Source organism: Marinobacter sp., from assembly GCF_040882185.1.
In the GTDB taxonomy this organism is placed as follows: Bacteria; Pseudomonadota; Gammaproteobacteria; order Pseudomonadales; family Oleiphilaceae; genus Marinobacter.
This window is the reverse complement of record NZ_JBBEBW010000003.1, coordinates 57202-114579: the sequence shown is the minus strand read 5'-3', so window position 1 is coordinate 114579 and position 57378 is coordinate 57202. Positions and strand designations below refer to the sequence as shown.

The following is a 57378-nucleotide window of genomic DNA, read 5'->3' as shown; positions in this document are numbered from 1 at the left end:
ATGCGATCGGCAGGTTTTTCGATGCCATGGTCGAGGGCGTTCCGGAGCATGTGTTCCAGTGGCGCGATCATGCGTTCCAGGATGTTGCGGTCCATTTCGCCTTCGGCATTGCGAACGTCAAATTCGACTTTCTTGCCGAGTTCGCCGCTGATCTGCCGAACAATCCGGCGCAGACGCGGAACCATGGAGGCGAACGGAATCATACGGGTCTTCATCAAGCCCTCTTGAAGTTCCGTGTTGATCCGTGATTGCTGAACCAGCAGGGTCTCCGTGTCCCGGACCCGGTCGGCCATGGTTTCCCGCAGGTCGGTAAGGTCCGAGGAAGACTCGCTCAGTGCCCTTGAGAGCTGCTGGATAGAGGAATAACGGTCCATTTCCAACGGATCGAAATCGTCGCCGTAATCAGGGCCGTGCTCTTTCTCCGCCCGGAACAGGATCTGGGTTTCGGTCTCGATATCCATCCGGCGTAACTGTTCACGCAAACGCTCTATGGTGGCCGCCATTTCATCCAGGGTATGGCTGAAATCACTATTCTGCTGCTCAAGCCGACCCCGGGTAATACTGGTTTCGCCTGCCAGGTTAACCAGTTCATCCAGCAAGGGTGCGGAAACCCGGATGGTTTCCTGCGCAGTCCGGGTGGCATCGGCCTGTCGGGCCTTTGCCTTCGGATGAAGCCTGGCGGGTTTGGGCTCGGGAGCCTGAACTTTTTGCTCGGTGGTCGGTGTCGGAACGGGTGCTGGCACTTGGGCTGGCATCGGTGCGTCCGATCCTGCATTGGCCTCATCGTATCGACGACGAACATCGGCAACCAGCTTCAGCAGTTCGTCATGATCATTGGTGATGGCTTGCCAGACGGCTTCGCCGGGGGCAGTGCCTTCCAGTTCTGTTAGCCGCGTTTCCATGGCGTGAGCCTGATCTCCCAACTCGGGCAATTGAGACAGGCGGGCGCCCCCTTTCAAGGTGTGCAGGGCGCGTTGGGCTTCCTGGTTGAAGTGGTTGTTGGCGGGTTCTTTATGCCAGTCCGCCAGCAGGTGCTCCAACTGATCCATGATCTCGCCAGCTTCCTCAAGGAAAATCTCGAGGACTTCGCTGTCAACCTCTTCCGGCCCCTGATGACTGTCGTGGGTGATTTCACGTGTGACTCCGTCAGGAGCTTCAGCGGCCCGTAACATACTGACCAGGGCGTGGTCGTGAGCCGGTAGATCGCCGTCTTCAAGGGAGGCCAGCATGGTCCGTAGTTTGTTATTGGCCCGGTCGCTCAGGGCCAGTATGGCTTTCTGGTTGCCGGTCCCTTCGAGCAGCGGTTCGAGGGAGTCAATCCAGGCAGCGGCCAAATCAGCGACTGGGTCGATGTCCGCCAGCCGGGCGCCACCTTTCAGGGTATGTAGCTCCTGTTGCAACTGGGTGATGCCGGTCAGCTCTTCCGGATCTTCCCGCCATTGGGCGAGGCACTCGGTGATGGCTTCGTGAATCTCCAGGCCTTCATCAAGGAAGATGCCGGTCAGGTCGTTATCATCTTCCGGCAGTGCGCCTGCAGGGGGAATATCCGCTTCAGTGACCGATACTTCCTGAGCCTCGCGGTGGTTTCGATTGGTCGGGATTTTGCCCGCGAGAATGGCTTCCACTTCGGCCACCAGTTCCTCTGCCGGGGGGCAAGGTTTGCTGGTGGCAACCTGATCAACCATTTGCGCCAGTCGGTCGTGGCAGGCAAACAGCAGGTCATTCATTGCCGGGGAAGCTTCCATTCGGCCTTCAGCGACTTTTTCAAACAGGTCTTCAAGAACGTGGGTGAGGTCGCCGATGGCGGCGACGCCAGCCATGCGTGCACCGCCTTTGAGGGTGTGTACGTCGCGCTGTAATTCGGCTGCAATGGACCGGTTGTCGGGTTCTTCACTCCAGGTGTGCAGGGCACTGCCGGTAGAGTTGATCAGGTCATAGGCTTCTTCCAGGAAGATGCCTGTCAGTTCCGGATCAAGATGCGATAAATCGGCAGTGTGCTCGGCAAGGGGTATGTTAGCGGTATTCTCGCCGTCGTTTTCGGGATAACTCTCTAGATAACTCCCCAGGTAACTCTCAAGGTCACTCTCCTGACCACTCTTTACGTTATTCTCAGCAGGGCCGTGATCGGTAGTCGCTGCTCTCAACTCTTCAACCAGTTCCGGTGTGGCCGGGCAGGGGTTTCCGTCCGCAATGGCTTCCACCAGAACGGCAAGCTGATCGTGGGCTCGCAGGGCAAGTTCTACCCGCGCAGGTGTGGCCTCGATACGACCCTCAACGATGTACTCGAACAGCGTTTCCATCTCATGGGCAATATCTGCCACGGGCGGGATATCGGCCATCCGGGCGCCGCCTTTCAGGGTATGAAGCTCCCGTTGGAGCTCCTTGACCAGTCCGGGCTGATCGGGGTTGGCCGCCCATTGGTGCAGTTGTTCTGCGGTGGTATCGATAATTTCGCCGGCTTCTTCCAGAAAGATCTCGGCCAGTTCCGGATCAAAACCGGCATCACCCTCAACGCCAGGTAGGGGTATCTCGTGACTGTCTGAGTCTGGCGCACTGACATCCGTTACCGGTCTGGAGGCTGCAACGTTTTCGATATAGCCCCGCAGGTCGCTGATCAAATCCGGTGCCGGACGGGCAGCTTCACGCAATCTCAGCGAGTCCACCATACTGCTCAGACGGTCATGGCTGCGAAATAGCAGGCCAGATAACTCATCGGTGACGGCCAAACGGTGTTCGGTGAGGCCTTCAAACAGGGCTTCCATCTCGTGAGCGAGATCGCCCATCGGTTGAATATCCGCCAGATTGGCACCGCCCTTGAGGGTATGGAGGTCGCGCTGTAGCAGCCTTAACAGCTCGGTACTCTCTGGCTTTTCGCTCCAGTTCTGCAAGGTGTCGGCGGTACTTTCAATCAGGTCTTCCGCTTCTTCGAGGAAAATGTCGGCCAGTTCCTGGTCGCTATTATCGTCGGCCTCGTTGTTCTGTGTCGGCAGTGGTGCTGGTTCAACTTGGTCTGGAAGGCCGAGCTCGGTATCAAAGCTCAGATCGATGGCCTCAAGATACTCGCTGAATTCTTCTGTGAACGCGTCAGGAGGGGTTTGACCTGCACTATCACGCAGGGCTTCCAGTTCACTGATCAGGGCGTAGTCCGGGCGCGTTGCCAGTCCGGCAGCGACCTGGTCCATCATATTTATAAGATTTTCGTGGCCAGCCTTTGCAGTCAGGAAGAACCCGTTGTCCGGGGGAACTTCCGCCGACTGAACACTGAGGTATGTCTGATGCAGAATATCCGTCAGGCTGGCAACGTCAGACAATCCGGCGTTGCGAGAACCTTCGGTCAGTTCCTGCAACTCATAGCTCAGTTTTGCGAGCCCGTCGGTCTGATCCGGGTGCATCGCCCATTCGTCAAGAATGGTGTCGGCATCCAGCAGGATGTCGAGCCCTTCGTTGAGGAACAGTTGTATCAATTGCGGATCGGTCTGATTCGAATCTTCGTTTTCGTCACCTGCGTTCCGGTGTCCGAGTGCACGCCCTGCAATTGCCTCCATCTTGGCCAGATAAGCATCAGTGCCAGGGAGAGGATTTTGGGGGGTGTGTCGAATCTGCGCAAGGCTCCGGATAATGAACTCATTCGCATCGGCAATCAGCGCCAGCACGTCACGGTCAGCCCGGGCATTTTCGCCCCGCGCCTCCTTGACGAACTTCTCAAGCGGTGTGATAACCATCGCAATAGGCTGGATGCCTGCCGTATGGGCGCTGCCCTTGAGGGTGTGCAGAGCACGGGAGAGGTTATCCGTATAAGCCACGGATGACTTGTCCCCGGATTCCTCAAGGAAGTCCTGCAAGGTTTGCAGGTGGGTTTCTGTCTCGCTCGCAAAAATATCGATCAGTACCGGATCGACCAGGTGATCGGTATCGTCTGTGACTGCGCCACCGTCTTCGTGTTCTGCACCAGCCTCATTATGGGCACCCGGCATCGCGCGAGTGTCTGGTATCTCACCGTTGGCCAGGGCATTCGCTCTGGCCTCAAGCTCACTTGTATCGTTCGACGGAGCCCGATGATGTTCAAAATCTGACACCAGAGCGGGTAATACATCAGTCACGTTCTCAAGTAGCTGGGCTATGTCCTCATTCATGAAAACACTGCCATCAATGAGGCGGTTGAGCATATTCTCAACCGACCAGGATAGCGCCCCGATAACCTGTGCCCCAACCATCCGACCACTGCCCTTTAGGGTATGGAAGGCTCTGCGCACTTCGGCGAGGGCGCTGCGGTCATCGTACTGGTGCAGCAACATCGGGAGATTTTCACGAATTGTATCAAGCACTTCACCTGCTTCTTCGATGAAGATCTCGAGAATCTCATCGTCGATCAGATCATCGTGCTCGTAAGCGGGTGTTGTCTGCCTGGCAGCTTTGGAGCTCTCAGCTTCCGCGCTGGGCTCATTTTCGGATTCGGTTTGCTCAGGACTGTCGGATGCGGACGGCGTATCGGCGCTGGTTTTACGGGTCGTTCCAATCAGTTCGGCTTGAGCAATCAGTTCGCTGACCGCGCCGTCAGACTTACCTTTACGGAAGTCTTCGATCAATGCCGGAATACGTTCGTTAACGCTGGTGACAAGATCAAACAGCTCATCCGTCAGTTTGATGCTCTGATCGATTACCCGGTTGAACAGATCTTCCACCGCCCAGGCAAGCTCACCGATGCTGGTAGCGCCGACCAGCCTGCCACTGCCTTTAAGGGTGTGGTAGGCCCGACGTACTTCGGTCAGTGCTTCCCGGTCCTCATGATTCTGGCGCAGGCGAGGAATGAACGTGTTGATGGTGGCCAGAACTTCTTCAGCTTCCTCAATAAAGATCTCGAGGATCTCGTCATCCAGCAGTTCGGTGTCGGAGCTTTTGTGTTCCGGAACACTGGCATCAGAAGGCTGGATCGCTTCGTTAGCGTCTCGGTCCCAGGTGGGCTCGGCGCCGACCGGAAAGCCCAGGGTTTCGAGGCTGTCTTCTGCGATCTTGAGTATCGCCTCGTTGTCTTCAATACCCTCAGCCAGACGTTCCAGGTAATACTCAATGCTGGTGATGGTGTCGGCCAGGGTGTCGAGTTGTTGCCAATCAGGGATGCGTTTGCTGTCCACCAGTACAGCGGTGACATAGCGCTCGGAAGACTCGAGCATGTCCGCCACACGATGAAGCGGAATCAGACGAAGGCCTCCGCGAATGCTATGGAGTAAGCCGGGAACTTCCGCAATCTCGCGGTCATCCCACTGGGAAGCGATGTAATTGACAACTGCGGTTTTGACTTGCTCGAGGGAATTGCGTGACTCCCTGAGTAGCGCACTGTTGGCCTCGCTCAACTCACGGGTGCCGAGTTCAATGCCGCTTTCTTCAACGCTATTGGCGGAGTGCCCGTCTTCTTCAAGGCCGGCCAGGGTGGCTTCGATGTACAACAACGCCCCGGCAATATCCATCAGGATGCCATCGTCTGCCGGTTCATCCTGATTGACGAGACGCTCCAACAACTCTATCTGTTCCATCGCAACGCGGCGAGGTATGCCCAAACCCAGCACCGCCAGAGTATTGGCAACCTGTTGCAGGCCCGGCAGCAGTTCTTCCAGCTCCTGATTCTGACGGAATTCCGCGCGTACAAAGAGGTCGAGCTGGTCTTTCAACTTGGCGAGTTCTTCGTTGAGCGCAATAACCACGGAATGGATTGCATCACGGCCCGGCCCTGAGACCCGGTCGCGGACCTCATCAATAGCCTGATCCGACGGCAGCGCCTGGTCGAGTTTGTATTGTTCAACCAACTGACGGACATAAGCAGTATCGAGATCCTGCGCCCGTGCGACGTAGTAAAGCAGGTGTTTAAACAGGGCTTCTGGAACAGGCTGTTGCAGAATATCCACATGTTCGTCAATCAGACGACGAAGTTCAGTGTCGAGACTTCGAAGAATCGATTTGACTGCGGCGTTGACCGGATTATGACCGCTCTGGATAGAGTCAACAAATCCCCCGGCGGCCCGCCATAATTCCTCCCGCGGGGTCTGCTGGCAGAGCTTGGTCAGGCGCTGAATGACTTTGTGGAGATAATCGTAATGGGCATCAAGATCGGTTTCCCTGACGATGCCGGCGAGGGCGAACTGATACATCTGCCGGAGCTTGCGAATGTGCCCGAGTACTTTAGGGTCCTGCAGTCGTTGCGAGGCATTGGCGACCGGCGTAATGCGGGCAGTGCTCAGATCCGGCTTGAACAGCGAAGTATCTGACAGCAGTGATTCGCCGCGAGCGGCGCGTAAGTCATTGAGTAACGGCAACAGGACCAGCGGAAAATCATCCTTGCTGGTGCCAAGATGTTCCAGGTACTGAGGCAACTGAAGAATCGCCTGCATCAGAACTTCGACAGCGTCATCAACACTGCCAACAGCTTCGTTCAAAACTGCCTGGGTGAGTTTTTCCATCTCCTCGGTCAGCAGAGCTGCACCGTAGAGTTCCACCATTTGCAGGGTGCCGTGAACCTGATGAAGATAGTTCAGACAAAAGCGCAGGCGCGCGGTATCGTCACGATTGTCGACGAACGCCTCGAGTGCCTGCTGACCCTGTGTCAGCGTTTCCTGTATTTCGCCCCGAACCCAGTCCAGCGCGATGCTGTCATGGTGATTGCCCATAACCACTCCGGTTAATCTTCGTCAGTCTGGCGTCGCATCCACGCCAGAACATTTTCCGAGGGTACCCGCTGCAGCCCGGGGGGCTGCCAATCGGTTAGCTCCCCCTGACCAAGGACGAGTAAGCCCCCGGGTGCCAGCCGTTCTGCAAGCTGTTTTACAATTTCGCGCCGTCGCCAGCGGCGAAAGTAAATCAGCAAGTTCTGGCAGAAGATAATGTTCATGCCATGCATCGGTGCGCGCTTCAGGTCCATCACGTTCAGACGGGTGAAGCAAACGCGTTGCCGAATGCTATCCACAATTTCTACGGTGTTCCGTTCCGCCGGACGGAAATACCGGGACTTTAACTCTTCATCCACCCCGAGCAGCTTACGAGCGTTGAACAGGCCACGCTGGGCCTTTCCAATCGCGGGTTTACTGATGTCGGAGCCAGTTACGCCAAACAGTGGCGGTAACTCAAGCTGGGTCATGCTTTCATTGAGCAGCATGGCCAGCGTGTAGGGCTCCTCGCCCGTCGAACACCCGACACTCCAGACTTCCAGAGGCCGCTTTTTCAGGGCTTCCCGTGGGCGGGTCAGAATGTAATCTGACACCAGCCGGAAGGCGTCGGTATCCCGGAAAAAGCGCGTTTCCTGGACGGTCAGGCGGTCCACCAGGATGGCCCACTCAACAATGGCTTCGGGCCCCGAGACGATTTTCTCGTAGTAAGCCTGATAACTGTTACAGCCGATTTCCCGCATCCGGATCCCGAGGTTGGTTTCGAGAAACGACTGCCGCTCAGGCGTTAACGTCATGCCGGTCCGGTGCTCCAGTAATACTTGCCACTGGTAGAACTGCGCTTCATCCATGGCGGGGAGTCGGCGCAGGGACCAGATACCAGAGCTGTCAGACAGGTCGTTGTGTGTTGCAGTCATAAACCGTCAGAAGCTCGGGTAGTGCATTTAGCTCAGCACCGGGACGTCGCTGTCTTCCTCTTCTTCGCTGTCTGCCATTTCTTCTTCAGGCAATGTGAAGCCTGCTACCGAAGACCGCAGCTGGGAAGCCATATCAGCCAGGTTACCGATTGACTTCGCGGTAGCGTTAGTACCGGATGAAGTCTGGGAGGTGATTTCCTGGATAACGTTCATGGTGTTGGAAATGTGAGCTGCTGACGACGCCTGCTGGCGCGCCGCGTTAGAGATGTTCTGGATCAGTTCCGCGAGGTTCATCGATACGTTCTCGATTTCCTCAAGGGCAACACCCGCGTCTTGTGCCAGGCGTGCACCACGGACCACCTCAGCGGTGGTGTGTTCCATCGAGATAACAGCTTCGTTGGTATCAGACTGGATCGTCTTGACCAGTGCTTCAATCTGCTTGGTAGCCGCAGAGGACCGCTCCGCCAGGCGCTGAACTTCGTCCGCAACCACCGCAAAGCCCCGGCCCGCGTCACCGGCCATAGAGGCCTGGATCGCTGCGTTCAGGGACAGGATGTTGGTTTGGTCAGCAATGTCGTTGATCAGCGATACGATGTCACCGATTTCCTGGGAAGATTCACCCAGACGCTTGATCCGTTTGGAAGTTTCCTGAATCTGCTCACGGATGTTATCCATGCCGCGAATGGTGTTCTGTACCACTTCCGCGCCTTTCTTGGCGATCGCGACCGACCGCTCAGCAACCGCGGAAGACTCAGCTGCGTTGGAAGATACCTGGTCGATGGATACCGCCATTTCGTTCACAGCGGCAGAGGCGCCGGCAATTTCCTGGGCCTGGTGCTCGGACGCATCGGCCAGGTGCCTGGCTGTGGCCTGGGTTTCCTGAGCGGCTGATGCAACCCGTACAGCGGTACCCCGAATCGCCTGTACCAGCCCGCGCATCTGGTCGATCGCGTAGTTGATGGAGTCGGCGATGGCACCGGTGAAGTCCTCGGTGACCGTGGCCTCGGCTGTCAGGTCACCGTCCGCCAGGTCGGCGAGTTCGTCCAGCAGTCGCAGGATCGCGTTCTGATTCTGTTCATTCTGCTCCTGGGTGGTCGCCAGACGTTCCTGGGCGGCCCGATACAGGGAAAGACCGATCAACACCACGATTACCGCCATGGCCGCGAGCAGAATGTAAGCGAGGGTGGGGCTGATGAAACGTGAGCTGGCTTGGGCTGCAAACTGATTGGCCAGAGCGGAGGTGTTATTCAGTAGCAGCTGGGAGTTTTCAAAAATTTCGCTGGCGGCTCTGCGAACCTTGAAGAGGTCGGGAGAGGCTTCAAGGATTGCATCAACGTTCTGGGAGACGAACTCAAACAATTCATCAACCGCTTCGAGGCCGTATATGGCGTCTTCGTCCTGGACCTGGGAAATACCCATGGCCTGATTACCGTTTACCTGGCCTTCCAATACCCGGCCAAACAGGCTGGCATCACGACCAAACCGGTCGGCGGCAATAACAGCGTCTTCATCACCGGAAAGAACGTTGTTAACAGAGCGAACAATACGTTCCGCCAACAGTGACTGGCGTTGGGCCAGTGCGATCTGCTCAGCCGGAGCGTTGTTATCCAGCAGGATTTGAACGATATCGTCGTACTCAACCTGCAGTTGGGGAATCGTCTCATTCAGGGTCTGGGCAACCTGGTGAAGGCCCAACACCGCTTCCTGAGTGGAAACAATGCTGTCAGCGTTTTCCCGCACCGACTCCCAGTTTTGCTGTACCGGACTCTGAGCGGCCAGCTGGCTCGGGGGCAGGCCGGTTGCCGGGTTGCCATCGATGATGAAATCCCACAGCTGTGAGAACTCATTCCGCGAACGCTGGAGCTGTTCAAAAGCGGACGCAGTACCACCTGCCGCCTCTGTCGCGTTCTTCGCGATCTCCTGCGAGAGCACCCTGAGTTCGTTCGCGTGTGCGATGTATTCCTGATCGTTCTGGCTATCCTTGTTGATCATAAACAAGACCACAACGAGCAGGACGGTCAATGCGATCAATGCGGCGATCAGGCCAGCAACAAGCTTGTTGGCGCCCTGTCCCGAATTGGATCTTCCGGCTCTATTTTTCATTTTCTGGCTCCCGGCCTCTTCTTTGGCAAGTTAGGTTCTTCTGCGGGTTTTGAGAGTCGATGGTGATGTTCCTGCCATTGTCATCACCACTGGGCAACATCAAGAAAGCGCTCATCTTCGAGTAGTTCGTAAGTTGAGAAGACTTTCCAGGTTTCCTCATTTCGCTCATACCCTCCCTGAATGAAAGGTTGAACGTTTGCGGGGGTTTCTGTGGGATCAGCCACAAAACTGTCCACCGCGAAATATTGCATTCCCGATACGCTATCAACCACCAGGCCACTGAACACGTCACCCTGTTCAACAACGAGGACCCGGCGCTCGCGCTGGCTACGAGAACTGCGGGGTAGTTCAAAATAGTGGGCGAGATCAATCAGGGGTAGCAGGCGGCCACGAACATTGGCCGCTCCTAACATAAACGAACGAACCCCGGGCACGTGGGTAAAGCGGGGTACGTGAAGTATTTCAACAACCTCACCCATCGGAGCCACGTAACGTTGGCCCGCCAGAACAAAGCCGATTCCGTTCCACAACTGAACGGCTTCCTGTTGCTCCGGCAAACCGGCGGCAAGCATCCGGCTGCGTTGGGCAATATCCGTCAGAACGGCGTATGGGGCGGCCTGGGCGGACATGCGTACTCCATGCAAGAGGTTGTTTGGATCAGGAAATCAGACTATTGATTGTTTTAATCAGATCGTCTTCATTTACTGGCTTGACCAGATAACCTTTGGCGCCCTGGCGTGTCCCCCAGACGCGGTCAGTTTCCTGGTCCTTGGTGGTCACGATGATCACCGGGATGGACGCCGTCTCAGGCGCACGGGTCAACTGACGGGTAGCCTGAAAGCCGTTTAGACCAGGCATGACAACATCCATCAGCACCAGGTCCGGAGTCTCTGCGCGAGCTTTTGCAACGCCATCGGCGCCGTTGTCCGCCGTCAAAACTTCATGTTTGTGCTTCTCAAGAATGCTTGAGATTTTCTTCACTTCGGTGGGCGAGTCATCAACAATCAGGATGCGGGCCATGGTTTCCTCAATCTCATTAAAGGTTCTTTGCGTCAGCGGATTACTGTTCCAACTGGGGAACATACTGGCGAATGGTGTTAAGGAGCTCGTCTTTACTGAACGGCTTGGTCAGATACTGGTCTGAACCGACAATACGGCCCTTGGCTTTGTCGAAAAGACCGTCTTTGCTGGAGAGCATAATGACTGGCGTTTTCTTGAACGCCGAATTGTTTTTGATCAGGGCACAGGTTTGATAGCCATCAAGCCGTGGCATCATAATATCGACAAAAATGATGTTGGGCTGAGAATCGGCAATTTTTGCTAGAGCGTCAAAACCATCTGTTGCAGTTATTACATCGCAACCGACCTTTTTGAGAAGGGTTTCTGCGGTGCGACGAATGGTTTTGCTATCGTCAATCACCATAATTTTCAGGTTCTCGAAGTTGTCTTCCATTGTCCAACGGCCTTGCGCTCTGCGGTGTTATATTTGGAAATCGGCTTTTTAACACACAATTTAAGGGTGTTCTATAAGCCACGCTTATTTATAGAGTATCGATGGCTGGAGAAAAAGCATAACTTTGTGTCTAAATGTACTCTTGGGAAATGATCAGCGCTTCTCTTGGTTCATTTGTAGATAACAGCCACTGCTATTCGGGTGCATTCGGCGTGCGGGTGCAATACCATCTGGGATAAAGCATAGCACTTATCAATAATGGCGCTCTGCTGACAGGTTCCTGTTTCTTCATTTATTTCAAGGGATGCTATGACAGTTCGACTCGGTGTAGTGATGGATCCGATTGAGGATATCCACTTCAAGAAAGACAGCTCACTGGCGATGCTTCTGGCGGCGCAGAAGCGTGGCTGGGAAATTGAATATATGGAGCTGCCGGACCTTTATCTGCAGGGTGGCAGAGCCATGGCCCGGACCCGCGACCTGACCGTTCATCTGGACCCCGACCACTGGTACAGTTTTGGTCAGTCCCGGGATCGTGATCTCGGCGAGCTGGATGTGATCCTGATGCGTCAGGACCCACCGGTCGACCGGGAGTTCCTGATGGCTACCTATATATTGGAAGCAGCAGAGCTTGCGGGTGCACTGATTGTTAATCCCCCCGCTGCCTTGCGGGACTGTAACGAAAAGTTATTTGCCACCCAGTTTGAAGACTGCACTCCGCCACTTATTGTCACTCGCTCAGCTGCCCGTCTGAAGGCATTCCATGCAGAACACCGGGATGTCATCATGAAACCGGTGGACGGTATGGGTGGCCGCTCTATTTTCCGGGTCAAGGAAGGTGACGCCAACCTGGGCGTTATTATCGAAACGCTGACCCAGAACGGCGAGCATCAGGCCATGGCACAAAAGTTCATTCCCCAGATCAGCGAAGGTGACAAACGCATCCTGCTGATCGAAGGTGAGCCGGTGCCTTATGCGCTAGCCAGAATTCCGTCCCACGGTGAGAATCGGGGGAACCTGGCCGCTGGTGGGCGTGGTGAAGGCCGCGAATTGACCGACCGGGATCGTGAAATCTGTGCCCGAGTAGCGCCAGCCATAAAAGAGAAGGGGCTGATTTTCGTGGGCATTGACGTCATCGGTGATTACCTGACCGAAATTAATGTCACCAGCCCCACCTGTATCCGGGAACTTGATGCCGCCTTCGGAATTAGTATCAGTGATCTGTTGATGGACGCCATTGAGCGGCGGCTGAAGTAATATGTCGGGTATCAATAAATTACAGTTGCTGGTGGTGGACCCCGGTAACATGGACGTCGTGAGAAACAGGCAGTGAGACACTAACCGACATGGCTGCGCAGGTCAGCGACTTTGATCGCTTTTCGTTTACATTTTTTATGGCGCTGGCGTTACACGCGGTGCTGGTGCTGGGTATCACCTTTGCCCAACCCGATCCGCCGAATTCCGCTGAAACGTTGGAAATCACCCTGTCCCAGTTTGACGATCAGGATGCTCCGGAAGATGCGGATTTTCTGGCTCAGACCAACCAGCAAGGTAGTGGCACAGAAGAAGAAAAGCAGGAACTGACAAGCCCTGAGCAGTCAACCTTTAGTGACAGCAAGGTTGCGGAGGTTCAGCCACAAGCACCCTCTACTACGGCGCCAGCCGTTCGCGCCGAGCAGCAGGTCGTCGAAACCACTGCGGCTAGCACACGGAAGACGCCAAGGGCTGATCCGTTTGAGGAACCACCGGAAGAGAAACTGCCGGTGGCTGAGAAGAAAAGCCTGATGGAGCGCAGCCTGGAAATCGCCAGCCTGGAAGCAAGGCTGGACGACCAGATGAGGGCCTATGCCAAAAGGCCGAGGGTTTTGCGGGTCACCTCAGTGTCGACGCTGAGTTCCACCAATGCCTGGTATGTGCGGAACTGGATCAACAAGGTAGAGCGGGTAGGCAATATCAATTACCCCTCCGAGGCCCGGCAGTCCGGAATTCATGGCACCGTCCGGATGCTGGTGGTATTAAGGAAGGACGGCACTGTCAAAGAGTTGCAGGTGCTGGAGTCGTCCGGCAATAGTTTACTGGATGATGCAGCCATCCGAATTGTGCGACTGGCCGCGCCGTTCTCCTCGTTTCCGGAGGAGCTCAGCAAGGAGAGTGATGTGCTTGAGATTATTCGTACCTGGTCCTTCCAGCGTAAAGGTTTGAGTTCAGGATGAGTGACGCCACGGCGGAATCCCATAGCCTTCGTGGCCATTTCCTAATCGCCACGCCGTATCTCGGCGATCCCCGTTTTCACGGCGCAGTAGTGTACCTTTGCGACCACTCCGAGGAAGGCGCATTGGGCGTGATGGTTAACCGTCCGCTCGACATCTCTCTCGGCGAGGTGCTGGAGCAGCTCGACATGGAAGGTGGGGAACTTCAATGCCCGGTCTTCAGTGGCGGCCCAGTAGAGCCTGAACGTGGGTTTGTGCTCCACGAACCCGCGATTACATGGCAGGCAACTACGCCCATCAGCAATGATATTATGCTCACCACCTCCAGTGATGTGCTGACGTCTATTGGCGGGGGTGAAGGTCCTGCGCGATACCGCGTCGCGTTGGGGTATTCCGGCTGGGGCGAAGGCCAGCTCGAATCCGAGTTGGCTGGCAATGCATGGCTGACCTGTCCCGCCACTGCCGAACTGCTGTTTGGTTCGGATTGGACCAACCTCTACGACGCAGTGCTGCGCCAGCTCGGCATAGACCTCAATCAGCTCAGCGATTCGATCGGCCATGCGTGAACCTGGCCAACGCCAAGTGATGGCATTCGATTTCGGCACCCGGCGTATTGGTGTTGCCTTTGGCCAGGAGCTGCTGGGCAGCGCTCGCCCCTTGAGCATGTTACCCGCCCGGGACGGCATACCCGATTGGCTGGTGATCGAGAAACTCATTGCCGAATGGCAGCCGGACCAGATGGTCGTAGGTTTGCCACTCAACATGGACGACACTGAAAACGACATGTGTGACCGGGCCAGAAAGTTCGGTAAACGTCTTCACGGCCGGTTTCATGTGCCGGTTGCTATGGTGGACGAACGCCTGACAAGCTTTGAAGCTAAAGGCGAAGTGATGGCCGCCGGTGGCGAGCGGGATTTTGGCAAGCACGGGGTCGATGATCTGGCCGCTGTATTGATTCTCGAAACCTGGTTTCGGCAGGTTGCAGATTGACAGCATGCTGCTACCGAAAAGCGCATAGGGAGTGGGCAATTAAATGACCGCATTACTCGATATGAACCAGTTACTGGATCAGCTTGAAGCTGGTCTGCGTGAGCAAGTGAGTGAACGCGTTATCACCGATCCGGTACTTGTGGGCATCCGCACCGGCGGAGTCTGGCTGGCGGATGCGTTGAATAAGCGTCTGGGGCTTGACGGTCCTTTCGGTGAGCTGGATATCTCGTTCTACCGGGATGATTTCAGTCGCATCGGGCTCAACCCCCGTGTACTGCCTTCGCGCTTACCCTTTGAAACCGAAGGCCGGGATATCATTCTGATTGACGATGTCATCATGAGTGGCCGGACCATTCGCGCCGCCATGAACGAACTCTTCGATTACGGCCGCCCGGCGAGTATCATACTGGCCACCCTGATTGACATGGGCGCCCGTGAACTGCCGATCCAGCCCGATGTGGTGGCCAGGAAACTGAGCCTCGCGCCCCACCAGCGCGTTAAACTGCGCGGCCCGGATCCACTGCATATTGAAGTACGGGACACAGACCACTAAGCACCACAACCGAGAAGGCATACGGGCATCATGACGGCATACGATCCTTCCGCACCCTCTCTGCAACTGACCCCGGACGGTCAGCTCAAACATTTTCTTACCCTGGATGGCCTTGACCGGGCCTTGTTAACGGATATCCTCGATACCGCCGACTCCTTTATCGAAGTGGGCGAGCGCACCATCAAGAATGTGCCGCTGTTGCGCGGACGCACGGTGGTTAATCTGTTCTTTGAAGCCAGCACCCGCACCCGAAGCACCTTTGAGCTGGCAGCAAAGCGACTGTCGGCTGACGTGCTTAATCTGGACATCAATACCTCGGCTACCTCCAAGGGCGAGTCGCTCTCGGACACCTTGCTGAATCTGGAAGCCATGGCCAGTGATATGTTCGTGGTACGCCATTCACAGAGCGGTGCCCCACACTTTATCGCCGAGAGCGTGACCCCCGGCGTCGCCATCATCAACGCCGGCGACGGACGTCATGCCCATCCGACCCAGGCCATGCTGGACATGCTGACGATCCGCCAGCACAAACACGAATTCGAAGGTCTTCGGGTGGCTATTGTTGGCGACATCCTGCACTCGCGGGTTGCGCGCTCCCAGATCAGCGCGCTCAAAACCCTGGGTGCGAAAGAAATCCGGGTTATCGCCCCCGCCACACTGTTGCCCACCGATGTCAAAAGCCTGGGCTGTAACGTGGAATACGATATGACCCGGGGCCTGGAAGACATCGACGTCATCATTATGCTGCGCCTGCAGCGTGAGCGCATGGAAGGCGCCTTGTTACCGAGTGAGCGCGAATTTTACCGGCTCTACGGCCTCAGCACCGAGAAACTGAAGCTGGCACGCCCAGATGCCATCGTAATGCATCCCGGCCCGATCAATCGCGGGGTGGAGATTGAGTCCGCCGTTGCGGACGGGCCACAGTCGGTGATTCTCAACCAGGTAACCAACGGCATTGCTATCCGTATGGCCGTGATGTCGATGGCGATGAGTGGGCAGGTTTCCGAACGGGCCCGCACACAAACAGAGACACCATCCAACGCACTGGCAAAAGGGGCAAACTCGTGAGTGGGGGGCAGCATCCGGTCATCAGAATTGTCAACGGCCATCGGCTGACAACCAATGGACGGGACGAAAAAACCTGCAGCCTGCTGATCCGCAATGGCCGCATTGAAGCGCTGGGCGAGGAAGCTGACCAGGCTGAAGCCGACCAGGTCATGGATGCCACCGGCTGTCTGGTCACTACTGGCTTTATCGACCTCTGCTGCAATCTTCGGGAACCGGGAGCCGGCCAGAAAGGCAATATCGCCAGCGAGACCCGGGCCGCCGCCAAGGGCGGCTACACCACGGTTTGCGCCGCGCCGGATTCCTCACCGATCAACGATTCCGGTGCCGTCACCCATCTGATCCGGGAGGTGGCCTCCACCCGGTCGCCGATCAACGTGCTGCCACTCGGCGCCGCGACCCGGGGCCTGGAAGGCGAGCTACTGAGCGATATGGTCGGGCTGTCTGCTGCGGGCTGTGTCGCCTTGAGCAACGGTATGGCGACAGTGCGCAACGCCCGTATCCTGCGCCGTGCCATGGCCTATGCGCAGACCTTTGGTTTCACTCTGATGCTGCAGCCTCGTAACCATGCCCTGGCAGCAGATGGTTTTGCCCATGACGGCGTGGTGACCACACGCCTCGGGCTACTGGGAATCCCGGAAGTGGCAGAAACCGCCGCTGTTTCGGAGATGTTGTTATTGGCTGAAGAAACCGGTGTGCGGTTGCACCTCAGTCAACTCTCTACTGCCCGTAGTGTGGCCATGGTGGCGGAGGCCCGACTGCGGGGTGTGGCGGTGACGGCAGATGTCACCATGCATCACCTGGTGTTCACCGAGCAGGCTCTCGGTGATTTCGACAGCCGTTTTCACGTGTTGCCGCCGCTACGCAGTGAGTATGACCGGCAGGGCTTGCTGGCTGGCGTCCGGGACGGAGTGATCGACGCCATTGTCAGCCAGCACCAGCCCCACGATTCGGCCGCCAAGCGAGCGCCTCTGGCTGCGACCGAACCTGGCCTGTCGTCCATCGAGAGCGTGCTGTCCCTTGGCCTCGGGCTGGTTCAGCAGGGCGAATTGAGCGAAGCCCGCCTGATTGCTGCGTTGACGAGTGGACCCGCTGCCGTGCTGGGTCTCGCTGCCAACACCCTGTCGGTCGGAGCGGTAGCGGATGTCTGTGTCATCGATACTGGCGCCACTTGGACACCCAGTGCGAACAATATCCTCTCTGCCGGAAAGCATGTCCCAGTGGACAGCCGGCCTTTGTCGGGGGTGGTCCGGCACACCTTTTGCCGGGGCAATACCGCCTGGTCAGTTGTCTAGCTGGGAGGCCATGCCCATGAGGTACTGCAAGAGCGGTGCAGCATGGGCATGGTCAGCCGTTACTTGACGGCGTCTTTCAGAGCTTTACCTGCCTTGAAGCCGACGGTACGGCTGGCAGCGATCTGGATCGGCGCTCCGGTCTGGGGGTTGCGACCGCTACGGGCTTCCCGCTTCCGGATGTTGAAGGTGCCAAATCCGATCAAAGTGATATCGTCACCGCGGGCAGCGGCAGCGGACACTTGGTCCGTAAAGGCGGTGATAACTTCACTGGCTTTATCGCGGCTCAGGCCGGTTTCGTCAGCAATCGCACTGGCAAGTTCTGGTTTACGCATCAGTAACTCCTTTGAAGTTCGCAGGGTCCCAAGTGGTCTGCTCCCGTACTGGTATAGCGTCTGAGGGTGAGCTGTCAATGTTTGGGCGGCCGTGTTAGCCGTTTGTCGGTGTCGCTTTGAGGTACGGGTCTCACAAATTGCCTGGTATCTTGGGGATAATGCCCCGTCGGTTATGATTTGTAACGAGAAAGTAATAACCAGAGGTTATGCGAACTCTGCCTCTTACGCCTGCTTAAACTGGTCTGCCTTTGTAACTGCTGTTAACCGACCAGTCAGACGGAGTCGAGGAACTTTGCGATCTCCGCATTGATGAGAGCCGGGTGGGTGATGGGGGCCATGTGCCCGAGATTTGGAAATTCAACGACTTTAACACGGTGTAAAAAGGGAATAAGCACCCGACCTACTGCGTGCGCCGATTCCGGAGATGACTCGCCAAGCATGTACAGGATCGGGATATCCAGAGTGGAGAAGCCCTGGGCTCTTTCCAGAGCCGTCAGCTCCTGATCACATCCCTCGCCGTCATCTAATGGTTCGTTGAGGGTGGGCGGTATCTGGCTTCAGTTAGAGGACAACTTGCGTCGCAAGGTACCAAATGGCCGTCCGTCGATCGCAGCAAGCCCAAGCCCGATAACACCGATGCCGACAAAATGTTTGGGCTCGAGCTGTTCACCAAGAATGGTGGTGCCAAGTAGAACTGCGCTGATCGGGATAAGAAAGGTTACGAGTAACAGGTTGGTCGCACCTGTTGTGGCAAGAATGCGAAAGTAAAGGATGTAGGCGAGCGCAGTTGAAAACAAGGCAAGTCCGAGAATGGCCCCCCAAACTTCCACGGCTGGCAAAGGCAGGGTCCAGGGCCGTTCTACCACAAGAGCCAGAGGCACCAGCACGACTGTTGAGGCTGTCACTTGGCCGGTCGCGGTGACCAAAGGTGAGCAACCAAGGGTTCGGAAGCGGCGGCCGAAAATTCCCCCGAAAGCGTAGGAGATCGCAGCGCCGAGAATAGCAAGTTGAGCCAGCGTGTTGGTGAAGAAGCCTTGCAGGGCTTCCGCGCCAATCATGGATACCACGCCTGCGACGCCGAGTATGACCCCTGCGAGACGTCCTCTGGTCATTTTTTCATCGCTCGTCAGGTAGTGCGCTGCAATTACGGTAAAAAAGGGGGTTGAGGCGTTGAGGATTGAAGCAAAACCGCTGGTGATATACGTCTGCCCCCAGACAATCAGGCTGAAGGGGATCATGTTGTTGAGAAAACCCATGCCAAGGAATGCGGTCCACAAATGCCGGTCCCTCGGCATGCGTAATCCTATGGCGACAACAGCCAGGTTGAGGGCAATCGCCGCCAGGCCGACGCGCAGTGCTACGATGGTGAAGGGGCCAAAGGCGTCAACCGCAACCTCGACGAAAAAGAATGATCCACCCCAGAGAACCGACAACGCTATAAGCAGTGACCATTCCGTCAGCCCCATTGAGCTATTAACGGCTTTCATGTGCATTCTTCCTTCTGGTTGCCGAATGCACTCAATGTAGAGACATCTGAAAAAAGCGACACTCCGATTCTTGCGATGCTAATCAGTGTCTGAACGTTTTCCACTTCAGGTCCCTGTTGCCGTGCCGGACAGGGGCTGATTAATCGCCTCCACCGCTGCATTGGCCGAACGCACGGCAGATTCCAGCAGTGGCACGCCTTCGTAGGCCCAGGAGCCGCAGAAGAAAACTTTGCGACCGGGCTGGCGATGCCATTGGTCGAGGGCTTCATGGACTCGGGCGGTGCCGGTGTGGACGACGGCGCGCTGCAGCGGTACCCGGGCGAGCACGGTGTCAGGGTCCGGTTCGAATAGCGGGTTCCAGGTCTGGAAAACCGGTGGTTTGCCCTTGAGAGTGGGTTCCACCTCATTGACCCAGACCGTGAACGTGGGTTTTTCCAAGGCTTCGTTCATCTGGAAATTCAGCGCGGTCCAGTCCTGCTTTTTCTCGGGCATGAAACGGGTGTCCTGATGGACCCAGAGTTCGCCTGCGGCGAAACCGATGTTCTCCAGCATTTCCCGCTCGTCGCCAAATTGCGCGTTGTCCAGAAAGCTCAGTTGATTGGCCTGGGTGGCGACAATTACCCGGTCGAACACACCGCCTTCGCCCCGCGTGTTGTAGACCTTCATCCCGTCGTTAACTTCTTCGACCTGCGCAACAGGGCTGCCGGAATGCAACGGCAGATATTCGGCCAGCCCCTCGACCAGCGCCGAGGTGCCACCTTTGAGGCGGTAGAGTTCGGATCCATGGAGAATGCCGTGTAGCAACGAGAGCAGTTGCGCGGCTGGCCAGTTCAGCAGGTGTTCTTCCTCGCAGGTGCAGATGGTGGTGAGCATTGGCAGCACCAGCCCCCGCCAAAACAGCGGGTCAAAATCGTGATGTTCCAAGGCTTCGCCCAGAGTGACATTGTTGTTTTTGCGTTCAAGCGAGCGAGTCAGGCGCCGCAATTGCAATATGCCTTGCCCCAGGCGCAGTGCGCGGGTATCCAGGTAGCGCCAGGAACCGATAAAAGGCCAGCCCAGGACGGGCACCTCTCCGCTGCGAAACCAGGTGTCACGATTTATCCAGCTGCAGGAGGCGTGGACGCGTACTTTAAAGATGCCTACGCCTACCTCTTTGGCGAGTTGAAGCACGCTGGGCCAGGCGTCGGGGCTCATCACGCGCAAAGGCACGTCCACCAGGCCGCCATCCATCGTGAGGGCGTGGGCATCCATGCCATGACTATCGCGGGCCTCGAACACCGTGACTTTGTGGCCAGCGCGACGCGCCCGGTAGGCTGCCGCCAGCCCAGCCATGCCGCTACCAATCACTGCAATCGAATAGGTCATCCTGGACTCATTTCTGCGCCGTGCTGTTACAGCACGGCGCTTTCCGTGAAGCGGGCAGACTTACAACTTGGGGCCAGCCGCTACGATCGCATCAGAAACATCAAACTTCTTGAAGTTCTCAACAAACTGGCTGATCAGCTCTTTGGCTTTGGCGTCGTACTCATCGGCGCTGGCCCAGGTGTTGCGCGGGTTCAGTAGCTTGTTATCGACCTCGGGGACGTTGGTGGGTACGTCCAGATTCAGGGTCGGCAGATGTTCGGTTTCGGTATCATCCAGGTCGCCGTTCTGGATGGCGCTGATGATGCCGCGGGTGGTGGGGATGCTGAATCGCTCACCTTTACCGTGGGGGCCGCCGGTCCAGCCGGTGTTGACCAGGAATACCCGGCTGCCGAACTCATCCATGCGCTTCATCAGGAGCTCGGCGTATACGCCGGCAGCGCGCGGGAAGAAGGGTGCGCCGAAGCAGGTGGAGAAGGTAGCTTTCAGTTTGGACGAAGAGCCCATTTCCGTGGAGCCAACCAGCGCGGTGTAGCCACTCAGGAAGTGGTAGGCCGCGGCTTCTTTGCTGAGTACGGACACGGGCGGCAGTACGCCGGTCATGTCGCAGGTCAGGAAGACGATGTGTGACGGCTCACCTGCGCGGTTTTCTGGCACGCGTTTTTCAACGTGCTCAAGCGGGTAGGCGCAGCGGGAGTTTTCGGTCAGGGAAACGTCGGTGTAGTCCGGCTTGCGGGTTTCCGGATCGATTGTGACGTTTTCAACGATGGCACCAAAGCGAATCGCGTCCCAGATGATGGGCTCGTTCTTCTGGCTCAGGTCGATGCACTTGGCGTAGCAGCCGCCTTCGATATTGAATACGGTGCCGGGGCCCCAGCCGTGTTCATCATCGCCGATCAGGAAGCGGCCCGGGTCGGCGGACAGGGTGGTTTTGCCAGTGCCGGAGAGGCCGAAGAACAGACAGGTCTCGCCGTCGTCGCCAACGTTGGCGGAGCAGTGCATTGGCAGGACGTCTTTTTCGGGTAGCAGGAAGTTCTGCACCGAGAACATGGCTTTTTTCATTTCGCCAGCGTAGTGCATACCGGCCAGCAGTACCTTGCGACGGGCAAAGTTGATGATGACACAACCGTCGCTGTTGGTGCCGTCACGCTCGGGTACGCATTCGAAGTTGGCAGCGTTAAGAATCTGCCACTCCTGCTTGTCCGTCGGGTTGAAGGAGTCAGGGCGAATAAACAGGTTGCGACCGAACAGGTTCTGCCAGGCAGTTTCGGTGGTCATTTTCACCGGCAGGTAGTGTTCGGGGTCAGACCCCACGTGTACCTGGGAAACAAAATGAGTCTGCTCGGCAAGGTAGGCTTCCACCCGATCCCAGAGCGCATCGAACTTCTCAGCATCAAAGGGACGGTTGATAGGTCCCCACTGGATATCGTCGGCGGTGCTTGGTTCCTCGACGATGTATCGGTCCATGGGGGAGCGGCCGGTGCGCTTTCCGGTCTTGACGACCAGTGAGCCATTTGCAGCCAGTTGGCCTTCTTTGCGTTCAATTGCCAGCTCAACCAAGTGTGCTGTGCTCAGATCATTATAGGTGATGCTCACTTCGACCTCGCCAAGGGTATCTTCGGAAATTGTATCAGCCGCCAAATGCCAGGTTACCTACCCTGGCACCCGTTGCATAAAAGCTGGCGGAAAACTGATCAATTGAGTCTTCTCAGGCGGCCAATTATGCCAGACACACCTCAAAAAAACGAATGTCCAATCCACCCAATCGGGCTTTCGGATGGAAGATATAGCTATCATTATAATTAATGTAATGAATGGCCAAGAAACAGTCGATCAATATCATTCCGGTCAAAGCGGTACTGGGCATGGCAAAACTGGCAGTCCATCTCGATATCGCCGCGCTCGTCGAGGATGCTGTAGCACTCTTCCTGACCAATGGCCTTGAGGGCTGAGTGGGTGCGTTCTTCCGAACAACTGCAGCGAAAAGCCACTGGATCGGCGGCGAATACCCGCACTTCTTCCTCATGGAACAGCCGATGGAGGATGGTCTCGCTGTCCAGTTCCAGCAATTCCTCCGGTTTGACGGTGCTGGCCAGGTGGTTAACCCGCTGCCACAGGTCGTCGTCCGGTTCGGTGCCACCGGGCAGCCGTTGGAGCATCAGGCCAGCGCTGCGGGTGTCGTCTGAAAACAGAATCAGGCTGGTGGCGATCTGTTCAGAGCGGGCGAAGTAGTCTTCCAGACATTCTGCCAGAGAGTCGTGCTCCCGGGGGACCACGCCCTGATAACGCTGACCCTGGTCCGGGGTGATGGTGATCGCCATCTGGCCTTTGCCGAGTAGTTCGTGCAGGGAGTCGCTGGTAGCGGCGCCTTCTTCAAATTGTGCCAACCCGCGGATGAAGCGGTCATGGCTGCATTCGGCCATAAACAGACGCACCGGGCCGTCGCCTTTTGCCTGCAGGGAAAGCGTACCTTCGAATTTCAGGCTGCTGCTCATGAGCACGCTGGCCGCCAGAGTCTGGCCGAGCAGGGCTTTCACCCGGGCCGGGTAGTCAGCCTGCTGGGTAATACCGGTGTAGCTGTCGGACAGTTGCACCCATGCCCCGCGAACCTGGCTGTGCTCAAAGATAAATCGCTGGAACTCGTCCTGGGACGCCATTAAGTGAATCTCCTGATGTCTGCCCAGCCGATTGAAAAGCGGCTCAGGCAAAAATTTCTCTGGCTCTGACGCGCGTGCGTCAAATGCCGTTCTGGTCTTTGAAGCGCTGTATGTTACGCCGGTCTTTCTTGGATGGCCGTCTGGCCGGGGGCAGTTGCGCCGCCTGCATGGTTTTACGTTGCCAGGCCAGGTCTTCCCGGTGTTTCACGCTGTCGTCTGTCTCGTGGTAGAGCATCTGGGCTTCGGGCGCGCCGCGGCGGCGGTCACTGACATCGTCCACAATCACCGTGCGTTCCTGAAAACCCTGGCGAAGTTTGAGCCTGGCGCCGGGCTCCACCGCTCTGCCGGGTTTGCAGCGCTGGTCGTTGTAATGCACCTTGCCGCCTTCAATGGCGTCTTTAGCGAGGCTGCGGGTTTTGAAGAACCGCGCGGCCCAAAGCCATTTGTCGAGTCGTACCTTGTTGTCGCGTTCTGCTGTTGAGGTCATGTCTCCCCGCTTGCTGTGCCTATACGGTCTAGTATAGCCAGTTCACGCACCTGATGGCATGGAGCGTTTTAAAAGCTGGGGCGTCACCTCGTCAAAGTGATGAATCGAGGGAATGCTGGGGTGGGGCCCGTGTGGCGCGATCTGGCTATCCGGCGCCAGAATGGCAAGGCATTGCCCGATGCCAGCCGTGACGGCACTTTCGAGTACCGGAAAGCTGTCATCAACCATCAGGGTCTTGGCTGGCTCATGGGGTTGAAGTCGGCGCAGGTCAGCCCAGAATTCCGGCGCTTCCTTGGGCTTGCCCAGATCATGGCTGGAGATAACATCGTCCACCAGTTGATCGAGGCCGGTTATGTGGAGTTTCAGGGCAAGCGGGTCCGGGTGACAGTTGGTAACGATCACCGAGCGCAGTCCGGCATTGCGTAAAGCTTCCAGGAATGGCTTAACATGGGGGCGGTAGGCAATTTTGTCCCGCACCTCGCCTTTCAGCTCGCTGATGTTCACCGACAGCCGGTTGCTCCAGTAATCGGTGCAATACCAGTTCAGGGAGCCACGTTCGGCCTGAATCATAGGAATGATCAGGTTTCGCGCCTGCTCAGGTGTCAGATTGTTGAATTCCGCATAGCGACGTGGCAGATGTTCAAGCCAGAAATGGGTGTCGTAGTGAAGATCGAGCAGGGTTCCGTCCATATCAAGGAACACTGTATCGAGGGATGACCAGTTGACCATAATGCAAAACAGCCTGAATGAATGACATTTTCAGGCTGCCGCATTTCACTGTTCCGTGCAATAAGGAACAGCGCTACAAAATGACCTGTTTACATGTCGTTTTGAGCGACGGCTTCCTGTTTGCGTCCACTTTGGGTACAACCCAGGCAGCGTACAAAGGTTGCCTTGGCCGGACCCACCACCAGTACTTCGCCAGCTTCTTCAGCGTTGCCGCCCAGCAGTGAGAATGGCAGGGATACCAGATAAACAGCGCTACCCAGAATGGTAGTGACTAGCAGGGCTGGCCGGACGAGCAGGGCATCACCGGTCATGGCCAGTGCGGAGGGGGATTCATCCACAGCCTGGGCGTGGCCAAGGGAAGCGAAAGCCATCAGGCACACCGCCACGGTTGTCATAAGGATTCGTGAAAGCTTTGCGGGCATAGCTGATTTCTCCTGATTGTTTTCGCCGCCGGATCTGCCGCGTGGTATTAAACTTAACTAAAACATAGGTAACAGTGTAGCGGATCAATGCGGACACTTTGTTAACTATGAATCATATTTGCGACTTTTCAAACGAAATTTTGACTCAATGCAGGGGGAAACTGGTCATAACCTTGGCGCTGCTTTGGTCGTGGCGGGGAATGATGAAGCTTTGAATACCCAAAAACTATCGTTGGCAGCGGGCGCAATAGACCGTTGAGCGCTGGCTCATGCGAATTTCCCGGAGGCTTTCGCCGCATTGCCCGCAGGGTTGTCCGTCGCGTCCATAAACCAGCAGGGACTGGGCAAAATAGCCGGGCTTGCCATCGCTGTTGACGAAGTCTCGCAGGGTGGTGCCCCCCATGAGTATGGCGGCGCTGAGAGTCTCCCGAATGCTGTTGGCGAGCATCAGATAGCGGTCACGGCTGGTGCGTCCGGCGGCCCGGCGGGGATGAATACCTGCTTTATAGAGGGCTTCATTGGCGTAGATGTTTCCCACGCCAACCACGACATGGTTATCCATGATGAAGTGCTTGATAGGTGTTTTTTTGCCTCGGGACGCTCGATAGAGATAGTGCCCGTCGAAATTGTCGGCCAGTGGCTCAGGACCGAGGGCCACCAGTAACTTGTGGGTGTCCGGAGTGGTGGTCCAGAGCCAGCAGCCGAAACGGCGCGGGTCGTTGTATCTTAGACGCACACCGGTAATCATTTCGATTTCCAGGTGGTCGTGCAGCAAAGGCAGGCTTTGATCGGTGATAACCCGCAAACTGCCGGACATTCCCAGGTGCCCTATAAGGGTGCCGTGTTCAAAGCGCATCAGCAGGTACTTGGCTCGCCGTTCTACCGCCAGTACCGTGTGGCCGGTAATCTGTTCAGCCAAATCAGCGGGCACCGGCCAGCGCAGGCGGCCATTACGCACGTTTACACTGGCAATCGGGAGGCCTTCGCAAAAGGGCGCGATACCTCGTCGGGTGGTCTCAACTTCGGGTAATTCGGGCAAGTCAGGCGCTCCGGAGGCTGTTTATGAAGAGGTTGATTGTCGCGTATGGAGGTTCGTTGTCAATTGCGCCCGAAGGTTAGTATAAATCGTAACCAAATACCTTGGAAACGCTGTTGTTTTAGCTAACAACTGTACGCTAGAGTGACAAGATTAAAGTGTTAGAGTGGCAAGAATAAACTGCGCAGGTCACGTTGGCCGGATTGTTGAATCTGAGGGTATTGTCTATGTGGTATAACGGTCTTCTGGACCTTTCGGTGTTACAGTTGGTGCTTGTAGCCCTTGGTATGACTCACGTCACCATCATCAGTGTAACGCTCTATCTTCATCGGCATTCCGCCCACAACTCGCTGGATCTGCATCCGGTGCTGTCGCATTTTTTCCGGTTCTGGCTCTGGTTTACCACCAGCATCATCACCAAAGAGTGGACCGCGATTCACCGGAAGCACCACGCGACCTGTGAAACCGAGAATGATCCCCATAGCCCGATGGTCAAAGGCATCCGTAAGGTGGTTTTCGAAGGTGCTGAACTTTACGCCGAGGCTGCTACGCCAGAGACGCTTGAGCGCTACGGCCAGCGCACCCCGCAGGACTGGATCGAGCGCAACGTTTACACCAAACACAACAACCTCGGTATTGTGTTGCTGGCGATCATCAATCTGGCGCTGTTTGGCGTTCACGGCATCTGGATCTGGGCGGTGCAGATGATGTGGATTCCGGTCTGGGCTGCCGGTGTGATCAATGGCATCGGTCACTATTTCGGTTACCGTAACTTTGAATGCGCCGATAATGCCCGCAACATCGTGCCCTGGGCAATTTTCATCGGCGGCGAAGAACTGCATAACAATCACCATACCTATCCGAACTCGTCCAAACTGTCCCGTCGCTGGTATGAGGTGGATATTGGCTGGGGTTATATCCGCATGTTCCAGCTGTTTGGCATGGCAAAACCGAAAGGTTATCGCCCGATTGCCCACTCGGTGCCGGGTAAACAGGCGTTGGATGTCGAAACCGTCCAGGCCATCGCCAACAATCGGTTCGATATCATGCGCCAGTATCGCAAGCGGGTGATGGAGCCGGTTCTACTGCAGCAACGGAGTTTGATGGAAGATGAGATCAAACCCCGTTATCGCAAGCTTCGCAAACTGTTGTCCAGGGAAGTTACCCTGATCCCCGAGACCGACCGCCAGCATCTTGATTCGGTACTGGAAAACAACCCGGTATTGCGGCAGATCTATGACAAGAGTCATGAGTTGCAGGCGATCTGGCGTCGTCGCGGTGTGAAGCCGCAGGAAAAGCTGCAGGCGTTGATGGATTGGTGTAAAGACGCGGAAGCCAGTGGCATTCGCTACCTTGAGGATTTCGCTACGCACCTGAAATCCTACTCGCTTCGACCGGCCTGATTCAGGCCCATAAAAACCCCACTTCGGTGGGTTTTTTTTCGCCACGGCTCAGGCGTCTGCGGGCTTGTCGTTCACGCGGAACAGATTATAGGCCACCTGGCCTGCGATTTTCTGGCGATGCAGCTGCCACGAGGCTGGCACAGTGGGGGTAGTAACCTCGCTTTCGTGCTCGACGTAAATCCAGCCTCCAGGTCGCACCCAGCCGTTTTTTGCGATCACCGGGAACAGCTTTTCCAGCCAGCCTTCCCGAAACGGGGGGTCCATGAAGATGATATCAAACGCATGGCTGGCAGGCTGGGAAAGAAACTGGTCTGCGGACTGGCATACCACCTGACCCCTGGTGGATTTCAGTACTTGCAGATTATCTTTGAGAGCTTTGATCAGCGCAGGAGTATGATCCACCAGCGTGACGTCGGCGGCGCCCCGAGACAGAGCTTCAAGCCCTAGCGCACCGCTGCCCGCGAACAGGTCCAGGCAGTGGCTGCCTGCCAGATGGAAATTCAGCCAGTTAAACAGGGTTTCCCGGGTGCGCGCTGGCGTGGGACGCACGCCGCCAGCATCCGGGAAGGCTAGCTTCCTGCTGCGCCAATCACCGCCGATAATGCGAAGTTCACCGGCTGAGGGCCATTGGCCGGGGCGTTGTGGCGCGGTTTTCTTACGGCCCATGGGATGCAGGCTCCGGCTTCGTTCTGATGGCTCAATGTGTGGATGGTAGCGGAAAACACTGCGTACCATAAGGCACAGGTTTGGACGGTGCCACCCCAGGTCGCTAGAATGACCGCTCTCTTTTTACCGAGTAAGTAATCATGATGGCAGAATGGATCACAATTGGCGTATTGGTGCTGCTGGCACTGATGTTTGTTCTGGATATCGCCAGCAACCGCAAGCGAGTGCCACGCCCGGCCCCGGTACCCCAGCGTAAGCTCGAATCAGCACCGGTCGACGAGCCAAAGGATGAGGAAGCGGTACCTGTACAGAAGGCTCCGCCAGAGGATGCGGTCGAGGAGGCACCGGCGCCGCCTGTTGAGGCCGAGCCCGAGTTGGTCGAAAAACCAACGGCGCCGGTTCCACCGCCTGAACCGGTGCCTGAGCCGGAACCAGAACCCGCCGCCAGTGTGTTCCAGCGTATTCGTAGCGGCCTTGGCAAGACCCGGGCAAATCTGACATCCGGCCTGTCGGATCTGCTGTCCGGCGGCAAAACGGTTGATGAAGACCTGCTTGAAGAGATCGAGACCACCCTGCTGATGGCCGATGTTGGTGTGACTGCTACGTCGGAGATTATCGAATCCCTTACGGCAAAGCTGGAGCGCAAACAGCTTAAGGATGGTGACGCCCTGAGGCAGGCACTGAAGGAAGAGTTGCGAAGCTTGCTGGCGAACTCATCGCAGCCATTGGACCTGACCACCGAGAAAAAGCCCTATGTCATTCTGATGGTGGGCGTTAATGGTGTTGGCAAGACCACTACGATCGGCAAGCTCGCCAAGCACTTTCAGGCGGATGGCAAGTCGGTGATGCTGGCGGCTGGCGATACGTTCCGGGCGGCGGCAGTGGAGCAGCTGCAGGTTTGGGGTGATCGCAACAAAGTGCCTGTGATCGCGCAGCATACCGGCGCAGATAGTGCATCGGTCATCTTTGACGCCGTGCAGTCGGCGGCTGCCCGCAATATTGACGTGGTGATCGCCGATACCGCCGGGCGCTTGCAGAACAAAGACAACCTGATGAGCGAGTTGCAGAAAGTTGTCCGGGTGATGAAAAAGCTGGACGAGAACGCGCCCCACGAAGTCATGCTGGTGCTGGACGCCGGCACCGGCCAGAACGCCCTGAGTCAGGCCCAGGTGTTTCAGCAGGCGGTAGGCGTGAGCGGTATCACACTGACCAAACTCGATGGCACCGCGAAAGGTGGTATCGTATTCGCCATTGCACGCCAGTTGCAGTTACCTATCCGCTATATTGGTGTGGGCGAACAGGTGGATGATCTCCGTTCATTTGATGCTGAAACCTTTGTAAACGCACTGTTTGATGAGTAGTCGGGCTTCATGATCGAGTTTCAGCAGGTCAGCAAACGCTATGATGATGACCACACTGCACTCCGGCAGATTAATTTCAGCCTGGGCCGCGGTGAAATGGCGTTTCTGACCGGTCACTCCGGTGCCGGTAAAAGTACCCTGCTGAAACTGATCATGCTGATGGAACGTCCAAGCGCCGGCCATGTCATCGTGGGCGGTCAGCTGCTCAACAAGATGCCCCGCCGCCAGGTACCCTACATTCGTCGTCATGTCGGTGTGGTCTTCCAGAATCACCATTTGCTGTTTGATCGCACGGTGTTTGACAACGTCGCCATGCCCCTGGAAGTCATGGGAACCCCGTCCCGGGATATCGGTCGACGGGTCAGGGCGGCCCTGGATAAAGTCGGGCTGCTTACCAAAGAACGAATGAACCCGATGCAGTTGTCTGGTGGGGAGCAGCAACGAGTGGGTATTGCACGCGCTGTGGTCAACAAACCTCCGGTGCTGCTGGCAGATGAGCCCACCGGTAACCTGGACCCGGCCCTGTCGGCGGACATTATGCAGTTGTTCCAGCAGTTCAGTCAGGTCGGGGTCACAGTGCTGATTGCCAGCCACGACATCGCCCTGATCAATGACATGAACCGTCGCACACTCGTACTCGACGGTGGCCGGTTGATACGCGGCGGAGATTTGCCCGCCGCAGAAGACCAGCGAGAGGTGCTTCGTGGCTAACAGACCAGCGCCAGCACCGAAAACGAAACCGCCAAAATCTGGCAGCGGGCGTGCAGGACCAGCAGCAGCCCGGGGCGCCAAGCGATCGAAGACCCCGATGAGAGAGTTGCTGGACAGTTATTTCTCGCATCATCGCAAAGTGGCGAAAGACAGCGCCCGGAGGCTCTGGCGAACGCCGGTGGCAAGCCTGATGACCTGGACGGTGATGGGTGTGGCGCTAGCCCTGCCGGTAGGGCTGTTATTATTGCTGACCAGTCTGCAGGGCGTCAGCGCTGGCTGGGAAAGTGCAGCCCGGGTGACGGTTTACCTTGAGGATCACCTGTCTTTGGAGGATGCTGGTCGGCTGCGTGTCGATATAGGTGCCCGCGGTGATGTGTCCGAGGTGGAGTTGATTGATAAATCGGCCGCCCTGGAAGAGTTTCGCGTGTCATCTGGGCTGAAAGACGCGCTGGATTACCTGGATGAAAACCCTTTGCCCCACACCTTGCTGGCAACGCCTGCAGAGGGCTCCCGTACGGAAGCGGGGATGACGGCATTGGTGGACGCCCTGGAGCAGACCGGCGGCGTGGCGCAAGTGCAGGTTGACCTGGGCTGGCTCCAACGACTGGCTGCCATCACTGAAGTGCTCGGGCGCGGTGTCTGGGCATTGGGCGCGTTGCTTGCCGTTGCGGTGATTCTGGTCATCGGTAACACCATCCGGTTGGCTATTGAGAGCCGACGGGAGGAGATCCTGGTGGCGAAGCTGGTGGGCGGTACCGATGCGTTTGTCCGCCGGCCCTTTCTCTATACCGGGTTATGGTTCGGGTTTGGCGGGGGCGTGGTTGCATTCGTTTTATTGCAACTGACACTTTGGTTTCTCAGCGAACCGGTTGAACGGCTGGCGGGGTTGTACCGTAGCAATTTTGCACTAAGCGGCCTGTCGTTTGAGGGCACAGTGGCGTTGATCGCTGCTGCTGTACTGTTTGGCTGGCTTGGTGCCTGGCTGGCGGTAAAACGGCACCTGGACGCGATAGAGCCCGGTTGATCGCTTGTTGTGGAAACACCGTATTGTGTTGCAGGTGTCAAAAAGCTTAGGTTAAAGAAACATAACGTTTACCAGTGAATTTAATCAGGTAGCTGATTTAAAAGGTTTAATTTTCGGCTTCGGAATTTTGCAGGGTCTTGGCGGTCAAAGATTTAGTTGATATATTATCTGGCCTCCATGCACGGGAGAAAGACATGAATACGAGCTTACAGTTAGCTGATCGACTGGTTCCAGGCGCGAATCTTGAAGCCTACATTCAGGCTGCGAGCCATATACCTGTTCTCACCGCAGATGAGGAGCGCAGCCTTGCTGAGCGGCTTCATTATGAAGGTGACGTAGAGGCAGCCAGGCATCTTGTCTTGTCCCACCTCCGCTTTGTCATCCATATTGCGCGCAGTTATTCCGGCTATGGGCTGGCGCAGGCTGACTTGATTCAGGAAGGCAACGTCGGCCTGATGAAAGCAGTCAAACGGTTTAATCCGGAGTACGGTGTGCGTCTGGTATCTTTCGCGGTGCATTGGATCAAGGCAGAAATTCACGAGTTTATCCTGCGTAACTGGCGCATTGTAAAAGTCGCCACGACTAAGGCCCAGCGTAAGCTGTTTTTCAATCTGCGCAGCCAGAAGAAGCGCCTGGCCTGGTTGAGTCACGATGAACTCAATGCGGTCGCTGCAGATCTTGGTGTTGAGCCACGGGTAGTACGTGAAATGGAAGGCCGGTTGGCATCCCATGACACCGCCTTTGATGGCCCGATGGATGACGATGATGATAGTGCTTATCAGGCCCCTGCCCATTACCTGCAGGACCATCGCGGTGATCCGGCGACTCAGCTTGAGCAATCCGACTGGACGGAAGATTCCAACGGCCGCCTGATGACAGCGCTGGATAATCTTGACGAACGTAGCCAGGACATCCTGCGCGAGCGCTGGCTGACAGACAGCAAATCTACCCTTCATGATCTGGCTGACAAGTATGGTGTGTCTGCCGAGCGTATCCGTCAGCTTGAAAAGAACGCCATGAAGAAGATCAAGAACCAGATGGTGGAAGTGGCCTGAGCAACGGCGTCCAGACCATTGTAAGGGTGATCGCAGTCACCGAAAACGCCACTGGGTGTTCTACGCTGGTGGCGTTTTTGTTCCTGCCCGCGACGGAGGTTCCCAGCCAGGCAACAGAAACTTCCCATGTCGCTTTTCAATGAGTATTTGGCGTTACCGGCCAACGGGCACAGCGACGCCGATCACAGTGCATTATTACTGGAACTTGAGCCTATCAACGGTGTGCGGTTATAGTGACCGTCGCCATTGGCGACACCCTCTTACAAGATCGTAACTGGCCCGCAGGCGAAGTTCACCTTACTCTGGTCAGAGAATATCACCTCGAACAACTGGTTAATCGGGAGGCTCACCGGTGAAAGCACTGGTAATAGAAGACGATCAGGATGTTGCAACCTATCTCATCAAGGGGCTGAAAGAGTCCGATTTTGTGGTGGATCACGCGGCCGATGGCAAAGACGGCCTGATGATGGCTGCCAGTGAAGAGTACGACATCATGATTGTTGACCGTATGCTGCCTGGTATGGACGGTCTGGCCATAATCAAGACTGTCAGGGCCACCGGCAACCAGGTTCCTATACTTATCCTCAGCGCCCTGGGTGATGTCGATGACCGGGTGGAAGGTCTGCGCGGGGGCGGTGATGACTATCTGACCAAGCCTTTCTCGTTTACCGAGTTACTGGCGCGTATTGAATCCCTGGTACGCCGCAACCGCCAAACGGCGGAAACCGAAACCGTACTCAAAGTAGCGGACCTGGAAATGGACCTGCTTGCCCGCACGGTTAAACGTGCCGGGCATAACATTGATGTCCAGCCCCGGGAGTTCCGACTGCTCGAATATCTCATGCGGAATGCCGGGCAGGTCGTGACAAGAACCATGCTGCTGGAAAAAGTATGGGACTATCATTTTGATCCCCAGACCAATGTGATCGATGTTCACATCAGCCGTCTGCGAGCAAAGATCGACAAGGAATTCGAAACGCCGCTACTTCAAACTATCCGGGGCGCTGGGTACATGTTGCGTGAAACTGCTTAGCCAGTTAAAAACGTCATCCTTTCAGCTTGCTCTGCTGTACATGGTGGTGTTCGCGACATCAGTCTTCCTGCTGTTGGCGTTCATTTATTGGCGTACAGCTGGTTTTATGACCGCCCAGACAGACGAAACCATTGAGGCGGAGATTGCGGGTCTTGCCGAACAATATCGCGGTCGGGGCATTAACGGTCTGATCACCGTGATCAGAGAGCGTGTCGCCCGTGATCCCAATGCAAAATCCATCTACCTGTTCACAACCGATGACTACCTCAAGCTGGCGGGCAATATCGCGACCTGGCCGAAAGAGGCTCAGTCCCAGAGCGGCTGGATAAATTTCACACTGGATGAAAGCGTCGGTTGGGTTGGCCCGAAGCGAATTGCCCGCGCCAGGATTTTTGAGGTGCAGGGTGGCTTGCGCCTCCTCGTGGGCCGTGATGTAGACGATCTTGCAACGCTTAAACAGCTGATCGAAACCGCTATCAACTGGGGTATGGGCATCACGCTCGCTCTGGCGCTGCTCGGTGGCTACATGATGAGCCGCAGCACCACCCGCCGCATTGAAGTAATCAACAACACCTCCCGCAAGATTATGGGCGGCCATTTGTCGCTGCGAATTCCCACCCGTGGGACGGACGATGATTTTGATCAGTTGGCAGAAAATCTGAACCAGATGCTCGACCGGATCGTTTACCTGATGGAAGGTATTCGTCATGTGTCGGACAGCATTGCCCACGACCTTCGCACCCCCCTTACCCGACTGCGGAACCAGCTTGAAAATACGCTGATGTCGGTCGATAACGATGAGGCCAGAGAACAGGCCGGTCGCGCAGTGGCAGAGGCAGATCAACTGCTCGCAACCTTTAACGCGTTACTTCGAATTGCCCGTCTTGAGACCCGAGGAAGCGCCGCTGACATGAAGCAGGTTTCGTTGGGGCTGTTGGTGAATGATGCCTGTGAACTCTACGAGGCAGTGGCGGAGGATAAACAGCAGAAGTTCCGCCACGATGTGGATGACCAGGTGATGATTGAAGGCGACCGTGATCTGTTGTTCCAGATGGTCAGCAACCTGATCGACAACGCTATCAAATACACGCCGGAGGAGGGTGGAATCTCTGTCGCTGTAAGAATGGACGGCAGTGAAGCGATATTTGAAGTCAGCGACAGTGGTATCGGAATACCGGATGAAGAGAAAGATCAGGTGTTCCAACGGTTTTACCGAGTGGGTAAAAGCCGCTCATTGCCCGGTAACGGTTTGGGATTAAGCTTGGTGAGCGCGGTTGCCGAAATTCACAAGGGCCAGATTGCGCTAACTGACAGTCACCCCGGCGCTGAGAGACCGGGGCTGACAATACAGATTCGTATGCCGGGCTACCGTCCCGACAACAAGCGCATAAAAGCTGCTGCTACCAAGACGGCAGCGGATGCCAGTGAGGATAACAAAGAGGCCTCACCAGCAGAAAGTACCCCTCGTTAGGCGGATTTTCCGCGCTTGAGGAATGGGGCCAAAAGGCGCTCCGCTCTGCCTTCCACGGAGTGAATCAGAGCCTCGACGCTCGACTTTCGGCGCTCAAAGCGCACTTGCAAACTGTCCCATTCCCCTTCCAGATGTTTCTGCTCAGCCATTACAAAGGCCGCGAGATTGTGGCGGTTTACCTTGCCGGTAATGCCGTACTGGTCAAGGGTATAGCCGAGCCTGTCCAGCCCATTCAATGCGGTGTTCAACAGTATTTTAGTGTTCATGGTCAGTACCTTGGCGCGATCAGGATGATTTAAGTGGCAAATTTTAATTACGTTATCGCTAAATTCTAGAATGGGCAACCTAAACCGCGAGCACCAGTGGTTTGCTTATCATGTCTGTACTAACGGTAATCACGCAGCCACTTGTCAGTAATTCGCTCCGTGGATAATACAAGATGAAGGTATATAAGTAAGTGCCTGAAGTTTACAGCCACCCGTGGTTGCTCATCTGAAGAAACTTGCTTAACCCTCCAGCACAGCGCTAGCCTTACCCCGCAATTTGCGGGGTTTTTTTATGCCCGCTTTTTACCTTACCACCAAAGAACGGTAACCAAACCATGGTTGATGCACCCCAGATCCCGAGAGGACGTGCCCGTTACATCACACCGGATGGCGAGCAGGCGTTGCGTAAAGAGCTGACTTACCTCTGGAAAGAAAAGCGACCAGAGGTGACTCAATCCGTGAGGGAAGCCGCCGCACAAGGAGACCGATCTGAAAATGCAGAATACATTTATGGCAAAAAACAGCTACGAGAGATTGATCGACGCATCCGGTTTCTGACCAAGCGACTTGACGAACTGACCGTGGTGACTCGCACGCCCGATGACACCGGACGGGTTTATTTTGGTGCCTGGGTAACCGTCGAGAATGAAGCCGGTGAGGAACAGCGCTATCGCCTTGTGGGGCCTGACGAATTCGATTTGAGTAAGGGTTACCTGAGTGTTGACGCTCCGCTGGCACGAGCTCTGTTAGGCAAACGGTGCGACGACGAAGTGACGGTGCGCACGCCAGACGGAATAGTGAGGTGGGAGATAACCGATATCCATTACGACCCTATTCAAGCCACTGAACAGCACCCCGGGAACACATGACAGGGTTGGCTAGCCTAAACAGACCTGCTCACGGTATCAGCTGGCGGCAAGGCTGGCTTCGCTCTGTTTGTTAAGCACATCCTCATAGAAGAACGTTAACGCCTGGCGAGCCTGATTCAGCCGGGCCCGGGAAACCCATATCCGGTCGCTCAGGTAAGTCAGGAACAACTGCTGGTCATCCTGCCCCAGTGCTTCCGGGCTCTTTAGCCCGTTAAACAATACAAACCGGGTAATCCAGTGCAGGTAAGTTTGCTCGGTCCGCATAGTAAGGCGGTGCTTCTGCATGGCTTCGGTTACCTGCCTTAGCAGGCCAGGCCGGCTTTGTTCCAGCGCTTCGGTAGTGTGCATAATCGATCGTCCTTTTGGCGGAGAGCCGCCATTCTGCATGCAGCTTATGACAGTCTGTTGAATGCGGGCGCAACAGATGCCGTTTTCTTTACTGCTGGCAAATTCCGGTTCATCATTTCAGTGGGTTGGCGGGCGCTTTGGCTCAGCGTGCTTTCATTTCGTTCAGTCGGTCGATGTATTTCTGCATCGCCTCTTCGCTCGACATGCCTTTCACGTTCTCCCAGGCGTCGTACTTCGCGCGACCTACAAAATCCATCATCCCAGGTCGCTTACCGCTAACATCGCCAACGGTGGCCTGTTTATAAAGGCCATAAAATTCCAGTTTCAGGTCATTGGACGGTTTGAAGTCGCCTTCGGCGGACTGGATGTAATTAACGGCTTCGTCGAATCGGGTCTTGAGGTCACTCATGGCACGCTTCCTGTTAGTTGTTAGTGAATTCCGTTAGTCAGATACGAATATTCGCGGATTATATATCCACTGCGGGAAGTCGTCATTGGCCGATTGGACTAATAGCATGAAATATCGGTTACTGTTGCGCCAAATCAAAGAGCACTCAATCAATTCGAGGACAGCCCCGCGCGTTACTACGCTTGGGGCTGTTACGGGTTTCTGCCATGGCGCATCAGGGTGGTCGCTCGCTTGAGTAGAGGTTGAGCCTGTGTCGTGCGGTTTTTCTTCAACAACGAATCGGCCTGGGCGAGATAGGTATCAGCTAACGTGTAATTCTGGATGAGCTACATGAGCGAATGTCTCAACCTAACAGGGCTGCAGCTTGGAATGTGATCTGTACAGGGGGACTTTTCCGTTTGCCGTCTATCTGCGCAGCAACAAAAAAAGCCTGTAAAGATCCCCCACTGTAAAAATGGCCAAAGCGATCGTGATTTTTCAATGAGCACGAAAATTGAGTTTTTATCTATTTAGATCAATTGGTTGTATCGGTAATAAAAAATGGAGATAGTGGCCGCCGCGATCGGTTTAATAGGTGTCAAAGCATGTGATGGGCTAATGAACTTATTGACCTTATTAGGTTTTATGTCTAGCTTTATGTTTATTTTTAATACAGATATGAGTTCCGTGCAAAGTGGTCATGGGGACTCATATACAACCGTTAGGCAAGAGAATAATGGACCAATTCTTCTCTACAGTAATTACAAGTGCATTGGTTGCGACTGTAGCGGGCGCAGCCATAAACGCATGGTGGGAAACTCGTAAAGATAATCACAATGCTCGTTTTGATGCATTAACTGCGGCTATAAGCCTTGAAGGCTATGCAATCGACTGTGCTGACCGGATTTCCGACAATGATCTAGCAGAGCAATCGGGGGGTCACGCGGGCGCATTTATGGGTAGTGTCCCAGAGTTACCAAACCTGTCTATTCCTGCAGGGTTCTTGAGGCCAAAAAAAGCCAAGGTCGCAGACAGGCTAATGATATTCCCTCAAGAAATTCGTCAAGCTGATCAAGTTGCTGCGTTTCAATGGGATGTTACCGCAGACATTTGTGCCGTGCGCGAGACTGCAGTAGCCCAATCGACAAAGGTCGGTTTAAAGGCATTGGACTTAGCTGCGGATCTTCGGAAAGCCTTTAAATTACCAAAACGAACCCTGGTTTTCGGTATTTTCGATGTAAGAAAAACTCTCGAGAAAAACCTGCGCATGGATCAATATGATGCCTAACAAGGCCACGCACGCGACGCCTACTGCATTGCGGCTTCGCCTCCATTCCGTAGCCGCGCATGCTGGCTGGCGTTAAATTCATGGAGAAAGGAATGAGCATCCGTACCACGATAGTTATTGTGGCTTTGTTTACTTTGTCAGGTTGTGGAAAATCTGGCGACTCTGGCCTTGAAGTCTCAAAAGGTGAGTTTGACGGATCATGGCCGTTTACCGTCGACAGTGGAGTTGTTGACTGCTTTGATGGTGAGGCGGCGGTCTTTAAGGCTGAGGGACAGTCCTATCAATTGAATGGATATGCTCGTAGCCGAGGATATGCACCTATAGATCCGATTTGGAAAGATAACCCTGATATTCCGGGGGCTAAAGTGAGTGTGGGTGACATGATCAATTTGGCACTGAAGCAGTGTTGAGAATTTAACCATTCCGTGCAGCCAACGCTCGTGCCTCGCGCGGCCGACTTTTGGCGTTAGGCTTTAAGGAGAAAAAATAATGAGGAACCTTATAATCGCTGTCCTCATTTCTATTATTGCAGCCCCATTTGCGCAGGCAGAAGTAGAATCTGCTGGAGATTATTACGTCACAGCGGACAGGCTAAATGTGCGCTTGGCACCGGATGCATCAGGAAAGGCCACGAACTCTCTTTCTCAACGACAGAAGGTAACGGTGTTCGAAGTTAAAGATGGCTGGGCGAGAATTTCGCGTTACTACGATGGCTCGGTTGAGGCGTTATCAGGAGATGTTGCTCGTTGGGTGTTCGGAAAATATCTCTCCACCGAACGGCCAGCCGAAGCGCCAAATCAGAACTCTCCTATAGCGGTAGCTATTAAGTCATCGGATGATTTCTCAAAATATCGAGGCGTCTTCGTTGCGGCATCAGAACAATTAATCAAGTCGGGCACTTGCAAGCTTGGCGACTTCAAAGAGATGGGTGGCTGGTGGAGCTCAACTAGTTACAAGCCAAAGCCGGTATATTTTACATACTGTGGGGGCATGACGAAGAGTAATCGTGTCTATGTCAATGCAGCAACTGGAGAGACCTTCAGGTAGAGCCTAACCAAGTGTTGCAGTTCGTTCCGGGCCTGGGCCCTCCACCGGGCAGCCTTGTCGCCGCTTCGCTCTGCCCCTGGATTCATAGGATAAGTGCAGTACTTATTCTATGAATCCAGGTGACTACGCGCAGTCGCAACTAGAAGATGAGATATATAAGTCGCCGCCAATACGTCATGAAGTTGAGCTGGACCTTGCATATGTTCAAGGGTCCGGCGCGACAGGTGGAGGGGCTCGAGGTGGAATTTAACAATCGCAGGCACGGCGAGGTCTTTTCCATTGCGGCTTCGCCTCCATTCCAAAGCCGCGTATGCTGCGGGCGTTAAAGGGGGAGCAAATGCGGGCTAAACTGGCTCAGATAGTTCGAGAAGAAAAGTTTCGCAAGAAGCGGATGGCCAAGGTTCAAAGAAGAAGGCATTTGGCTCCCTTATACCGAAAAATGGATAATCAGGGAGTGGTAGTCGGGGAGCTTTGTGCGCTGTGTGGTGTGAACCAAGCCTCTACTCGCGACCACGTTCCTCCCAAAGCTATCTTTCCAAAGCCTTGGCCCGCTTTGATTACCGTGCCCGCTTGTTTTGAGTGCAATAACTCGGCATCCGATCTCGATGACCTCTTTAAGGTCTATCTCAGCATGCACACGGCTGGAAATAATGAGATTGCTAGACAGCTTTTTACTGAGAAAACCGTCCGAACTTTGCGACGAAATCAAAATCTGCTGCAGCGAATACACAAAGAATCGAGGCGTGTTCCCATTCGGAATAAACAGGGTGAACTAGAGTCCCGCTTAGGAGTGCTTTGGGATTCAAATGCACATACGGAAGTGATTGGAAGAACGATCAGGGGGCTCTACTTCCATCACTCAGGCAGTCCACTACCCTCCGATTGCGAGCTGAAAGTTCAATGGTTGCGAGGCGTTCCGGAGGAAATCGTGCCAAAGTTACCCCTGTTCGAAGAACAGGTCATAGGGGAGAACCAAGTTGTCTATAAATATGCAATTGCCCCGGAAGACCCAAGACATTCCCTTTGGCTTTTTGAATTTTATGGTGCTCATTGGGCAAGCGGTTACACGTCGCAAGCTTAGCTTTAACAAGTGCAGGTTGTCGGACTGATACTACGCTGCGCTCCGTACCTGCCGCAACTGCAAGAGTCGAGGCTGTAGAAAAACCCCGAAATCCCCTTCCGGTTTAGTAGGATCACGCAAACGGACAAGAAGCCGTTGACATGTCCCGTTTCAAGCACTACAACTACGATCAGGACGCCATGGTCGTGATCAACTATCGGCAGCTCCACCCGGCACCTTCCGACATGCGGTGCACTACCTGATTGAGCACAAGCTGCATCTATCCGTTTTGCATCCCAAGTATCGCAATGATGACACCGGCCGACTGGCCTACGATCCGGCCATCCTGCTGAAGATTATTCTGTTCGCCTATTCCAAAGACATCACCTCCAGCCGCGAGATGCAGTGGTGCTGCGAGACCAACATCATCTTCAAGGCGTTGTCCTGCGATACCGTCGAGAGTGCTAATTCCTCCCAGCTTCCTGCACACTGGGCTACCCCGGGAACCGCTCAAACTCCGGCAGCTCATGCACATGCTGCATCCAGCTCATTCGTTCTGCAGTCTGTATCTGTATCTCTGGAGGTAACACCTCCGGATCGTCCAGTGTCGCCGTCTGCACATCAACAATCCCAGGCAATATTTCCTCATTTCTATAGAACAGCCCGCTGCCACAATCGGCGCAGAAGCTGCGCATAGCCGTGCCGGAAGAATTGATGGTTTTAGGATCGCCCTGGGTCAGGGTCAGCGAGGCTTCCGGGTACATGGCCCAGGTCACCATTGGTGCGCCAGCGCTGCGTTGGCAGTCACGGCAGTGACATAGCGCCACCGTTTGTGGGGTGCCGGTAACCTGGTAGCGAATGGCGCCGCATAGGCACTGTCCGGAATGGGGCATGACAAGACCTCCTCAGTATTTTATGTTTATCCAAGCATAGCCGTGTTTCGCTGGACCAAAAGGAAATCTGGCAATGTCACTTAGCTGGGTGGTTGCAGGCAGTCTTTTGCAGCTTATGTCGGCCTATCTGGTATTTTTGCTTGCTGTGTTCGCCGGTGGAGTTTTGATCAATGCCCTGTATATGTCCGGGCTAGGCGTCTGGTCATACGCGTGGTGCATCATGACAGCGTTGGCGGTTATAATTTATCTGTTGTTTATTAAGAGGATGAGGTCGAGCTGATCGCTGTTGGGTCTTCATCTTAAAATCAAACTCGCAAAGGAACTGCGATGTATTACTTCTCACCTTGGACCGCGCTGCACCTGCTTTTTCGTTTGTTATCATTCCTTGTCTTGACGATTTCCTTTGGCGTGCACTCTGCTCCCCCGAAGCTACCTCTGGCTGAAGTGTATGAGCAAGGCATTGAACTCAAACACTACTGGGTCAGCGAAAAGCTTGATGGGGTCCGGGCTTACTGGGACGGAAAGCGGTTTCACTCCAAGCAAGGGAATATTTATAACGCGCCCGAGTGGTTCACTGAAGGGTTTCCTGCTTTGGCCATGGATGGTGAACTTTGGATGGGCCGGGGCAGGTTTGCTGAGCTCTCCGGTGCTGTGCGCAAGCAGGTGCCGGTTGATGAAGAGTGGCGGAAGATCCGCTATATGGTGTTTGATTTGCCGGCAAGCAGTCAGCCATTCTCCGGACGCGTGAAGCAGATGCGTACACTATTGGGGTCGTTAAATTCACCCTTTCTGTCGATGGTCGAGCAGCGGTTGGCTGTCTCTCACACCGAGCTCATGACACGATTGGACAAGGTAACGCATGCTGGAGCGGAAGGCCTGATGCTGCACCATGGTGAAAGTCTGTATCGGGCTGGCCGATCCTCGGATGTGCTTAAGGTAAAACGCTACCAGGATGCGGAAGCGGTGGTTGTCGGGTATACCGAGGGCGGGGGGAAATATGAAGGAATGATGGGTGCGCTGGTGGTTAAACTGACGAATGGCCGCCATTTCAAGATCGGCACCGGTTTCAGCGACGCCGAGCGGGCAGCGCCACCTCCAATTAGTGCCGTTGTCACCTATAAATTCTATGGCTTAACGGCCACGGGTCTGCCCCGATTCGCCAGTTTTATGCGTGTTCGGAATGACGAGCCCGGAACGGAGTGAGGGCTGGTTTTACAGTCCCCATACCGTTCACGAGTTAGCGACTATCGGTTATAGCAGCTCTGAAAACTCTTAGTTGTCGTCCTCAATCGGCGGTGTGGGCCGCACCAGTACTTCGTTGACATCCACATGCGCCGGTTGTGACAACGCATACACCACGGCCCGGGCGATATCGTCCGGTTGCAGCGCATTTTTTGGTGTTTCATCGAAGAAGGGTGTGTCCACCATGCCCGGCTCGACCAGGGTTACGCGGATGCCGCTGCCCCGCAGCTCTTCCCGTACGCCATAACCGATGGCTGAAACGGCCCATTTGGTGGCGCTGTACATGGAGCCGGGTATGGTTACGCGTCCAGCAGCGGAGCCGGTCAGTAGCATGTGGCCTCGGCTTTCCCGCAGGGCGGGCAGGCAGTGCTGAACCGTGATGCCCACCCCAAGAATATTGGTGAGGATCATGTCGCGCCAGGTCTCCGGGTCGGCGCCGCTGAAGCCACCGGGAGAACCACCCCGGCCCGCGTTGGCGAACACAGCATTGATTTGGCCGAAGGTTGCCAGGGCTTTTTCCACCATGGCCTTCTGGTCGTCATTGCTTTGCACGTCGCAGCGGGTGGTAAGCACCCGATCACTGCCGCCGAGCTCCTGCTGCAAGCCTTGCAGTTTGTCTTCGGAGCGGGCTGCCAGCACCAAGCGGTAACCCGCTTTGGCGGCTGCTCGTGCGGTAGCGGCACCGATGCCAGAGGATGCGCCGGTGATGAGTAGTACGGGATCTGCCATGTTGTTCTCCCTTTCGATTTGCGGTTGTAGTACCAACAGCTTTAATTACTATGTGTGGTAGCGACTCGGTAGGTAATCAAGGCGGGTTTGCTGTAAAGAACCGCATAGACTGGAACTATCGTCCAATCGTAAACCTGTACCGCAAGAGCTGTTACCATGGCCACTGTTTAAATTCCGTTATCTTCAATAGAGTAAATCATGGGTCTTTTGTTCGAACAGATTGATAGCCAGCCCTCGTCTCTGGGCGAAATTACCTTGCGCCGACGTCGTATCCCCGCCATGGGCAACCGGGATATTTATGAGGTAAAACTGGGCGAAGAGTTCCTGATGTCCAGTATGTTCGTGGAGGCGGAAGTTGCGCTGGCGGACCTGGGGCTGGCGGCTGTGAAAGGTGAAGATCTGAGTGTCGTGGTCGGTGGATTAGGGCTGGGTTACACCGCAGAGGCGGCACTGCGCAGTGATCGGGTGGGGGAGTTGTTGGTGGTGGAAGCCCTGGATACCGTGATTGGCTGGCATCAGCAGGAGAAAGTGCCCCTGGGGCAGACGCTGAACGCTGATCCCCGTTGCCGCTACGTTCATGGCAGCTTTTTCGATCTGGCGGTAGATGAAGGTTCTGGCTTTGATCCAGCCCAGCCCGGCAGGCTGTTTGATGCCATTCTGCTGGATATAGACCATTCGCCACGGGCCCTGCTGAATGACTCCAACGCCAGTTTTTACACCGTGGAAAGTCTGCAGCGCATGGCCCGGCAGTTACGACCTGACGGCGTGTTTGCGCTCTGGTCAAATGATCCGCCGGATGAAGAATTCATGGTTATTCTGAACGAGTTGTTCACCGACACGGCTTCTCACGTAGTGGCGTTCTACAACCCGCTTCAGAACTGCGAATCCACCAACACGGTTTACGTTGGTGTGAACCCTCCGGCTTAAGGCATCAGGTCGTACTAGTGGGCTTCCTGAACTGCCTCATCGCCTGGCAGTTCACGACGGGCGTAGTTCTGGGCCATGACGGCACATACCATCAGCTGGATCTGGTGAAAAACCATCAGCGGCAGAATCGCCGGCCCTACGGCCCCACCCGCAAATAGCACCTGGGCCATCGGTACACCGGTGGCCATGCTCTTTTTGGAGCCGCAAAACACGATGGTGATCTCGTCTTCCTTGTTGAAGCCCAATATCCGCGCGAGCCATGTGGTGAGCACCAGCATGATTGCCAGCAGCACACAGCACACCACCGTCAGAATCAGCAGCGACATAGGCGGCACTGCCTGCCAGAGACCGGCAATGACTGAGGAACTGAACGCGGTGTAAACCACCAGCAGGATAGAGCCCTGGTCAACGTTTTTCAGCCAGTGCTTATTGCGATCCACCCAGAAACCGATCCAGGGTCGCATTAGATGTCCGGCTAAGAAGGGTAGCAGCAGCTGTACGCTGATCTTGAGGATCGCTTCGAGTGTACCGGCGGTGCCTGCGTCTGCATCCAGTAGGATTTTCACCAGAATCGGCGTGATGAAAATGCCCAAAAGGCTGGACGCCGAAGCGCTGCATACGGCGGCGGGAATGTTGCCCCGGGCCAGAGAGGTAAAGGCAATGGCGGATTGCACGGTGCCCGGCAGGGCGGCCAGATACAACACACCGACCCAAAGGGCGTCACCCAGCAATGGCCGCAGCACAGGTTGAAAGATCAGGGCTACGATCGGGAACAGAATAAACGTGCAACCGAACACCAGCAGGTGCAACCGCCAATGGGTCGCACCCGCGATGATCGCCTGGCGAGACAGTTTGGCGCCGTGCATGAAGAACAGCAGCGCAATCGCTAAACTGGTCAACCAGCCGAAGAATGTGGCGCCCGCACCGTGGGCAGGCAGAACGGTGGCGGTAATGATCACAACGATCATGACCAGCGTAAAGTTATCAAACAGCAAACGAAGACGAGACATGGCTGCTACCGAAATTGCACTAATTTAGCGCGCAGCTTAATCTGTTTTGGTTTTATCGGCCAATGCTTTAATGCTGTAAAGAAGTACCATCATAACCCGAGCCGTTAACGCCACTTATCGAGACAGCCGCCGCGCAGATGGTAGCGCCCGGTCTCTTCGCCTTTGCGAAGGTACACCCACCACTGGCCATCGTGGTGGTCCGGTGGGCCCAGAATGTATCGGACCTGTTTTTCCGTCATGCCTTCGCGGACCTGCTGTTTTACCCGTAAATGGCGCAGCTCCGTGGACTGGATATAGCCACCAGAGCAGCCGCTGGCGGCTTGCGAAGGCTGCCGGGCAGGTGCCTGCCAGAATTCCACGTCGGTGCCGGTATCGAGCTGGCCGCCGGTTAACGTCGGGTTAACGGTGACCGTTTCGGCATTGGCGCCGCAGGGGCGGTCCGAGAACACGGTTTGGTGGGCTTGCTGGCAGCGATAGATGTCGGCGCTGGCCGGGTTTAAAAGTAGAGTTGAGAGTAGATATAAGAGCAGAGCGCACACGATAAGCGTGAGGCTCGGAAGAAGTTGTCGCATCCTGCGTCTCCGGTATATCCCATTCCATGGGAGTCATTGAGTTTTCTGGTCTTAAAGTGTATCAGACCTGCACTCATCAGACCACGAGGTGGGGCCGTAACGTAAGGCGGCCAGATAACGTTAAGATAGTCACACTAATGAACGCCAGAGGTTTAGCAGTTATGCCAGTAGATAATCCGGTTGATTGGTCCCACACCCGTGCGGCGGTCTGGCGTCGCCATCGCCAGGGCCTCAGGGCGATTGCCAGGCTGGACCCGGTGCAGTGGCACCAGCTTCAGGGGATTGAGCGCCAACAGGCCGCACTCGCCACCAATACCGAGCGTTTCCTGCAGGGTCTGCCCGCCAACAACGCCTTGTTGTGGGGCGCTCGGGGTACCGGCAAATCTTCTCTGATCAAGGCATTGTTAAACCGTTATGGACGTGACGGTCTGCGGGTGATTGAAGTCGACAAGGATGATCTGGTGGATTTGCCGGAGATCGTGGATGACCTGTGCGAATTGCCGTACCGGTTTGTCATTTATTGCGATGATCTGTCCTTCGAGGCTGGCGAGTCGGCCTACAAGGCTCTGAAAAGTGTTCTGGAAGGCTCACTGGAATTGCCCCCGGAAAATGTCCGGGTTTACGCCACCTCCAACCGACGCCATCTGATGCCGGAGTTTATGGCGGATAACCTCAAGAGTGAGGTCCGAAACGGCGAACTGCACCCAGCCGAGGCCATAGAAGAACAGGTATCGCTGGCGGATCGTTTTGGTTTGCAGCTGTCATTCTATCCGTTTGGCCAGGAGGTTTATCTGCAGGCTGTGGATGCCTTGTTTCCAGAGGTCGTCAACCGGCAGGCGCTGCATCAAGAAGCCATTCGTTTTGCGCTCGGGCGCGGGGTTCGTAATGGCCGTACAGCCCAGCAGTTCTATCGTCAGTTCTCGGACCGTCGCTTCGACGACTGATTTTACGATCGTCCGTTTTCGGGCAGTGTTACCCGGAAACGGACACCGCCACTGGCCGTGTCGTTGAAAGCCTGAACCGCGCCGCCATGATATTCCGCAATCAGCCTTACGATGAGCAGACCCTGCCCCAAATGGCCCTGATCCGTGCCGTCCCGAATCGAGACAAACGGGCTGAAAATTTCACCGGCCAGATCGGTAGGGAGGGAAGAGCCCTCGTTAAAAACGCTCAGTTCAAGGCCGCCGCCCTGGTGTTTCAGTTCAACCTCAATTCTGCCCTGATGGGGCGTGAAGTCCCGGGCGTTGTCCACCAGCTTGTCGAGCAGTTGCACCAGCAATTCCGGTGAGCCGTTCAGAGTGCAGCCGTTAGCGGGGCCGACATAGCGAATCCGGTGTTGGGGGGAGAGTTCCTGATAAGCCTCCGCAGCCTGGGCGGCCACAATGGCGAGATCGAAGACTTCTTTTTCGGCCTGGTCGAAGCTTTGTTCCAGCCGTGCGGCCTCACTCATACCCTGCAATATCTGGCTTAGACGGTCGGTGGCCTGGTGGGCCCGGTGGATGTAGATCGCCTGTTGTTCCGGCCGGGTATCATGGGACAGGTTTTCTAACGAAGAGCGTACCACTGCCACCGGGGTCTTGAGCTCGTGGGAGAGTCGGCGGGCGAAACTTTCAAGATAGCGGGTATAGCCTTGCAGATTATCGACCATCAGGCTGAACTGGCGAGACAAATCACCCAGTTCATCCCGCGCTTTGCTGGGCGGCATGGCCGCAATAATTCGGCCATCATCATCGACACTGGCACGAACCGCCCGCTGCAGCCGGGCTATTCGCCAGGATAACCAACTGGCGTAGCCAAGCAGCACCAGCATCAAGCCGAGGATCAGCAGGGTGCTTCGGGTAATCACGGAACCCAGAGTATTGCCGGACAGCGCCAGAATCTGCTCCAGGGACTGCTCCAGCATCAGTACGTGGCCAGCGGGCAGGTCGTGGGCGACCATGAGTTGGGCGTCCGCTTCACCGTGACGGACAATGGCCTGCTCCCCCAGTTGCCCGGGCGTTATCCGGGCTTCGGTTTCGGGCAGTTGCAGGGGTAAGGGCTGAAAATAGCGCACCAGGGCCCGCAAACCATTCAGACTGATCTGCTCAACGATTTCCAGCGGGCTCATGGCTTCAAAGTCGGTCTGAACCTTGGTCGCCGGAATATGACTGTCTGCCAATATCCAGCCTTCAGGCGTCAGGATACGAACATGCTGGCCTGGCACCAATGAAGCTGCCAGGTTCTCCTCAAGGCGTGGGAGCCTGGTAACGAGTCTCAACATCCTGGGGTTAATGGCCGGGCCGGCGACAGGCCGGGTTGTTCCGGGTTCTACCCCGGCGCCTTCGGGCACTGGCCGGTGAACGGCAAAACTGAACAGGCTGTTTTCTTCCAGTCGTGGCAGTTGCAACTCAAGCTGATAGCCCCGCCCCGTCGCCTGCCACACACCCGTTATCCGATAATCCGCTGCGGGCTCCCGGCCTGGTCGCCAGCCCACCACGGGCCCTGGGGCAGGGGTTCTGATGTGGCGTTCATGCAGACCTTCACCGCTTTGCCAATACATCCGCAAGTGCTCGAAAGGCCGGTTGGGCTGGCCTGGATCAAAATAAACCGGTGACTCCACCTGCACCCGAATCAGCAGATACAACGAGCTGCCATGGACGGCAGCTTGCCATTGGATCGGCTCATTGGTTGTCTCGGTCGGGGTGTCGGTGTCGTCATAGCCGGGCCAGTCGTCGCCGTAACCGTCGATGTTAAGTGCCCTGCTGAGCGTGGTGGCGTACAGCGTCTCCCGGCTGTCCATGACCGGCAGTTGGTTTGCCAAGGCAAGCGCCATGCGACTGGCCTGGGCGTTTAGCTGGCTGGTGGATTGCTCACGCAAGGCTGTATCCAGTTCCAGCACAAACTGCAAACCTGCCCAGGGAATCAGCAGCATCAGTAAACTGGCGACGAAAAGCTGGCGTTTGAGACTCAAAAATCAGGCCTCATGGGCGTTCCAGCGATAGCCAAAACCGTAGGCGGTCTGGATGCCGTCGAAGCCACTGTCGCACTGCTGGAACTTGCGACGTATGCGTTTTATATGGGAGGTCACGGTGTTGTCGTCCAGCACGGTACTGGCGGCTTCCATCAGTTGGGTACGGCTTTTGACATGGCCCGGGTGATGGACCAGCGCATGGAGCATCCAGAACTCAGTCACCGTCAGGTCGATCGGTTTGCGGTCCCATTCTGCGGTCATGCGGTCGACATTCAGGTTCAGGCGCCCCCGCTCCAGCTCTTCATCGGGCTGCTGGCGTGATTCGGTCCAGGCGTCGGCTCGACGAAACAGCGCGGTGATGCGGGCGAACAGGTGGTCCAGGCTCATGTCTTTGGTGACGTAGTCATCGGCGCCCAGCCTGAGTCCGAGCACGGAATCGGCGTCGCTATCCCGGGCGGTCAAGAAGATCATCGGCAGGGTCGGGGAGAGCTGGCGCAAGTCCCGGCAGAGGTCAAAGCCACCGTCCATTTCATCTCCCAGCCCCACGTCGATAATCGCCAGATCCGGCAGGCTATTACGTAGCGCCTGAAAGGCACTCTTGCGGTCGCCATAAACGGATACCCGGTAACCCCGCCGTTCGAAAGCATCGCGGTAGTTCTCACGAATGGCGGGTTCGTCCTCTATCAATGCAATGTGACGCTTCATAGTAAGTCCCGGGTCTGGTCCTGAATCTGCTGGCCATTTAACCATGGAAACCGGCCAGCACAAGTATGGCAGGCGGTTTTGCCACAATTGATCATAGTTTGCCTTCGCCTGGCCAGATTCCGCCACGGCATCGCCGTTTCGATGAGTTGAAATTGACGCCATAACCGACTCATCGAGAATAAGGAATCTAGCCGATGCAATCCAACGCGCAGTCTCCCGGCCTGAGTGATCACCCCTTTGCAATCCGCTCTTCTGTCTCTGCACGTCAAGCCAGACGTATAGCGGTAGTTGAAGGTATCAGTCTGTGGTTAGCGGTACTGTTGTTTTTTGCTATACAACCGGTGGTTGCCGACGCCAGCGAGCGTGGAGAACGCAGGGAAGAGGGCGCTGGTGCTTTCCATTTTATTGATCAGCAAACCGGTGGCAAACAACCGGCTACGTTGTTGCGAACCGGCTACACAGTAGAAGTCGGAGGGCTGATCGCGGACACCCGCCTGGTGCAGTCCTTTGAAAACAGCAGCCAGCAGTGGCAGGAGGGCGTCTATGTATTCCCGTTACCGGAGCAAGCCAGCGTTTACAGCCTGAAAATGACCGCTGGGGAGCGGGTAATCATTGGGAAAATCCAGCCCCGGGACGAGGCCAGGCGACAGTACGAGCAGGCGAAACAGGAGGGCCGTCAGGCGGCCAAGATCGAGCAGCAGCGGCCCAACCTGTTTACCACCCGGCTCGCCAATATACCGCCGGGAGAGACGGTATCGATTGAACTGCGTTATCAGCAGGCGGTGCGTTATCAGTCCGGCGAATTCGAATTGCGCCTGCCCACCACGCTGACACCCCGCTATATCCCCGGTGAAGTGATAGCAGAAACGGTTGGGCTGACGGGTTGGCAAGGCGGCTGGGCGGTGCCTACCAATGCAGTGCCGGATGCAGATGCCATCAGCCCGTTCACGGTACTGCCCCAGGATATTGACTCCACCAGCCATGTTGCCCACGTGGAATTGACATTGAATGCGGGCCTGCCTATCGGTGCGGTGACCAGCCCTTCCCATGGGTTACACAATACCTGGGATGGCAACACCGTCGTGGTGGTTCCGAAGGCAGGCGCAATCCTGATGGACCGTGATCTGGTGGTGCGTTGGGCACCGGTACGTGGCCAGGCGCCTTTAGCGGCGGTCTTCCATGAAACCTGGCAGGGTGAGGACTATCTTATGACCATGCTGGTGCCGGGTCTTGAGAACACGGAACAATTGCCTCGTGAACTGGTTTTTGTGGTCGACACTTCCGGCTCCATGGCGGGGGAGTCGATCCGACAGGCCCGGGCTTCCCTGCTCAGAGGTCTTGATACCCTGGCGGTGGATGACCGCTTTAACGTTATTCAGTTCAATAGCCAGACCACGTCCCTGTACGGCGAGGCCAGGCCCGCAAGCACCGCCAATCTGAGTCAGGCCCGGCGCTATGTACGTGGCCTCAAGGCCGATGGCGGCACCGAGATGGCGGGAGCGCTGGCAGTAGCGCTGGCGGAACAACGACCCGAGCAGGACCATCGTATCCGGCAAGTAGTTTTTATCACCGACGGGGCGGTCGGTAACGAGGCTGAGCTGTTCCGGTACATTCAGGACCACCTGGGGCAAAGCCGTCTGTTCACCGTGGGTATCGGCTCGGCCCCGAACATGCATTTCATGCGGGAAGCGGCCCGGTTCGGTCGGGGCACCTACACGTCGATCAGTGATCTGACCGCCATGGAGCAGCCGCTGGCCGAACTGTTCGGTAAAATGCAGTCCCCGGTTCTGACAGATATTGTGACTGACTGGACTGCTGACACTGATGCTGAGGTTTTGCCGTCACGACCCGGGGATCTGTTCCAGGGCGAGCCGATGGTTCAGGTTGTCCGGGGGCAATCTCCGAGCGGCGACCTCAGTGTGTCAGGCCGTTTGCCGGATAGCAGCGCCTGGCAGCAGCGACTGCCGTTAACTGAAACGGCGCCCGCCAAGGGCCTGCATCGGCACTGGGCTCGGGCAAAGATCAACCAGTTGATGGATCAGAGCCTTTCCGGCTATATCAACGAAGAGAATAAAAGCAGAGTCATTCAACTGGCACTCAAACATCAACTGGTGACCCGATATACCAGCTTCATTGCGGTTGACAAATCACCAGTGCGGCCTGCAGATATGCCGGTGGCAACGGATCATGTGCCAACCCTGCTGCCCGCCGGTAGTGAGCAGGCAATGCTGCGCTATCCGCAGACTGCAACGCCCGCTGCCTTACTGATGGCACTGGGCCTGATCGGTCTGCTGCCCTGCATTGCACTTATGATGTTGCGTCGGAGGGTGTTCGAATGAACCGGATACTGCTGACCCTTTCCATTACCTTCGGCATTGTCTTCACGCTCGGGCTCTGGATTCCCTTCAAGGCGATGGTGGCCCAGGAACTCCTGACGCTGGCCTGGGCCGAAAGTCAGGCTCGACAGACTGCGAAAAAACCCTGGCCCTGGGCAGATACCTGGCCGGTGGCGCGATTGCAGTTGGGAGAGTCGGCCCAACCGCTGATCGTGCTGGCTGGCGCTCACAGTGAAAGCCTCGCCTTTGGCCCTGGCCATGTAACCGGTTCCGCCGAGCCGGGCATGGCTGGCCCGGTCGTGATTGCGGGCCACCGGGATACCCATTTCGGGGCGCTGCAGGATATGAGAGTCGATAGCACAATCCGGTTGCAGAGCCGCCAGGGAACGTGGATTGATTACCGCGTTACCCGGCTGAGAATCGTCGATAGCCGTCAGGAAGCCATGAATCTCGTCGATATGGCAGATAACAGCTTGCTGCTGGTCACCTGCTATCCTTTTAACGGTATCGACAATCAAGGTCCGCTCCGGTATCTGGTAGAAGCCCGCCGAATATCTTGAAGCGCCTCTAAAAACAGGGCAGTCTCTACCCGTTATCATATCCAGCACGCCTTGATCCGCCGGCGTGCTCAAACCTGCACGGAGAAGCAAGTAATGAATATTATTCTGTTCCTGATCATCGGTGGTATTGCTGGTTGGCTTGCAGGCCTGATCATGAAGGGCCGTGGTTTTGGCGTACTGGCGAACATCGGTATTGGTATTGTGGGCTCCATTATCGGCGGCTTTGTATTTCGATTGCTTGGTCTTGCGGCTCAGGGCGCTGTCGGTGAATTGGTTACGGCAACGGCGGGCGCGGTGTTGTTGCTCTTCATTGTCAGTGCCATCAAGAAGGGTTAATCAATGATTATTCCTTTAACGGCAGTCTACGCCAGTATTACCGGCTTTCTGATGTTATTCCTGGCTTATCGGGTGTCCACCTTTCGGCTGAAGTACAAGAAAGGTATGGGCTTTACGGAAGACCGGGATTTTGAATCTGCCGTTCGCTCCCACGGTAACTTGACTGAATACGCACCGATCACGTTGATTCTGCTTGGGGTCGGTGAGCTTAATGGCGTGGACACGCAGTGGGTGTACCTGACCGGTCTGGCGTTTATCGCGGGTCGCCTGCTGCACGCCTGGGGCATGCACAAAGGCCGTGGCGGCCCCCACCCAACCCGGCTGGTGGGCATTTTGCTGAACTGGCTGGCGATTCTGGTGATGGCCGTGCTGGTGTTGGTCAATGCCCTGTAGGCGCTGATTACCCGGACAAGTTAGCTAAAAAAGGCCACGTTTCAGTGGCCTTTTTTATTACGGATGTCGGCGGCTTGGTAGCAGCGGTTTCAACCGCGACAAGTCCGTTGCAGGGCCCTATTGCGCCTTCGCCATGTGGCCGGTGTGGTATTCCAGCTCCAGGCGACGGTTGGCGGCGTGGTCTTCCGGTTTGGTCAGCGGTTTGCTGCTGCCCCATCCGGTGGTGCGAATCTGGGCATCGTTTACGCCTTCAGCCTTTAACAGCTTGGCAGCAGCGCTGGCCCGCAACTTGGCCAGAAAGGTGTTGTAGTCGTTAGCGCCAAACTGGTCGGTGTGAGCGTGGATATGCACCGTCACTTCCGGGTGGGCGCGGAGGTAGGCGGCGTGTTCACGCAGAATGTCCTGATCCTCATCATTCAGGTTGTGCTTGTCGAAGCTGTAGTGGAACCGGGTCCGGTGTGGACGATGTGGTGTGTCATCCCCGTTGTTCACCGGCATTATGATGCCAGCTTCCAGTGCGGCGGATTGTGCGATCAGTTCCGGGTCATCCAGTACCAGTACGGTCATGTCGGTGTCCTTTTTCGAGGTTTTCAGGCTGTCTTTTTGTTTGGCTGAACTATTGTCACTTACGGGTTCAGCCACAATTGGCGATTGGTCGATAGTCGCCACTTCAGCAGGTTCTGACGAAAGGGTTTTTGTGCCGGAGGTTGTCGTGGGCTGAGTGGCGTTCTGCGGCTGTTCCGAAGTGCTTGAACACCCAGCTAACGTGACCACTAGTGCGCTGCTGCACACTGTAAGCCAAAATGGCTGCAGGCATTGAATACTATTTCTATGACGGGGGTATGACATCTTGGAATCTCCTGATCCAGGTGTTGATGTATCAGGATCTATTTGAACGCGAAAATAAGGCCATGCTGTGGTAAAAAGCAGACGAGATCCGACCAATTATGATGAATTGTGACCACCGATGCTGATTGTCCCTGTTGAGAACACCATAAACTGGAAGCGCCCGCCCTGGATCACCCTTGGATTAATGTTGACTTGCCTGCTGGTGTTCGTTTTCTATCAGGGTTCGGACCCCCGGCTGATGACCACGGCCCTGGAGCGTTATCTGGCTTCCGACCTGCTCGAACTGGAAGCACCGGTTTACGAGCAATATCTTCAGCGGAAGATCAACCTTGGGGGCGAATCCGGTCGCCTTGAGGAGTTGGAGGCCTTCCAGCAATCGGCAGTCGAAGAAAACCGGCTCTGGATGGCTGTCAGCCTGCTGTCGGATCGTGAGTTTTACAGTTATATGCAGGCCAGTCAGTCGTTAATCTGGGCCTCCCGGGAACAGCAGCTCTGGCAGGCGCAACGGCCGCCAATCCAGGAAGAGCTGATTGAGCAGCTCAGTGCCAACAAAGTGGGGCTGACTCCTGATGAATTGAGCCTTGCTAAACTGATCACCTATCAGTTTTTGCATGGTGGCTGGGGACACTTGCTGGGCAACCTGGTCTTTCTTTTTCTGCTGGGTTTTACTGTCGAAAAAGCCATGGGGCCGGGTCGGTATCTGTTAGCGTATCTGCTTTGTGGGGCGCTGTCGGGGCTGGTATACACGGCCTTCTCGGTAGGCAGTAAAGTACCTTTGGTCGGTGCTTCGGGTTCGATTTCCGGCCTCATGGGCATGTACGTGGCTATTTACGGGTTCCGGCGAATCCGGTTCTTCTATTTTTTCGGCGTCTATTTTAACTACTTCCGGGCGCCTGCCCTGGCCTTGTTGCCGGTGTGGTTGGGCAAGGAACTCTACGATTACTGGTTCGCCGGTGCCACTGGTATTGCCTACATGGCCCACGCGGGAGGTTTGTTAGCCGGAGCCGGGTTAGTACTGATTCTGGGGAAGAGCTGGTTCCAGGTTAAAGAGACCTTTTTCGAGCCGGAAGACGACGAACAGGACGAGCATTTTACTAGCAGTTACGCTCAGGCGATGGGGAGTCTGGGGCGGATGGAGTTTGGGCTGGCGGAAGAGCAGTTTGAGGCGCTGCGCCAGAGTTATCCGGACCGGCCCATAATCCTCGAGCATTTGTATCAGCTCGCCAAACTTCGGCCGGACCTGCCGCCATACCGGGAGCGGGCCCGGGAGCTGATGTCGCTGGCAATCAGCAGCCGACAGCCGGAACGCATGGTTGGCGTGTGGCAGGAGTACCTTTCAAAAGGTGGCGCCTATGAGCCGTTGTCGGCGGAGGATCATAACCGGGTATTGTTCGCCTGTTTGCGAAATGACGACCTGAAAACCGCAGAAAGCGCGTTTGATCGGCTACGGGAGAGCGGAGATGACACCCTCGCCAGTGAAGCCTGTCGGTTGCTCGCGGACGAATTTGATAAGCGCCAGATGTTGCACAAAGCTCGCCATTACCGGCAGTTGCTTCAGGTTGAATGAGTAATAGCGGCAAACTGATCGCGGTTGAAACCGCTCCTACCAGGCGGTACACGGTCGAACCAGGTAGCCTCAATATACAAGGAGTGACTTCAGTCGCGAATGACGTCAACTCCCCCGCTAAAACTGGCCCTGGGGCCTTTCAAAGGTTCGTGTTTTTCTGCCTGGGCGAGGTAGGTGTCCATTTGCACTTGCAGTGGATGCTGAGTGCATTTCTTCTTTATGAACTTCAGAAACGCGATGGCCTTGTCCCACTGCTGAAGTCCGTTAGCCAGCGTCTGAGCTACCAGGAGATAGGCAGGAGCCAGATGTTCACTGTTCGGGAATCGTTTGTGAAAATCCTGCAGTAACTTCAGAACCGCCTTGTATTCGCCGTGACGGTAGAGCGCTCCGGCGCAACGCACAGCCAGTTCAGGGTTCTCAAGGCGAAAACCGGGCTCCGCTTTCTCAAGAACTACCAGTAACTCGGTTAAGCCGGTGGCGTCGTTATGGTTGGCCAGCCATTCCAGTAATCGCGGGTGATACCGGTAAAACTCAGTGCTGTCGTTGCGTGCTTTCAACAGTAAATAAAGTTGCCCGATGCGATGAGCGTTACCGGGGTCGTTGTTCAGCACTTCCCGGAGCATTGAAAACACCCGGTCGTAATTGCCGTCCTTCAGATTCATGTCAATGTCTGCATCAAAGCGCAGGCTACGATCACGCGGATGGTCATGCTCCGGCATGCCGTCGCTTTGCAGATCGCTGGCAAACCCAAGCTCCTCCTGATACTGAAAAAGCAGATACCCCAGCATGTGGAACAGGATCAGCGTAAAGGTACTGTTCAGGAAGCCCGCCAAGGGTTGCGCAATCTGCGGTGCGAAATGATTAACCGCAAACTCTTGGGCCGCACCGGAAGCCAGGGTTAACAGGATCAGGTAGCCGTAAAGTAGGAAATAAGGCCAGCCGATTCTTGAAATCAACACGGCCAGGTTCATTGGATTCACCGCCGCGCCGACGGAATGCTCCATCGCCAGCACCATAATACTGGCCGGCAGCGCCAGGATGACAAAGGCCAGCACCAGCATGGCAAGCAAGGGTCCGCCTATCAGAGCACCACTGAACACTACACCGCCCATCAGGATAAACACCAGCAGCTGCAGGAAAACGATGTTGAAGCCGCCGCCGCTGAAGGCCGTCGCCAAGGGCGGCGGCGTCATGTGACCGTCGGCAGTATGGCGAATTACCGCGTAGGTGTATTTGAATAATGCCACCAACAATAAGAGCGTGACGATCAGGCCGACAATATTGGCGCTCAGCAACATCGGCACCAAGGTACAAATGGCGATAACGATGAGCGGGTCCATGTGGAACGGGTAGCGGAAAAATGCCGACAACCTGTTCCAGAAAGGGACTACCGCAGTCGCAGCCCCCAGGTATCGCATGGAGCGCCCACATTGCGGGCACAGGCCATGCCGCTTGCGAGTATCTGCATCAGGCATGCACCCGGTACAGTAGTGGGTCAGGCATTCGCCACAGTGCCATTTGGCAGGTTCGCCGGGGTGATAATGACAGTCGTTTTTCACAGTGTCGCCAGGACCAGGTGGGTAAAAATAAACAAGCGGCAATGATCGCAGATGAAATGATGTGGGACCAGTGACGGCGCCGCAAATCTGCTATTGGCCGCCAGCCGAGCCTTATCTGAGCCCAGTCACAGACATTGAGTTACCATAGGTGCTGAGCGAACCGGGCACTTTGCCCGTATCTTCTCGCTTGAGGTTTTTCGAATCCCAGATCTCGAACAGAAACCGGGTAATGGCGGCCGTGCAGGAGGAGTATTGGAGTCAACAGATAGAGCGGGCAAGTTACCGCCAGTAGCCGGGGTCCCCGGGGTGGAAACCCGGGGTTATAGCTGGCGAACCATCGCAGTCCTGGCCCTCAAACACCGGCCGAGGTTGGTGCGGGCCAACATACTCGCCATTCTGGCGACCCTCGTCAGTGTGCCTATTCCCCTGCTATTGCCGGTGCTGGTGGACGAAGTCCTGCTCGACGAGGCTGGTCCGGTGTTACCGGTGATGCAGTCGATCTTACCCGCAACCTGGCATGAGCCGGTGGTCTACATAGGTTTGATGGTGATAGCAGCGTTCCTCATGCGGCTGGCCGCGTTGGGCTTCAACGTCATGCAGTCCCTTCAATTTTCGATGATTTCCAAGGACGTAGTGTTTCGTATCCGCTCCCGGTTGCTTGGACGCTTGCAGCGGGTAGCCATGTCCGAGTACGAAACTCTGGGCTCTGGGGCTGTCAGCAGCCATTTCATCACCGATCTCGACACCATTGACCAGTTCCTTGGCAACACCATCAGCCGGTTTCTGGTGGCCAGCCTGACCGTACTCGGCACCGCCATTGTGTTGCTCTGGGTGCATTGGCAGTTGGCGCTGCTGATTCTGCTGTTCAACCCGCTGGTGATTTTCGTCACCACTTTGATTGGCAAACAGGTCAAGGAGCTCAAGCGCAAGGAGAACAGTGCTTATGAAGCTTTCCAGAGTGCGCTGAGCGAGACCCTGGATGCCATTCACCAACTGCGGGCCGCTAACC

At 55.9% G+C, this 57378-nt stretch carries 55 protein-coding genes and 1 pseudogene (2 of these 56 cut by a window edge); 29 read left to right on the top strand and 27 right to left on the bottom strand.

Features of this window, described 5'->3' with window-relative positions; translation table 11 throughout:
* From WEB64_RS04155 to pilG, 6 genes are all read right to left on the bottom strand, one after another.
* Positions 1-6659, bottom strand: the 5' portion of a protein-coding gene (locus WEB64_RS04155; protein WP_368061620.1) for an Hpt domain-containing protein. The gene continues 1207 nt to the left of window position 1, outside the view; the window shows 6659 of its 7866 coding nt (coding positions 1-6659); its start codon is at positions 6657-6659; its stop codon lies beyond the left edge, outside the window.
* A gap of 11 nt (positions 6660-6670) precedes the next feature.
* Positions 6671-7570 carry a protein-glutamate O-methyltransferase CheR gene (locus WEB64_RS04150; protein WP_368061621.1) on the bottom strand — a complete coding sequence of 300 codons (900 nt, stop codon included), beginning with the start codon at positions 7568-7570 and terminating at the stop codon, positions 6671-6673.
* A gap of 27 nt (positions 7571-7597) precedes the next feature.
* Complete coding sequence (locus tag WEB64_RS04145; RefSeq protein ID WP_368061622.1) at positions 7598-9673, bottom strand: methyl-accepting chemotaxis protein; 2076 nt, start codon at positions 9671-9673, stop codon at positions 7598-7600.
* 83 nt (positions 9674-9756) lie between these two features.
* Complete coding sequence (locus WEB64_RS04140) at positions 9757-10302, bottom strand: chemotaxis protein CheW (protein WP_368061623.1); 546 nt, start codon at positions 10300-10302, stop codon at positions 9757-9759.
* 28 nt (positions 10303-10330) lie between these two features.
* Positions 10331-10693: a twitching motility response regulator PilH gene (gene pilH, locus WEB64_RS04135; protein ID WP_368061624.1), complete on the bottom strand. Its 363-nt coding sequence runs from the start codon at positions 10691-10693 to the stop codon at positions 10331-10333.
* 40 nt (positions 10694-10733) lie between these two features.
* Positions 10734-11126 (bottom strand): twitching motility response regulator PilG, encoded by a 393-nt coding sequence (gene pilG / locus WEB64_RS04130; protein ID WP_368061625.1) that lies wholly within the window; start codon positions 11124-11126, stop codon positions 10734-10736.
* A 309-nt stretch (positions 11127-11435) separates the two neighbouring features.
* Between pilG and gshB the strand changes: the two genes are divergently transcribed.
* The 7 genes from gshB to WEB64_RS04095 all read left to right on the top strand — a co-directional run bounded on the left by gshB (position 11436) and on the right by WEB64_RS04095 (position 17239).
* Positions 11436-12383, top strand: a complete 948-nt coding sequence (gene gshB / locus WEB64_RS04125) for a glutathione synthase (RefSeq protein WP_368061626.1) — start codon at positions 11436-11438, stop codon at positions 12381-12383.
* A gap of 89 nt (positions 12384-12472) precedes the next feature.
* Positions 12473-13339 (top strand): TonB family protein, encoded by an 867-nt coding sequence (locus WEB64_RS04120; protein WP_368061627.1) that lies wholly within the window; start codon positions 12473-12475, stop codon positions 13337-13339.
* Complete coding sequence (locus tag WEB64_RS04115) at positions 13336-13902, top strand: YqgE/AlgH family protein (protein ID WP_368061628.1); 567 nt, start codon at positions 13336-13338, stop codon at positions 13900-13902. Before WEB64_RS04120 ends, WEB64_RS04115 begins: the two co-directional genes overlap by 4 nt.
* Positions 13895-14326 carry a Holliday junction resolvase RuvX gene (gene ruvX / locus WEB64_RS04110; RefSeq protein ID WP_368061629.1) on the top strand — a complete coding sequence of 144 codons (432 nt, stop codon included), beginning with the start codon at positions 13895-13897 and terminating at the stop codon, positions 14324-14326. The genes WEB64_RS04115 and ruvX overlap by 8 nt, the downstream gene beginning before the upstream one ends.
* A gap of 43 nt (positions 14327-14369) precedes the next feature.
* The gene (gene pyrR / locus WEB64_RS04105) at positions 14370-14879 is read left to right on the top strand and encodes a bifunctional pyr operon transcriptional regulator/uracil phosphoribosyltransferase PyrR (protein WP_368061630.1); all 510 of its coding nucleotides are present in this window, start codon (positions 14370-14372) and stop codon (positions 14877-14879) included.
* Positions 14880-14909: 30 nt separating this feature from the next.
* Entirely contained in the window at positions 14910-15947 is a 1038-nt protein-coding gene (locus tag WEB64_RS04100; RefSeq protein ID WP_368061631.1) for an aspartate carbamoyltransferase catalytic subunit, read from the top strand.
* A 20-nt stretch (positions 15948-15967) separates the two neighbouring features.
* Positions 15968-17239: a dihydroorotase family protein gene (locus WEB64_RS04095; protein ID WP_368061729.1), complete on the top strand. Its 1272-nt coding sequence runs from the start codon at positions 15968-15970 to the stop codon at positions 17237-17239.
* 59 nt (positions 17240-17298) lie between these two features.
* On the opposite strand, the gene WEB64_RS04090 is transcribed toward WEB64_RS04095, so the two are convergent.
* The 9 genes from WEB64_RS04090 to mutM form a co-directional block, all read right to left on the bottom strand.
* On the bottom strand, positions 17299-17571 hold the full coding sequence (locus WEB64_RS04090; RefSeq protein WP_368061632.1) for an HU family DNA-binding protein: 273 nt from the start codon (positions 17569-17571) through the stop codon (positions 17299-17301).
* A gap of 557 nt (positions 17572-18128) precedes the next feature.
* Positions 18129-19058, bottom strand: coding sequence for a DMT family transporter (locus WEB64_RS04085; protein WP_368061633.1), 930 nt, complete (start codon positions 19056-19058; stop codon positions 18129-18131).
* A 105-nt stretch (positions 19059-19163) separates the two neighbouring features.
* Positions 19164-20423 (bottom strand): FAD-dependent oxidoreductase, encoded by a 1260-nt coding sequence (locus WEB64_RS04080; protein ID WP_368061634.1) that lies wholly within the window; start codon positions 20421-20423, stop codon positions 19164-19166.
* Positions 20424-20483: 60 nt separating this feature from the next.
* Positions 20484-22046 carry a phosphoenolpyruvate carboxykinase gene (locus WEB64_RS04075; protein WP_368061730.1) on the bottom strand — a complete coding sequence of 521 codons (1563 nt, stop codon included), beginning with the start codon at positions 22044-22046 and terminating at the stop codon, positions 20484-20486.
* Between the two features lie 176 nt (positions 22047-22222).
* The gene (gene hslO, locus WEB64_RS04070; protein ID WP_368061635.1) at positions 22223-23077 is read right to left on the bottom strand and encodes an Hsp33 family molecular chaperone HslO; all 855 of its coding nucleotides are present in this window, start codon (positions 23075-23077) and stop codon (positions 22223-22225) included.
* 79 nt (positions 23078-23156) lie between these two features.
* Positions 23157-23564 (bottom strand): ribosome-associated heat shock protein Hsp15, encoded by a 408-nt coding sequence (gene hslR / locus WEB64_RS04065; protein WP_368061636.1) that lies wholly within the window; start codon positions 23562-23564, stop codon positions 23157-23159.
* A gap of 42 nt (positions 23565-23606) precedes the next feature.
* Complete coding sequence (gene yrfG, locus WEB64_RS04060) at positions 23607-24293, bottom strand: GMP/IMP nucleotidase (RefSeq protein WP_368061637.1); 687 nt, start codon at positions 24291-24293, stop codon at positions 23607-23609.
* Positions 24294-24382: 89 nt separating this feature from the next.
* Positions 24383-24715, bottom strand: a complete 333-nt coding sequence (locus WEB64_RS04055; RefSeq protein ID WP_368061638.1) for a hypothetical protein — start codon at positions 24713-24715, stop codon at positions 24383-24385.
* Positions 24716-24941: 226 nt separating this feature from the next.
* Positions 24942-25754 (bottom strand): bifunctional DNA-formamidopyrimidine glycosylase/DNA-(apurinic or apyrimidinic site) lyase, encoded by an 813-nt coding sequence (mutM, locus tag WEB64_RS04050; protein ID WP_368061639.1) that lies wholly within the window; start codon positions 25752-25754, stop codon positions 24942-24944.
* A gap of 224 nt (positions 25755-25978) precedes the next feature.
* Here mutM and WEB64_RS04045 point away from each other — a divergent pair, with 224 nt between their 5' ends.
* The gene (locus tag WEB64_RS04045) at positions 25979-27154 is read left to right on the top strand and encodes a fatty acid desaturase (RefSeq protein WP_368061640.1); all 1176 of its coding nucleotides are present in this window, start codon (positions 25979-25981) and stop codon (positions 27152-27154) included.
* 48 nt (positions 27155-27202) lie between these two features.
* Here the strand turns inward: WEB64_RS04045 and rsmD are convergent, their stop codons facing one another.
* Entirely contained in the window at positions 27203-27820 is a 618-nt protein-coding gene (rsmD, locus tag WEB64_RS04040; protein WP_368061641.1) for a 16S rRNA (guanine(966)-N(2))-methyltransferase RsmD, read from the bottom strand.
* A 140-nt stretch (positions 27821-27960) separates the two neighbouring features.
* Here rsmD and ftsY point away from each other — a divergent pair, with 140 nt between their 5' ends.
* The 6 genes from ftsY to WEB64_RS04010 all read left to right on the top strand — a co-directional run bounded on the left by ftsY (position 27961) and on the right by WEB64_RS04010 (position 34475).
* Positions 27961-29181, top strand: a complete 1221-nt coding sequence (ftsY, locus tag WEB64_RS04035) for a signal recognition particle-docking protein FtsY (protein ID WP_368061642.1) — start codon at positions 27961-27963, stop codon at positions 29179-29181.
* A gap of 9 nt (positions 29182-29190) precedes the next feature.
* Entirely contained in the window at positions 29191-29892 is a 702-nt protein-coding gene (gene ftsE, locus WEB64_RS04030; RefSeq protein ID WP_368061643.1) for a cell division ATP-binding protein FtsE, read from the top strand.
* Entirely contained in the window at positions 29885-30916 is a 1032-nt protein-coding gene (ftsX, locus tag WEB64_RS04025) for a permease-like cell division protein FtsX (protein ID WP_368061644.1), read from the top strand. The genes ftsE and ftsX overlap by 8 nt, the downstream gene beginning before the upstream one ends.
* A gap of 194 nt (positions 30917-31110) precedes the next feature.
* Positions 31111-31971 carry an RNA polymerase sigma factor RpoH gene (rpoH, locus tag WEB64_RS04020; RefSeq protein WP_368061645.1) on the top strand — a complete coding sequence of 287 codons (861 nt, stop codon included), beginning with the start codon at positions 31111-31113 and terminating at the stop codon, positions 31969-31971.
* Positions 31972-32323: 352 nt separating this feature from the next.
* Entirely contained in the window at positions 32324-33004 is a 681-nt protein-coding gene (locus WEB64_RS04015) for a winged helix-turn-helix domain-containing protein (RefSeq protein WP_368061646.1), read from the top strand.
* Positions 32991-34475, top strand: coding sequence for a sensor histidine kinase (locus WEB64_RS04010; protein ID WP_368061647.1), 1485 nt, complete (start codon positions 32991-32993; stop codon positions 34473-34475). Before WEB64_RS04015 ends, WEB64_RS04010 begins: the two co-directional genes overlap by 14 nt.
* Here the strand turns inward: WEB64_RS04010 and WEB64_RS04005 are convergent.
* Positions 34472-34741: a hypothetical protein gene (locus WEB64_RS04005; RefSeq protein ID WP_368061648.1), complete on the bottom strand. Its 270-nt coding sequence runs from the start codon at positions 34739-34741 to the stop codon at positions 34472-34474. The two genes, WEB64_RS04010 and WEB64_RS04005, sit on opposite strands and share 4 nt — an antisense overlap.
* Positions 34742-35076: 335 nt before the next feature.
* On the opposite strand from WEB64_RS04005, the gene greB reads away from it, so the two are divergent.
* Positions 35077-35610, top strand: coding sequence for a transcription elongation factor GreB (gene greB, locus WEB64_RS04000; protein ID WP_368061649.1), 534 nt, complete (start codon positions 35077-35079; stop codon positions 35608-35610).
* Positions 35611-35646: 36 nt separating this feature from the next.
* Here greB and WEB64_RS03995 read toward each other — a convergent pair whose 3' ends face one another.
* Positions 35647-35958: a site-specific integrase gene (locus WEB64_RS03995; protein WP_368061650.1), complete on the bottom strand. Its 312-nt coding sequence runs from the start codon at positions 35956-35958 to the stop codon at positions 35647-35649.
* A gap of 142 nt (positions 35959-36100) precedes the next feature.
* Positions 36101-36367, bottom strand: coding sequence for an acyl-CoA-binding protein (locus WEB64_RS03990; protein ID WP_368061651.1), 267 nt, complete (start codon positions 36365-36367; stop codon positions 36101-36103).
* 715 nt (positions 36368-37082) lie between these two features.
* Between WEB64_RS03990 and WEB64_RS03985 the strand changes: the two genes are divergently transcribed.
* The 5 genes and pseudogenes from WEB64_RS03985 to WEB64_RS03965 form a co-directional block, all read left to right on the top strand.
* Positions 37083-37634, top strand: a complete 552-nt coding sequence (locus tag WEB64_RS03985; RefSeq protein ID WP_368061652.1) for a hypothetical protein — start codon at positions 37083-37085, stop codon at positions 37632-37634.
* Between the two features lie 92 nt (positions 37635-37726).
* Positions 37727-38044, top strand: a complete 318-nt coding sequence (locus WEB64_RS03980) for a DUF2511 domain-containing protein (protein ID WP_368061653.1) — start codon at positions 37727-37729, stop codon at positions 38042-38044.
* A 79-nt stretch (positions 38045-38123) separates the two neighbouring features.
* Positions 38124-38681: an SH3 domain-containing protein gene (locus tag WEB64_RS03975; RefSeq protein ID WP_368061654.1), complete on the top strand. Its 558-nt coding sequence runs from the start codon at positions 38124-38126 to the stop codon at positions 38679-38681.
* Positions 38682-39018: 337 nt separating this feature from the next.
* Positions 39019-39762, top strand: a complete 744-nt coding sequence (locus WEB64_RS03970; protein WP_368061655.1) for a hypothetical protein — start codon at positions 39019-39021, stop codon at positions 39760-39762.
* Between the two features lie 140 nt (positions 39763-39902).
* Positions 39903-40198, top strand: a pseudogene (locus WEB64_RS03965) (transposase); the annotation flags it as partial.
* Between the two features lie 37 nt (positions 40199-40235).
* On the opposite strand, the gene WEB64_RS03960 reads toward WEB64_RS03965, so the two are convergent.
* Entirely contained in the window at positions 40236-40634 is a 399-nt protein-coding gene (locus WEB64_RS03960; RefSeq protein WP_368061656.1) for a GFA family protein, read from the bottom strand.
* Between the two features lie 327 nt (positions 40635-40961).
* Between WEB64_RS03960 and WEB64_RS03955 the strand changes: the two genes are divergently transcribed.
* Positions 40962-41837 carry a DNA ligase gene (locus WEB64_RS03955; protein ID WP_368061657.1) on the top strand — a complete coding sequence of 292 codons (876 nt, stop codon included), beginning with the start codon at positions 40962-40964 and terminating at the stop codon, positions 41835-41837.
* A gap of 69 nt (positions 41838-41906) precedes the next feature.
* Here WEB64_RS03955 and WEB64_RS03950 read toward each other — a convergent pair whose 3' ends face one another.
* Positions 41907-42605: an SDR family oxidoreductase gene (locus WEB64_RS03950; protein WP_368061658.1), complete on the bottom strand. Its 699-nt coding sequence runs from the start codon at positions 42603-42605 to the stop codon at positions 41907-41909.
* Between the two features lie 198 nt (positions 42606-42803).
* Between WEB64_RS03950 and WEB64_RS03945 the strand changes: the two genes are divergently transcribed.
* Positions 42804-43532: a spermidine synthase gene (locus WEB64_RS03945; RefSeq protein WP_368061659.1), complete on the top strand. Its 729-nt coding sequence runs from the start codon at positions 42804-42806 to the stop codon at positions 43530-43532.
* Between the two features lie 14 nt (positions 43533-43546).
* Here the strand turns inward: WEB64_RS03945 and WEB64_RS03940 are convergent, their stop codons facing one another.
* Positions 43547-44542, bottom strand: a complete 996-nt coding sequence (locus tag WEB64_RS03940; RefSeq protein ID WP_368061660.1) for a bile acid:sodium symporter family protein — start codon at positions 44540-44542, stop codon at positions 43547-43549.
* A 104-nt stretch (positions 44543-44646) separates the two neighbouring features.
* Entirely contained in the window at positions 44647-45114 is a 468-nt protein-coding gene (locus tag WEB64_RS03935) for a hypothetical protein (RefSeq protein WP_368061661.1), read from the bottom strand.
* 161 nt (positions 45115-45275) lie between these two features.
* Here WEB64_RS03935 and WEB64_RS03930 point away from each other — a divergent pair, with 161 nt between their 5' ends.
* Positions 45276-46058: an ATP-binding protein gene (locus WEB64_RS03930; protein ID WP_368061662.1), complete on the top strand. Its 783-nt coding sequence runs from the start codon at positions 45276-45278 to the stop codon at positions 46056-46058.
* A 2-nt stretch (positions 46059-46060) separates the two neighbouring features.
* Here WEB64_RS03930 and WEB64_RS03925 read toward each other — a convergent pair whose 3' ends face one another.
* Positions 46061-48064: an ATP-binding protein gene (locus tag WEB64_RS03925; RefSeq protein ID WP_368061663.1), complete on the bottom strand. Its 2004-nt coding sequence runs from the start codon at positions 48062-48064 to the stop codon at positions 46061-46063.
* A 3-nt stretch (positions 48065-48067) separates the two neighbouring features.
* Positions 48068-48769 carry a proteobacterial dedicated sortase system response regulator gene (pdsR, locus tag WEB64_RS03920; RefSeq protein WP_368061664.1) on the bottom strand — a complete coding sequence of 234 codons (702 nt, stop codon included), beginning with the start codon at positions 48767-48769 and terminating at the stop codon, positions 48068-48070.
* 194 nt (positions 48770-48963) lie between these two features.
* Between pdsR and WEB64_RS03915 the strand changes: the two genes are divergently transcribed.
* The 4 genes from WEB64_RS03915 (at position 48964) to WEB64_RS03900 (ending at position 52394) form a co-directional block, all read left to right on the top strand.
* On the top strand, positions 48964-51108 hold the full coding sequence (locus tag WEB64_RS03915; protein ID WP_368061665.1) for a marine proteobacterial sortase target protein: 2145 nt from the start codon (positions 48964-48966) through the stop codon (positions 51106-51108).
* The gene (locus WEB64_RS03910) at positions 51105-51665 is read left to right on the top strand and encodes a class GN sortase (RefSeq protein WP_368061666.1); all 561 of its coding nucleotides are present in this window, start codon (positions 51105-51107) and stop codon (positions 51663-51665) included. Before WEB64_RS03915 ends, WEB64_RS03910 begins: the two co-directional genes overlap by 4 nt.
* 93 nt (positions 51666-51758) lie before the next feature.
* A complete protein-coding gene (locus WEB64_RS03905) occupies positions 51759-52001 on the top strand; it encodes a GlsB/YeaQ/YmgE family stress response membrane protein (protein WP_368061667.1) in 243 nt (80 codons plus the stop codon).
* 3 nt (positions 52002-52004) lie between these two features.
* Positions 52005-52394 carry an MAPEG family protein gene (locus tag WEB64_RS03900; RefSeq protein WP_368061668.1) on the top strand — a complete coding sequence of 130 codons (390 nt, stop codon included), beginning with the start codon at positions 52005-52007 and terminating at the stop codon, positions 52392-52394.
* Positions 52395-52511: 117 nt separating this feature from the next.
* Here the strand turns inward: WEB64_RS03900 and WEB64_RS03895 are convergent, their stop codons facing one another.
* Positions 52512-52961, bottom strand: coding sequence for an OmpA family protein (locus WEB64_RS03895; RefSeq protein ID WP_368061669.1), 450 nt, complete (start codon positions 52959-52961; stop codon positions 52512-52514).
* 400 nt (positions 52962-53361) lie between these two features.
* Here WEB64_RS03895 and WEB64_RS03890 point away from each other — a divergent pair, with 400 nt between their 5' ends.
* The gene (locus WEB64_RS03890) at positions 53362-54810 is read left to right on the top strand and encodes a rhomboid family intramembrane serine protease (protein WP_368061670.1); all 1449 of its coding nucleotides are present in this window, start codon (positions 53362-53364) and stop codon (positions 54808-54810) included.
* A gap of 89 nt (positions 54811-54899) precedes the next feature.
* Here WEB64_RS03890 and WEB64_RS03885 read toward each other — a convergent pair whose 3' ends face one another.
* Positions 54900-56369, bottom strand: a complete 1470-nt coding sequence (locus WEB64_RS03885; RefSeq protein WP_368061671.1) for a hypothetical protein — start codon at positions 56367-56369, stop codon at positions 54900-54902.
* A gap of 306 nt (positions 56370-56675) precedes the next feature.
* Here WEB64_RS03885 and WEB64_RS03880 point away from each other — a divergent pair, with 306 nt between their 5' ends.
* Positions 56676-57378: the 5' portion of an ABC transporter ATP-binding protein gene (locus tag WEB64_RS03880; protein ID WP_368061731.1), read on the top strand. 1082 nt of this gene lie beyond the right edge of the window; only the first 703 of its 1785 coding nucleotides appear in the window; the start codon lies at positions 56676-56678; the stop codon falls past the right edge of the window.

Bases quoted from the DNA above. Each gene is read 5' to 3' on its own strand.
- WEB64_RS04150 (WP_368061621.1), bottom strand. From the start codon at position 7,570: ATGACTGCAACACACAACGACCTGTCTGACAGCTCTGGTATCTGGTCC.
- WEB64_RS04145 (WP_368061622.1), bottom strand. From the start codon at position 9,673: ATGAAAAATAGAGCCGGAAGATCCAATTCGGGACAGGGCGCCAACAAG.
- WEB64_RS04140 (WP_368061623.1), bottom strand. From the start codon at position 10,302: ATGTCCGCCCAGGCCGCCCCATACGCCGTTCTGACGGATATTGCCCAA.
- pilH (WP_368061624.1), bottom strand. From the start codon at position 10,693: ATGGCCCGCATCCTGATTGTTGATGACTCGCCCACCGAAGTGAAGAAA.
- pilG (WP_368061625.1), bottom strand. From the start codon at position 11,126: ATGGAAGACAACTTCGAGAACCTGAAAATTATGGTGATTGACGATAGC.
- gshB (WP_368061626.1), top strand. From the start codon at position 11,436: ATGACAGTTCGACTCGGTGTAGTGATGGATCCGATTGAGGATATCCAC.
- WEB64_RS04120 (WP_368061627.1), top strand. From the start codon at position 12,473: ATGGCTGCGCAGGTCAGCGACTTTGATCGCTTTTCGTTTACATTTTTT.
- WEB64_RS04115 (WP_368061628.1), top strand. From the start codon at position 13,336: ATGAGTGACGCCACGGCGGAATCCCATAGCCTTCGTGGCCATTTCCTA.
- ruvX (WP_368061629.1), top strand. From the start codon at position 13,895: ATGCGTGAACCTGGCCAACGCCAAGTGATGGCATTCGATTTCGGCACC.
- pyrR (WP_368061630.1), top strand. From the start codon at position 14,370: ATGACCGCATTACTCGATATGAACCAGTTACTGGATCAGCTTGAAGCT.
- WEB64_RS04100 (WP_368061631.1), top strand. From the start codon at position 14,910: ATGACGGCATACGATCCTTCCGCACCCTCTCTGCAACTGACCCCGGAC.
- WEB64_RS04090 (WP_368061632.1), bottom strand. From the start codon at position 17,571: ATGCGTAAACCAGAACTTGCCAGTGCGATTGCTGACGAAACCGGCCTG.
- WEB64_RS04085 (WP_368061633.1), bottom strand. From the start codon at position 19,058: ATGAAAGCCGTTAATAGCTCAATGGGGCTGACGGAATGGTCACTGCTT.
- WEB64_RS04080 (WP_368061634.1), bottom strand. From the start codon at position 20,423: ATGACCTATTCGATTGCAGTGATTGGTAGCGGCATGGCTGGGCTGGCG.
- hslO (WP_368061635.1), bottom strand. From the start codon at position 23,077: ATGGCGTCCCAGGACGAGTTCCAGCGATTTATCTTTGAGCACAGCCAG.
- hslR (WP_368061636.1), bottom strand. From the start codon at position 23,564: ATGACCTCAACAGCAGAACGCGACAACAAGGTACGACTCGACAAATGG.
- yrfG (WP_368061637.1), bottom strand. From the start codon at position 24,293: ATGGTCAACTGGTCATCCCTCGATACAGTGTTCCTTGATATGGACGGA.
- WEB64_RS04055 (WP_368061638.1), bottom strand. From the start codon at position 24,715: ATGCCCGCAAAGCTTTCACGAATCCTTATGACAACCGTGGCGGTGTGC.
- WEB64_RS04045 (WP_368061640.1), top strand. From the start codon at position 25,979: ATGTGGTATAACGGTCTTCTGGACCTTTCGGTGTTACAGTTGGTGCTT.
- rsmD (WP_368061641.1), bottom strand. From the start codon at position 27,820: ATGGGCCGTAAGAAAACCGCGCCACAACGCCCCGGCCAATGGCCCTCA.
- ftsY (WP_368061642.1), top strand. From the start codon at position 27,961: ATGATGGCAGAATGGATCACAATTGGCGTATTGGTGCTGCTGGCACTG.
- ftsE (WP_368061643.1), top strand. From the start codon at position 29,191: ATGATCGAGTTTCAGCAGGTCAGCAAACGCTATGATGATGACCACACT.
- rpoH (WP_368061645.1), top strand. From the start codon at position 31,111: ATGAATACGAGCTTACAGTTAGCTGATCGACTGGTTCCAGGCGCGAAT.
- WEB64_RS04005 (WP_368061648.1), bottom strand. From the start codon at position 34,741: ATGAACACTAAAATACTGTTGAACACCGCATTGAATGGGCTGGACAGG.
- greB (WP_368061649.1), top strand. From the start codon at position 35,077: ATGGTTGATGCACCCCAGATCCCGAGAGGACGTGCCCGTTACATCACA.
- WEB64_RS03995 (WP_368061650.1), bottom strand. From the start codon at position 35,958: ATGCACACTACCGAAGCGCTGGAACAAAGCCGGCCTGGCCTGCTAAGG.
- WEB64_RS03990 (WP_368061651.1), bottom strand. From the start codon at position 36,367: ATGAGTGACCTCAAGACCCGATTCGACGAAGCCGTTAATTACATCCAG.
- WEB64_RS03985 (WP_368061652.1), top strand. From the start codon at position 37,083: ATGGACCAATTCTTCTCTACAGTAATTACAAGTGCATTGGTTGCGACT.
- WEB64_RS03980 (WP_368061653.1), top strand. From the start codon at position 37,727: ATGAGCATCCGTACCACGATAGTTATTGTGGCTTTGTTTACTTTGTCA.
- WEB64_RS03975 (WP_368061654.1), top strand. From the start codon at position 38,124: ATGAGGAACCTTATAATCGCTGTCCTCATTTCTATTATTGCAGCCCCA.
- WEB64_RS03970 (WP_368061655.1), top strand. From the start codon at position 39,019: ATGCGGGCTAAACTGGCTCAGATAGTTCGAGAAGAAAAGTTTCGCAAG.
- WEB64_RS03960 (WP_368061656.1), bottom strand. From the start codon at position 40,634: ATGCCCCATTCCGGACAGTGCCTATGCGGCGCCATTCGCTACCAGGTT.
- WEB64_RS03955 (WP_368061657.1), top strand. From the start codon at position 40,962: ATGTATTACTTCTCACCTTGGACCGCGCTGCACCTGCTTTTTCGTTTG.
- WEB64_RS03950 (WP_368061658.1), bottom strand. From the start codon at position 42,605: ATGGCAGATCCCGTACTACTCATCACCGGCGCATCCTCTGGCATCGGT.
- WEB64_RS03945 (WP_368061659.1), top strand. From the start codon at position 42,804: ATGGGTCTTTTGTTCGAACAGATTGATAGCCAGCCCTCGTCTCTGGGC.
- WEB64_RS03940 (WP_368061660.1), bottom strand. From the start codon at position 44,542: ATGTCTCGTCTTCGTTTGCTGTTTGATAACTTTACGCTGGTCATGATC.
- WEB64_RS03935 (WP_368061661.1), bottom strand. From the start codon at position 45,114: ATGCGACAACTTCTTCCGAGCCTCACGCTTATCGTGTGCGCTCTGCTC.
- WEB64_RS03930 (WP_368061662.1), top strand. From the start codon at position 45,276: ATGCCAGTAGATAATCCGGTTGATTGGTCCCACACCCGTGCGGCGGTC.
- pdsR (WP_368061664.1), bottom strand. From the start codon at position 48,769: ATGAAGCGTCACATTGCATTGATAGAGGACGAACCCGCCATTCGTGAG.
- WEB64_RS03915 (WP_368061665.1), top strand. From the start codon at position 48,964: ATGCAATCCAACGCGCAGTCTCCCGGCCTGAGTGATCACCCCTTTGCA.
- WEB64_RS03910 (WP_368061666.1), top strand. From the start codon at position 51,105: ATGAACCGGATACTGCTGACCCTTTCCATTACCTTCGGCATTGTCTTC.
- WEB64_RS03905 (WP_368061667.1), top strand. From the start codon at position 51,759: ATGAATATTATTCTGTTCCTGATCATCGGTGGTATTGCTGGTTGGCTT.
- WEB64_RS03900 (WP_368061668.1), top strand. From the start codon at position 52,005: ATGATTATTCCTTTAACGGCAGTCTACGCCAGTATTACCGGCTTTCTG.
- WEB64_RS03895 (WP_368061669.1), bottom strand. From the start codon at position 52,961: ATGACCGTACTGGTACTGGATGACCCGGAACTGATCGCACAATCCGCC.
- WEB64_RS03890 (WP_368061670.1), top strand. From the start codon at position 53,362: ATGCTGATTGTCCCTGTTGAGAACACCATAAACTGGAAGCGCCCGCCC.